The 56069-nt window shown below is 62.6% G+C and carries 62 protein-coding genes and 1 tRNA gene (2 of these 63 cut by a window edge); 57 read left to right on the top strand and 6 right to left on the bottom strand.

Going from position 1 to position 56069, the window contains the following annotated elements:
* The 4 genes from GL300_RS06445 to GL300_RS06430 form a co-directional block, all read left to right on the top strand.
* Positions 1 to 881: the 3' portion of an NADH:flavin oxidoreductase/NADH oxidase gene (locus tag GL300_RS06445; RefSeq protein ID WP_155038791.1), read on the top strand. 244 nt of this gene lie to the left of the window's left edge; only the last 881 of its 1125 coding nucleotides appear in the window; its start codon lies beyond the left edge, outside the window; its stop codon occupies positions 879 to 881.
* Between the two features lie 123 nt (positions 882 to 1004).
* Complete coding sequence (locus tag GL300_RS06440; RefSeq protein ID WP_155038790.1) at positions 1005 to 1730, top strand: exopolysaccharide biosynthesis protein; 726 nt, start codon at positions 1005 to 1007, stop codon at positions 1728 to 1730.
* 36 nt (positions 1731 to 1766) lie between these two features.
* Positions 1767 to 3047 (top strand): hemolysin family protein, encoded by a 1281-nt coding sequence (locus GL300_RS06435; RefSeq protein WP_155038789.1) that lies wholly within the window; start codon positions 1767 to 1769, stop codon positions 3045 to 3047.
* Positions 3048 to 3110: 63 nt separating this feature from the next.
* Positions 3111 to 4034 (top strand): hydrogen peroxide-inducible genes activator, encoded by a 924-nt coding sequence (locus GL300_RS06430; protein WP_155038788.1) that lies wholly within the window; start codon positions 3111 to 3113, stop codon positions 4032 to 4034.
* On the opposite strand, the gene GL300_RS06425 is transcribed toward GL300_RS06430, so the two are convergent.
* From GL300_RS06425 to GL300_RS06405, 5 genes are all read right to left on the bottom strand, one after another.
* Positions 4024 to 4887 (bottom strand): TonB family protein, encoded by an 864-nt coding sequence (locus GL300_RS06425; protein ID WP_155038787.1) that lies wholly within the window; start codon positions 4885 to 4887, stop codon positions 4024 to 4026. The genes GL300_RS06430 and GL300_RS06425 overlap by 11 nt on opposite strands.
* The gene (gene exbD / locus GL300_RS06420) at positions 4884 to 5384 is read right to left on the bottom strand and encodes a TonB system transport protein ExbD (RefSeq protein WP_155038786.1); all 501 of its coding nucleotides are present in this window, start codon (positions 5382 to 5384) and stop codon (positions 4884 to 4886) included. The genes GL300_RS06425 and exbD overlap by 4 nt, the downstream gene beginning before the upstream one ends.
* A gap of 3 nt (positions 5385 to 5387) precedes the next feature.
* Positions 5388 to 6506 (bottom strand): tonB-system energizer ExbB, encoded by a 1119-nt coding sequence (exbB, locus tag GL300_RS27055; RefSeq protein ID WP_155038785.1) that lies wholly within the window; start codon positions 6504 to 6506, stop codon positions 5388 to 5390.
* 144 nt (positions 6507 to 6650) lie between these two features.
* On the bottom strand, positions 6651 to 7706 hold the full coding sequence (locus GL300_RS06410) for a siderophore-interacting protein (protein WP_155038784.1): 1056 nt from the start codon (positions 7704 to 7706) through the stop codon (positions 6651 to 6653).
* Between the two features lie 124 nt (positions 7707 to 7830).
* Entirely contained in the window at positions 7831 to 9003 is a 1173-nt protein-coding gene (locus GL300_RS06405) for a pyridoxal-phosphate-dependent aminotransferase family protein (RefSeq protein ID WP_155038783.1), read from the bottom strand.
* A 126-nt stretch (positions 9004 to 9129) separates the two neighbouring features.
* Here GL300_RS06405 and GL300_RS06400 point away from each other — a divergent pair, with 126 nt between their 5' ends.
* From GL300_RS06400 to dinB, 3 genes are read left to right on the top strand one after another with little or no spacing between them, the layout of a single operon-like run.
* Positions 9130 to 10869 (top strand): ABC transporter ATP-binding protein, encoded by a 1740-nt coding sequence (locus GL300_RS06400; protein ID WP_155038782.1) that lies wholly within the window; start codon positions 9130 to 9132, stop codon positions 10867 to 10869.
* Positions 10869 to 11585, top strand: a complete 717-nt coding sequence (ygfZ, locus tag GL300_RS06395; RefSeq protein ID WP_155038781.1) for a CAF17-like 4Fe-4S cluster assembly/insertion protein YgfZ — start codon at positions 10869 to 10871, stop codon at positions 11583 to 11585. The genes GL300_RS06400 and ygfZ overlap by 1 nt, the downstream gene beginning before the upstream one ends.
* On the top strand, positions 11582 to 12667 hold the full coding sequence (gene dinB / locus GL300_RS06390; RefSeq protein WP_343042914.1) for a DNA polymerase IV: 1086 nt from the start codon (positions 11582 to 11584) through the stop codon (positions 12665 to 12667). Before ygfZ ends, dinB begins: the two co-directional genes overlap by 4 nt.
* Before the next feature lie 6 nt (positions 12668 to 12673).
* Here dinB and GL300_RS06385 read toward each other — a convergent pair whose 3' ends face one another.
* Complete coding sequence (locus GL300_RS06385; RefSeq protein WP_155038780.1) at positions 12674 to 13633, bottom strand: DUF533 domain-containing protein; 960 nt, start codon at positions 13631 to 13633, stop codon at positions 12674 to 12676.
* A 230-nt stretch (positions 13634 to 13863) separates the two neighbouring features.
* Between GL300_RS06385 and tuf (GL300_RS06380) the strand changes: the two genes are divergently transcribed.
* The 50 genes from tuf (GL300_RS06380) to GL300_RS06140 form a co-directional block, all read left to right on the top strand.
* Entirely contained in the window at positions 13864 to 15039 is a 1176-nt protein-coding gene (tuf, locus tag GL300_RS06380) for an elongation factor Tu (RefSeq protein ID WP_155038779.1), read from the top strand.
* 274 nt (positions 15040 to 15313) lie between these two features.
* Positions 15314 to 16009 carry an alpha/beta hydrolase gene (locus GL300_RS06375; RefSeq protein ID WP_155038778.1) on the top strand — a complete coding sequence of 232 codons (696 nt, stop codon included), beginning with the start codon at positions 15314 to 15316 and terminating at the stop codon, positions 16007 to 16009.
* Between the two features lie 133 nt (positions 16010 to 16142).
* Entirely contained in the window at positions 16143 to 17042 is a 900-nt protein-coding gene (gene yghX / locus GL300_RS06370) for a YghX family hydrolase (protein WP_155038777.1), read from the top strand.
* A gap of 73 nt (positions 17043 to 17115) precedes the next feature.
* A complete protein-coding gene (locus tag GL300_RS06365) occupies positions 17116 to 17529 on the top strand; it encodes a GFA family protein (protein ID WP_155038776.1) in 414 nt (137 codons plus the stop codon).
* 79 nt (positions 17530 to 17608) lie between these two features.
* A complete protein-coding gene (locus tag GL300_RS06360) occupies positions 17609 to 19498 on the top strand; it encodes an ABC transporter ATP-binding protein (RefSeq protein WP_155038775.1) in 1890 nt (629 codons plus the stop codon).
* Between the two features lie 177 nt (positions 19499 to 19675).
* Complete coding sequence (locus tag GL300_RS27050; protein ID WP_281353110.1) at positions 19676 to 19804, top strand: hypothetical protein; 129 nt, start codon at positions 19676 to 19678, stop codon at positions 19802 to 19804.
* 583 nt (positions 19805 to 20387) lie between these two features.
* Positions 20388 to 20463 (top strand) — tRNA-Trp (locus GL300_RS06355).
* A 249-nt stretch (positions 20464 to 20712) separates the two neighbouring features.
* Entirely contained in the window at positions 20713 to 21579 is an 867-nt protein-coding gene (locus GL300_RS06350) for a hypothetical protein (RefSeq protein WP_155038774.1), read from the top strand.
* 90 nt (positions 21580 to 21669) lie between these two features.
* Complete coding sequence (gene secE, locus GL300_RS06345) at positions 21670 to 21864, top strand: preprotein translocase subunit SecE (protein WP_155038773.1); 195 nt, start codon at positions 21670 to 21672, stop codon at positions 21862 to 21864.
* Between the two features lie 192 nt (positions 21865 to 22056).
* Positions 22057 to 22596, top strand: coding sequence for a transcription termination/antitermination protein NusG (gene nusG, locus GL300_RS06340; protein ID WP_155038772.1), 540 nt, complete (start codon positions 22057 to 22059; stop codon positions 22594 to 22596).
* A gap of 73 nt (positions 22597 to 22669) precedes the next feature.
* Positions 22670 to 23122, top strand: a complete 453-nt coding sequence (gene rplK / locus GL300_RS06335) for a 50S ribosomal protein L11 (protein ID WP_155038771.1) — start codon at positions 22670 to 22672, stop codon at positions 23120 to 23122.
* A 3-nt stretch (positions 23123 to 23125) separates the two neighbouring features.
* Positions 23126 to 23824 (top strand): 50S ribosomal protein L1, encoded by a 699-nt coding sequence (gene rplA, locus GL300_RS06330; protein ID WP_155038770.1) that lies wholly within the window; start codon positions 23126 to 23128, stop codon positions 23822 to 23824.
* Positions 23825 to 24055: 231 nt separating this feature from the next.
* Complete coding sequence (gene rplJ / locus GL300_RS06325) at positions 24056 to 24571, top strand: 50S ribosomal protein L10 (protein WP_192336076.1); 516 nt, start codon at positions 24056 to 24058, stop codon at positions 24569 to 24571.
* 65 nt (positions 24572 to 24636) lie between these two features.
* Positions 24637 to 25008: a 50S ribosomal protein L7/L12 gene (gene rplL / locus GL300_RS06320; RefSeq protein ID WP_155038769.1), complete on the top strand. Its 372-nt coding sequence runs from the start codon at positions 24637 to 24639 to the stop codon at positions 25006 to 25008.
* Positions 25009 to 25258: 250 nt separating this feature from the next.
* Positions 25259 to 29407 (top strand): DNA-directed RNA polymerase subunit beta, encoded by a 4149-nt coding sequence (rpoB, locus tag GL300_RS06315; RefSeq protein ID WP_155038768.1) that lies wholly within the window; start codon positions 25259 to 25261, stop codon positions 29405 to 29407.
* Between the two features lie 81 nt (positions 29408 to 29488).
* Positions 29489 to 33697: a DNA-directed RNA polymerase subunit beta' gene (rpoC, locus tag GL300_RS06310; protein ID WP_155038767.1), complete on the top strand. Its 4209-nt coding sequence runs from the start codon at positions 29489 to 29491 to the stop codon at positions 33695 to 33697.
* Between the two features lie 201 nt (positions 33698 to 33898).
* The gene (locus GL300_RS06305; RefSeq protein ID WP_155038766.1) at positions 33899 to 34843 is read left to right on the top strand and encodes a DMT family transporter; all 945 of its coding nucleotides are present in this window, start codon (positions 33899 to 33901) and stop codon (positions 34841 to 34843) included.
* Positions 34843 to 35691 (top strand): putative rhamnosyl transferase, encoded by an 849-nt coding sequence (locus tag GL300_RS06300; protein ID WP_155038765.1) that lies wholly within the window; start codon positions 34843 to 34845, stop codon positions 35689 to 35691. Before GL300_RS06305 ends, GL300_RS06300 begins: the two co-directional genes overlap by 1 nt.
* A gap of 244 nt (positions 35692 to 35935) precedes the next feature.
* Complete coding sequence (gene rpsL / locus GL300_RS06295) at positions 35936 to 36307, top strand: 30S ribosomal protein S12 (RefSeq protein WP_022705687.1); 372 nt, start codon at positions 35936 to 35938, stop codon at positions 36305 to 36307.
* Positions 36308 to 36319: 12 nt separating this feature from the next.
* Positions 36320 to 36790, top strand: coding sequence for a 30S ribosomal protein S7 (gene rpsG, locus GL300_RS06290; RefSeq protein WP_155038764.1), 471 nt, complete (start codon positions 36320 to 36322; stop codon positions 36788 to 36790).
* 12 nt (positions 36791 to 36802) lie between these two features.
* Positions 36803 to 38926, top strand: coding sequence for an elongation factor G (gene fusA / locus GL300_RS06285; RefSeq protein WP_155038763.1), 2124 nt, complete (start codon positions 36803 to 36805; stop codon positions 38924 to 38926).
* Positions 38927 to 38991: 65 nt separating this feature from the next.
* Entirely contained in the window at positions 38992 to 40167 is a 1176-nt protein-coding gene (gene tuf, locus GL300_RS06280; protein ID WP_155038762.1) for an elongation factor Tu, read from the top strand.
* 423 nt (positions 40168 to 40590) lie between these two features.
* Positions 40591 to 40899 (top strand): 30S ribosomal protein S10, encoded by a 309-nt coding sequence (gene rpsJ, locus GL300_RS06275; protein WP_010400227.1) that lies wholly within the window; start codon positions 40591 to 40593, stop codon positions 40897 to 40899.
* Positions 40900 to 40909: 10 nt separating this feature from the next.
* On the top strand, positions 40910 to 41644 hold the full coding sequence (gene rplC / locus GL300_RS06270; protein ID WP_155038761.1) for a 50S ribosomal protein L3: 735 nt from the start codon (positions 40910 to 40912) through the stop codon (positions 41642 to 41644).
* Complete coding sequence (rplD, locus tag GL300_RS06265) at positions 41644 to 42264, top strand: 50S ribosomal protein L4 (protein WP_155038760.1); 621 nt, start codon at positions 41644 to 41646, stop codon at positions 42262 to 42264. The genes rplC and rplD overlap by 1 nt, the downstream gene beginning before the upstream one ends.
* Positions 42261 to 42557 carry a 50S ribosomal protein L23 gene (locus GL300_RS06260; RefSeq protein ID WP_155038759.1) on the top strand — a complete coding sequence of 99 codons (297 nt, stop codon included), beginning with the start codon at positions 42261 to 42263 and terminating at the stop codon, positions 42555 to 42557. Before rplD ends, GL300_RS06260 begins: the two co-directional genes overlap by 4 nt.
* 94 nt (positions 42558 to 42651) lie before the next feature.
* Positions 42652 to 43488 carry a 50S ribosomal protein L2 gene (rplB, locus tag GL300_RS06255; protein ID WP_155038758.1) on the top strand — a complete coding sequence of 279 codons (837 nt, stop codon included), beginning with the start codon at positions 42652 to 42654 and terminating at the stop codon, positions 43486 to 43488.
* A gap of 3 nt (positions 43489 to 43491) precedes the next feature.
* On the top strand, positions 43492 to 43770 hold the full coding sequence (gene rpsS, locus GL300_RS06250; RefSeq protein ID WP_017999558.1) for a 30S ribosomal protein S19: 279 nt from the start codon (positions 43492 to 43494) through the stop codon (positions 43768 to 43770).
* Between the two features lie 5 nt (positions 43771 to 43775).
* Positions 43776 to 44156: a 50S ribosomal protein L22 gene (gene rplV, locus GL300_RS06245; RefSeq protein ID WP_155038747.1), complete on the top strand. Its 381-nt coding sequence runs from the start codon at positions 43776 to 43778 to the stop codon at positions 44154 to 44156.
* The gene (gene rpsC, locus GL300_RS06240) at positions 44156 to 44872 is read left to right on the top strand and encodes a 30S ribosomal protein S3 (protein WP_155038745.1); all 717 of its coding nucleotides are present in this window, start codon (positions 44156 to 44158) and stop codon (positions 44870 to 44872) included. Before rplV ends, rpsC begins: the two co-directional genes overlap by 1 nt.
* Before the next feature lie 12 nt (positions 44873 to 44884).
* Positions 44885 to 45298 (top strand): 50S ribosomal protein L16, encoded by a 414-nt coding sequence (gene rplP, locus GL300_RS06235; protein ID WP_134680210.1) that lies wholly within the window; start codon positions 44885 to 44887, stop codon positions 45296 to 45298.
* A 246-nt stretch (positions 45299 to 45544) separates the two neighbouring features.
* Entirely contained in the window at positions 45545 to 45751 is a 207-nt protein-coding gene (rpmC, locus tag GL300_RS06230) for a 50S ribosomal protein L29 (RefSeq protein ID WP_155038743.1), read from the top strand.
* A gap of 12 nt (positions 45752 to 45763) precedes the next feature.
* A complete protein-coding gene (rpsQ, locus tag GL300_RS06225; RefSeq protein WP_155038742.1) occupies positions 45764 to 46012 on the top strand; it encodes a 30S ribosomal protein S17 in 249 nt (82 codons plus the stop codon).
* A 67-nt stretch (positions 46013 to 46079) separates the two neighbouring features.
* Complete coding sequence (gene rplN / locus GL300_RS06220) at positions 46080 to 46448, top strand: 50S ribosomal protein L14 (RefSeq protein WP_010400243.1); 369 nt, start codon at positions 46080 to 46082, stop codon at positions 46446 to 46448.
* On the top strand, positions 46448 to 46753 hold the full coding sequence (rplX, locus tag GL300_RS06215; protein ID WP_155038740.1) for a 50S ribosomal protein L24: 306 nt from the start codon (positions 46448 to 46450) through the stop codon (positions 46751 to 46753). Before rplN ends, rplX begins: the two co-directional genes overlap by 1 nt.
* On the top strand, positions 46753 to 47313 hold the full coding sequence (gene rplE / locus GL300_RS06210; protein WP_155038739.1) for a 50S ribosomal protein L5: 561 nt from the start codon (positions 46753 to 46755) through the stop codon (positions 47311 to 47313). The genes rplX and rplE overlap by 1 nt, the downstream gene beginning before the upstream one ends.
* 19 nt (positions 47314 to 47332) lie before the next feature.
* Complete coding sequence (rpsN, locus tag GL300_RS06205; RefSeq protein WP_155038737.1) at positions 47333 to 47638, top strand: 30S ribosomal protein S14; 306 nt, start codon at positions 47333 to 47335, stop codon at positions 47636 to 47638.
* Between the two features lie 9 nt (positions 47639 to 47647).
* Positions 47648 to 48046 carry a 30S ribosomal protein S8 gene (gene rpsH / locus GL300_RS06200; RefSeq protein WP_155038736.1) on the top strand — a complete coding sequence of 133 codons (399 nt, stop codon included), beginning with the start codon at positions 47648 to 47650 and terminating at the stop codon, positions 48044 to 48046.
* A 12-nt stretch (positions 48047 to 48058) separates the two neighbouring features.
* Positions 48059 to 48592: a 50S ribosomal protein L6 gene (gene rplF, locus GL300_RS06195; RefSeq protein WP_155038735.1), complete on the top strand. Its 534-nt coding sequence runs from the start codon at positions 48059 to 48061 to the stop codon at positions 48590 to 48592.
* 12 nt (positions 48593 to 48604) lie between these two features.
* Positions 48605 to 48964, top strand: coding sequence for a 50S ribosomal protein L18 (gene rplR / locus GL300_RS06190; protein WP_155038734.1), 360 nt, complete (start codon positions 48605 to 48607; stop codon positions 48962 to 48964).
* Between the two features lie 115 nt (positions 48965 to 49079).
* The gene (rpsE, locus tag GL300_RS06185; protein ID WP_134680219.1) at positions 49080 to 49646 is read left to right on the top strand and encodes a 30S ribosomal protein S5; all 567 of its coding nucleotides are present in this window, start codon (positions 49080 to 49082) and stop codon (positions 49644 to 49646) included.
* Positions 49647 to 49657: 11 nt separating this feature from the next.
* On the top strand, positions 49658 to 49846 hold the full coding sequence (gene rpmD / locus GL300_RS06180; protein WP_134680220.1) for a 50S ribosomal protein L30: 189 nt from the start codon (positions 49658 to 49660) through the stop codon (positions 49844 to 49846).
* A gap of 139 nt (positions 49847 to 49985) precedes the next feature.
* Positions 49986 to 50690 carry a hypothetical protein gene (locus tag GL300_RS06175; RefSeq protein ID WP_155038732.1) on the top strand — a complete coding sequence of 235 codons (705 nt, stop codon included), beginning with the start codon at positions 49986 to 49988 and terminating at the stop codon, positions 50688 to 50690.
* Positions 50691 to 50944: 254 nt separating this feature from the next.
* A complete protein-coding gene (locus GL300_RS06170) occupies positions 50945 to 51934 on the top strand; it encodes an acyltransferase family protein (RefSeq protein ID WP_170297615.1) in 990 nt (329 codons plus the stop codon).
* 153 nt (positions 51935 to 52087) lie between these two features.
* On the top strand, positions 52088 to 52573 hold the full coding sequence (gene rplO / locus GL300_RS06165) for a 50S ribosomal protein L15 (protein WP_155038730.1): 486 nt from the start codon (positions 52088 to 52090) through the stop codon (positions 52571 to 52573).
* Positions 52574 to 52676: 103 nt separating this feature from the next.
* Positions 52677 to 54047 carry a preprotein translocase subunit SecY gene (gene secY / locus GL300_RS06160; protein ID WP_155038728.1) on the top strand — a complete coding sequence of 457 codons (1371 nt, stop codon included), beginning with the start codon at positions 52677 to 52679 and terminating at the stop codon, positions 54045 to 54047.
* 36 nt (positions 54048 to 54083) lie between these two features.
* A complete protein-coding gene (locus GL300_RS06155) occupies positions 54084 to 54740 on the top strand; it encodes an adenylate kinase (RefSeq protein WP_155038727.1) in 657 nt (218 codons plus the stop codon).
* Between the two features lie 155 nt (positions 54741 to 54895).
* On the top strand, positions 54896 to 55264 hold the full coding sequence (gene rpsM / locus GL300_RS06150; protein ID WP_192336070.1) for a 30S ribosomal protein S13: 369 nt from the start codon (positions 54896 to 54898) through the stop codon (positions 55262 to 55264).
* A 12-nt stretch (positions 55265 to 55276) separates the two neighbouring features.
* Positions 55277 to 55666 (top strand): 30S ribosomal protein S11, encoded by a 390-nt coding sequence (gene rpsK, locus GL300_RS06145; protein ID WP_155038725.1) that lies wholly within the window; start codon positions 55277 to 55279, stop codon positions 55664 to 55666.
* Positions 55667 to 55784: 118 nt separating this feature from the next.
* Positions 55785 to 56069, top strand: the beginning of a protein-coding gene (locus GL300_RS06140; protein ID WP_155038723.1) for a DNA-directed RNA polymerase subunit alpha. It continues 732 nt past the right edge of the window; 285 of the gene's 1017 nt are visible here — the first part of the coding sequence; it begins with the start codon at positions 55785 to 55787; its stop codon lies off the right edge, out of view.

Below are 56069 nucleotides of genomic sequence, written 5' to 3'. Positions count from 1 at the left end.
CGGCGATCGATCGCGTGCTGAAGTCCGTGCGGGCATGGTCCCACATGCCCATCGCGATCCAGCTGGCCCATGCCGGACGCAAGGCCTCGACCGCGAAGCCCTGGGATGGCGGCGGCCAGATCGCGCCCGATCACGCGAATGGCTGGCAGACCGTCTCGGCCTCGGACCTGCCCTTCGCGGCCAGCGACAACCCTCCGGTCGCGCTGGACAAGGCCGGGATGGCCAAGGTGCGCGAGGCCTTTGCCGAGGCCGCCCGTCGTTCTGTCCGGCTGGGCATCGACGCGATCCAGATCCATGCCGCGCATGGCTATCTGCTGCACCAGTTCCTGTCGCCCCTGTCGAACAAGCGTACGGATGAATATGGCGGCAGCCTTGAAAACCGCATGCGCTTCCCGCTTGAGGTCTTTGATGCGGTGAAGGCCGCCGTCCCCGAGGGCTATCCCGTGACCGTGCGCCTGTCCGGCACCGATTGGGTCGATGGCGACGACTGGCAAGAGGGTGGCTGGGACAGCGACAGCACCGTCGCGATCTCGGTCGAGCTTGAGGCACGGGGCTGTCACGCGATCCATGTGTCCAGCGGTGGGCTTGACCCGCGGCAAAAGATCCCGGTCGGGCCGAACTATCAGGTGCCGCTGGCCCGCGCGGTCAAGCAAGCCGTGGGTATTCCGGTCATTGCCGTCGGGCTGATCACCGAGGCGCATCAGGCCGAGGCCATCGTGTCCACGGGCGATGCCGATATGATCGCGGTGGCGCGCACCGTGCTTTACGACCCGCGCTGGCCCTGGCATGTCGCGGCCGAACTGGGGGCCAGCGTGACTGCCTCGCCGCAATATCTGCGCTGCCAGCCCTCGACGCTGAAAGCGCTGTTCAAGACGGCCTGACCCGTCCCGCCGGGGTGCGCAAATCGTCCCGGCATCACGGATACGTCATCGGCGGTTGTTCTTGGCGGTCATTTCGCTACAGTGGGTCCGTCCCACTTATGGAAAGCGGCCGCCGACTCTTCGATGATCGACGACATTTCCGACACGCCCGAGCCCCCGCGAAGATGCGGGCCGGGCCAAGTCGAAACCCTCGCCCCTGATCCCGGGGGTGACCCTTCGCCGGAGCCCGGCCCTAGCCGACCCGAGGCGCGCCAGAGCCTGTCTCAGCGCCTGACGACGCTTGCGCAGGACAGTCAGCGGCAGCGCATTGCCATGGGCGACCTGCTGGCCCTGATGCCGGGGCAGGCGCTGGCGGCGCTGATTCTGATCTTTGCCGTGCCGAATGTCGTCCCCGCCCCGCCGGGGCTGTCGGCGATTCTGGGTTGGCCGCTGATCTATCTGACATGGCAGCAGATGACCGGGCAAAACCCGTGGTTGCCGCCGTTCATCTCGCGGCGCTCGATGCCGCGCAATATGTTTGCAGGCGTGGTGCGGCGCGTGACGCCGCCGCTTTCCGCGCTGGAGCACCTGCTTCGCCCCCGTATCGCCCCCTTGGTCACACCCCGCAGCGAAAGGCTGATCGGTGGGCTGTGCCTTGCCTTATCCGTCGTGCTGCTGCTGCCGGTGCCCTTGGGCAACATGCTGCCCGCCTTTGCCATCAGCGTCATGATGCTGGGCCTGCTCGAACGTGACGGGCTGTGGGCGGGTCTTGGCGCGGTGCTGGGCATCGTTTCTTTCGCCATCGCGGTCGGGGTCGTCTATGCGATGATCAAGGCCGTGATTTTTCTTTTGTCGCGTGCGCTGGCCTGACCTGCAACCGCATCGTTTCCGGAACCGAGCTGTCCCATGTGGATCGAAATAACCATCGTCGTCCTTCTGACCCTGCTCAACGGCCTGCTGGCCATGTCCGAGCTGGCCATCGTCTCGTCGCGCCCGGTGCGGCTGAAGGTGCTGGCCGACAGGGGCAACCGCGGGGCCGCGACCGCGATCCGTCTGGCCGAGGAGCCGGGGCGGTTCCTGTCCTCGGTGCAGATCGGGATCACGCTGGTCGGCGTGCTGTCGGGGGCGTTTTCCGGGGCGACGCTGGGCGCGCGTCTGGCAAATGCTCTGCCCGGCTGGGGCGTGCCGCCGACGCTGGCACAGCCCCTGGGCATGGGCGGCGTGGTCGTGGCCATCACCTATCTGTCGCTGATCCTGGGTGAGCTTGTGCCCAAGCAGATCGCCCTGCGGTCGCCCGAAACCGTCGCGGTGAAGGTCGCGCCGCTGATGAAGGGCATCTCGCGCGTCGCCGCGCCGCTGGTCTGGCTGCTGGATCGCTCGGGCAGGCTGGTGCTGTCGCTGCTGCGCCAGACCGGCGATGACGACCGCGGCATCTCGGACGAGGAAATCCGTCTGGTCATCGCCGAGGCCGAAAGCGCCGGCGTCATGCACCGCGCCGAGACCGAGATGATCGCCGGCGTCATGCGCATTGCCGACCGCAGCGCGCGCGGGCTGATGACGCAGCGCCGCGACATTGCCGCCGTCGACGTGAATGACAGCTATGCGACCATCGCCCGCAAGTTCAAGGACAGCCACCGCACCCGCCTGCCGGTCAGCGACGGCAACGAAAACGAGATGATTGGCGTCGTTGCCAGTGCCGACCTGATTTCGGTGAATGGCCAGCAATTCGATCTGCGCGCGCTAATGAAGCCCGCCCCGATCATCCCCGAGACCATGGACGCCCCCGAGGTCATCGCCAAGCTGCGCGCCTCTCCGGGTCAGATGCTGCTGGTCTATGACGAATACGGCCATTTCGAGGGCGTGGTGACGCCGATGGACGTGCTTGAGGCGATCACTGGCGAGTTCGTCGGCATGGATGACGACGAACCGAAACTGGTCCAGCGCGAGGATGGCAGCCTGCTCATCGCGGGCTGGATGCCGGTCGATGAATTCGCCGACCGCTTGTCGGTGCCTCTGTCGGACGATCACGATTATTCGACCGTCGCCGGGCTGGTGCTGGATCTGGCGGGCGCAATCCCGCAGGTGGGCGATGTGGTTGAATGGGACGGCTGGCGGATCGAGGTCGTCGACCTTGACGGGCGGCGGATCGACAAGCTGCTGGTGTCGCGCCCCGCGCGCAGCGATTAATGCGCCCCGCACGCGCCGATTAAGGGGGGTTCTTGTTCCGGCGCATCGTGATAATCACCGCTTATGAATTTCACGCTGCGCCAGATCACCTATTTCCTTGCCGTCGCGCGGCTGCGCAATTTCGGACGCGCGGCCGAGGTATCCAACGTCTCGCAACCCGGCCTCTCCAGCCAGATTGCCCAGCTTGAGGCGCGTCTGGGCGGTGCGCTGTTTGAACGCGGCGCGGGCACCGGCCCGGTGCGGCTGACCGCGCTGGGGGACCGGCTGCTGCCCATCGCGCAAGAGCTGATGGATTCGGCGCAGCGCTTGCAGGCTGTGGCGCGGGCGGGACGTGGCGCGCTGACCGGCAAGCTGCGGCTGGCGCTGATCCCGACGGTGGCGCCCTATCTTATCCCGCATCTGATCTCGGCCCTGCGGCAAAGCCATCCGGCGCTGGATCTGGAACTGCATGAGGTGGTGACCGACGACCTGCTGGCCGGGATCGCCAGCCATCGCTATGATGCCGGGCTGATGGCCCTGCCGGTGATGGAAGCGGGCATCATGGCCGAGCCGGTCCTGCGCGACGGCTTTCTGGTCGCCCTGTCCGAGGATGACACCACCTTCCTGTCCGGTCCCGCCAAGCCCGAAAGCATTGCGGCGGAACGCCTGCTGCTGCTGGCCGACGGGCATTGTCTGCGCGATCAGGCGCTGGAGGTCTGCGGCATGCGCAACCCGCGCCGCAAGGTGAACCTTGAGGCGGCATCGATGGCCACGCTGATGCGGATGGTGTCAAGCGGGCTGGGGATGACGCTGATCCCGCGCATCGCCCTTGCCGATGAGAACCACGATGGCCGCTTGCGCATCGTGCCCTTTGCCGCGCCAGAACCTTCACGCGATCTGGCGGTGGTCTGGCGTAGGAATGCCGATGCCGGAACCGATGCGCGGGCGCTGGCCGAGGTGATCCGCGGCCTTGCCCCCGCGCTGGGGGTTCAGGCGCTCACTTCTTGATGGTGACTGGAAGCGTCATGGGCGTCGCCTTGCCTGACGGCGGTGGCGGCATCTTGGGCAGTCTGGCTGCCTGACGCGCCAGCGCGGCATCGGTCTTGGCATCGCCGGTCGAACTCCCCAACCTACCGCCCGAGACACTGCCATTCGCGTTGATGGTGAACAACACGGTCACATGGACCCCGCCTTTGTTCAGCCTTGCCCGCATCATGTGGCGGGCCACCGAAGATTGCACCTTGGATTGCCATGACGCCACCTGTTTGGCCGAGGGCGCGCCGCCCTGAGACGGAGCTGCCGTGCGGGTCGAAGGCTGAGCGCGGACCGTGGTCGTGGCCTTGCGGGCGGTCTGCTCTTCCTTGGCGACTTCCTTCTTCTTCTCGACCTTCTTCGGTTCCGGCTCATTCTGGACGACCTTGGGTTCCGGCTCCGGCTCCGGCTCGGGTTCGGGAGGCTCGGGGCGGGTCTTGGGCCGAACAGATTTCTGCAGCACCACCGCATCGGCGGGCGGCGGGAACAGCGTGTTCATGTCCGGCAGCGGTTCCAGCTGCGGCAGCGGTTCGTCCATGACGAAATCGGGCGCGGGTTCGGGTTCCGGCTCGGGCTCGGGTTCCGGTTCGGGTTCTGGCGTGGGTTCCGGGGCGGCCTCGGCGATTTCCGGGGCCTCTGCCTCATCCGGCGGGGCTGCGGCCTCGGGCATGGGGGCCAGTTCGACATAGATCGGGTCGGGCAGGCCGGGGGGCGCTGCCGCCTCGGCCCGGTGCATGATCCAGATCGCGCCGCCCAGATGCGCGGCCAGCACGACGACCGCTACCGAGCCCCAAAGCGCGCCATCGCGTATCGCCGCCTGCGCGCTCATGGCTGAGGGGCTCCGGCGGGGGCAGGAGCAGGAGCGGCGGCCGGGGCGGCGGCGGCAGGGACCGCGCCGGGTGCTGCGGCGGTCGATTCCAGCCCGACCAGCGCGATTTTCAGGTAGCCGGTCTCGCGCAGCGTGTTCATCACGCCCATCAGGTCGCCATAGGTCACGGCCTTGTCGGCGCGCAGGAAGATTCGCCTTTCGTGGTCATTCTCGGTGGCGGTGGCCAGCGCCGTGGCCAGACCGCCCGCCGGAATATCGTCATTGCCCAAGGCCAGCGTCAGGTCGGGCTTGACCGTGACCCAGACCGGTTGATCCGGGCGCTGCGCCGGGGTCGCATTGGAAACCGGCAGGTCCACGTTCACATCGACCGTCGCCAGCGGGGCGGCGACCATGAAGATGATCAGCAGCACCAGCATGACGTCGATGAAGGGGGTGACGTTGATCTCGTGGTTCTCGACCAGATCGTCGCCTTGCGATTCGCGGACACTGCCAGCCATGGCTCAGACCTCGCTGCGAGGGGTGGTGCCGCGGAAATCCAGATCGCGGCTGACAAGACGCTTCACCCCGGCCGAGGCATTGGCCAGACGCAGCCGGTAGCCGGTGATGGCGCGGGCAAAGACGTTGTAGATGACGACGGCGGGAATTGCCGCGACCAGACCGATGGCGGTGGCCAGCAGCGCCTCGGCGATGCCGGGAGCGACGACGGCAAGGTTGGTGGTCTGCGATTCCGAAATGCCGATGAAGCTGTTCATGATGCCCCAGACGGTCCCGAACAACCCGACGAAAGGCGCGGTCGAGCCGATGGTCGCCAGAACCCCGGTGCCACGGCCCATGCGGCGGCTGGCAACGGCCTCGATGCGGTCAAGATGGGACTCAACGCGCTCTTTCAGCCCGGAATCGCCCGCCACGTCCAGTGCCGGGGCCGAGCGGTCATATTCGGTCGCTGCTGCCTTGATCATGCGCGAGACTGGGTCCTTGCGTCGCCCGGTGGCGGAAAGGGCTGCGGGCAGGCTGGTCGCGGATTCGACGCGGCGGATGCCGGTCTGAACGCGGCGCAGCGCCCCCATCAGCTCAAGGAATTTCGCGAAAAGCACGGTCCAGGTCACGACTGAGGCGAATGCCAGCCCGATCATCACGCCCTTCACGACCCAGTCGGCGGCCCAGAACATCCCCATCGGCGACAGGTCATGGGGCAGGTTCGGATCGCGCTCCTGCGGGGAAAGCGGTTCCAGCGCGTCCTGGATCACTTCGGGCAGGATGCTGCTGGAGGCGGGTGCTGCAGGCTGCGCCTCGGGTACCGGAGCGGGGACGATCGCCGGAGTGGCAGCCACAGGCGCGGCTTCGGTAGACGCTGCCGGAGCGGTTGCCGGTGCCGGAACAGTTGCCGGTGCGGCAGGAACGGTCGCGGGCGGCGTCGACACCGCGGGCACCTCGGTCGTCGTGACCGGGGCTGCGGGTGCTGCCGGTTCAGTGGCTGCGGGTACGGTCTGCGCCGGCTCGACCGCCGGGGCCACGGCGCCATTGGCCGCCTCCTGCGCGCAAAGGGGCGAAGCCGTCGCCAGACATGCTAGAACAAGTGCGGTCCCCACGCGGGTGCGCGGCAGCGACGATTGGCTCATGGTGATCCTTCGTATCTTCGGCATTAGATCCGTCCGCACTGGCTGATGGCGCATCCTTTCCACGAAAGGAATTCCGCCCCATGGCCGCGGCTTTTGCGGAGGGTATTAATCTTCAGGGTAAAATTGTCAACTATTGGCCGGGTTTCAAGCCCCGGTATCTGGCGTCCCTGCCGTCCAATATGCCGCCAGATGGGCGTGCCGTTTGTCGTGGCCCAGCTTGTCCAGCAGCAGATGCCGCAACATGGCGATCCGGGACTTTTCTCCTGCCATCCAAAGATGTTCGGTGGATTCCGGGGGGCTTTCCTGCAGGATCGTGGCCAGAGCCTCGGCCCCGTCCGGCAGGGGGGTCACGGAAATGTTCCCGGTCTTGGGCATAGGATAGTCGGATTCCGCCCCCAGAAGCCATGTTGTCCCCATGGCATCGGGGCGCGACTCAAGGATGCGGGCGATGGCGGGCCACGCGGTCTGGTCCCCGGCCAGCAGCAAGCGCTCGGTCGTCGGAATCCCGCCGCCCGACGGCCCCATCAAGCCGACCAGATCGCCCTCGGGTCCGGCCAAAGCCCAATCCGAGATACGCCCGCCATGATGCAGGAAGATGTCGGTCTCAAGCCAGCCGGCATCGGCATCGATGGCCCGCACCGTATAGACCGGCCGATGCAGCGCCTTGGCCCCGGACGGCCATTGCACCTGCCCGTTCCCGCCCAGCCGTGGCCATTCGGGGGCCGTGTCGCCCGCCACCGGCAGGACCAGCCGGAAATGGATCGAATCCAAGGTCGCCAGCCGCCCCAGATCAGGGCCATGCAATCGCATGCGCAGAAAATCCGCCGAGAGCCGCCGGACCTTGCCCACCCGCGCCAGACTGAAATTCGCCGGCGGCTTGCCGATATCGGCCAGTGACGACCAGCGCAGGCCCTGCGCCGTTTCGGGCATGGTTTCGGCCAGATGCTCGACGATGGCTTCCTGAATGGCCGACAGCCATTCGGGCCGATGGGCACGGGCAAAGACCAGCACGTCGCCGCCGCGCTTCTTGACGCCGAATTCGCCTAGCTCGGTCTCGCACCAGGTCGAGCGGCCATGCCCGTCATGGACCTCCAGCCCATGCTCCAGCGCCTCCTGCCGCAACAGCAGGTCCAGCGGGGCGAAATCGATGCCCCGCAGCATGGCTTCGGACTGGAACTCGGGTGGCGTGGTCAGTCGCATCGCATTTCTTTCTCTGGCGCAGGGAACCCTTATGCCCGCACCCAGCCCCGGCGCATGATACCACGCGCCAAGGCCCGATTTCACCGTTTTACAAATACCCATGCGACCGCGCAGGTCGCACAGGTCAGGCCGATTGGGCGATCAGCCGTGCCGCCGCTTCGATCCCGCCCGGTCCATGGACAATGCCAAGCGCATCCATCCCGGCCTCGATCACCGCCAGGGTGCCCAGCAGCTGATGGGCGCTGACATGGCCCATATGGGCGATGCGCAGCCCGGCTTCGGGATCGGCAGCGCCAAGACCCACGCCCAGCGTCAGCCCGGCCTTTTCCTGCGTCCAGGCCCGCAGCGCAGTGGCATTCGGGATCGTCGCCGCCGTGACCGAGCGCGCGCGCCCGGCCGGGTCCGCGACCACCGTGGAAATTCCGGTCCCGCCCGCACCCCATGCCTCCAGCGCAGCCCAGGTCGCGCGGGCCAGCGCCTCGTGTCGGGCCCAGGCGACGGGCAGCGTTTCCTCGTCCAGCAGCAGGGTCAGCGCCTCGTTCATGCCATAGACATGCTGAACCGGCGGCGTGCCGCCCCAGAACTGCCACAGTTCCTGCGCTTCGGAGCGGGGCGTCCAGTCCCAGTAAGGCGTCGCCAGATCGGTACGGCCCAGCCGCTTCACCCGGTCCGAGAACCAGACCAGCGCCAGTCCCGGCGGCACCATCAGCCCCTTCTGACTGGCCGAAACCAGCAGGTCGATGCCCCACTCATCCATCAGCAGCGGCTCGCAACCCAGCGAGGCGATGGCATCGACGGCCAGCAGCGCCGGGTGATCGCCCATCGCCGCGCGGATCGCCGGAATATCGGCCCGCGCCGAACTGGCGGTATCGACCTGACAGACCAGCACGGCCTTGATCCGGCCCTCGCGGTCCTCGGCCAGACGTTCGGCCAGCCTTTGCGGATCGGGCGGGCTCAGTCCGAAATCCAGCGTCTCGACCTCGATCCCCAGACCCCGCGCGGTCTGCGCCCAACCCCGCCCGAAATGGCCCGAGGTCAGCACCAGTGCCAGCTCGCCCCGGTTGAACAGGTTCACGTTCGCAGCTTCCCAGCCGGCATGGCCATTGCCGATATAGGGCACGCAATGCGCCGACGTTCCGGCCAGACGCTTCAGCCGTGCGATCATGGCCAGGTTTTCCTGCGCCAGTTCGGGGCCGTAAATGTCGGGGGAGGGGCGGTGCATCGCGCGCAACACGCGGTCGGGAACGGGCGAGGGGCCGGGGATCGCGATGACCGGACGCCCAAGGGCAAAGCTCATGACGTGACGCCTTTTTTGCAGAACGTGCAATCGGTAGGCCCGCGCCGTTGCGGCGTCAACCGGGGGCGGCCCTTGCCCTGAGGGGCTGCGCGGCTTATCCCTTGGCGAGTTTCTTGCGGGGCATCGATGGCCGAAAAAATCCAGAAAACAGCCAATCTGTTCTCACGCATGTGGCGGGACTACCTGCATCCCTACTGGGCGCGGATCTCGCTGGCACTGTTCTTCCTGGTCCTTGAGGGCTCGACGCTGGGCCTGCTCAGCTGGATGCTGAAGCCGCTTTTCGACCGCGTCTTCGTCGGTGGCGACAGCGACGCGATCTGGTGGGTCGGCGGCGTGATCTTTGGCCTGTTCCTGCTGCGGGCCGCGACTTTCGTCATCAACCGTAGCCTGATGACCTCGGTGTCGCTGGCGGTGTCGACGACGATGCAGACCGACATGCTGCGCCATGTGATGACGCTGGACGGGGCATTCTTCCAGAAGAACCCTCCCGGCGCGATGATCGAGCGGGTGCAGGGCGATTCCATCGCGGTGCAGGGGGTCTGGTCCACCTTCATCTCGGGGATGGGGCGCGACATCGTCTCGTTGGTGTCGCTGTTCGGCGTGGCGATCGCGGTCGATCCGGAATGGACCTTGGCCGCGCTGATCGGTGCGCCGCTGCTGATCCTGCCGATGGTCATGGTCCAGCGCTACATCCGCCGCAAGATGCGCCAGAACCGCCAGAATGCCAGCCAGCGCGCCACCCGTCTGGATGAGGTCCTGCACGGTATCAACGCGGTCAAGCTGAACCGGATGGAGGATTATCAGGCCGGGCGCTTTGCCCAGATCGTCGACCGCATCCGCATCGGCCAGATCAAGATGTCGGCCATCGGCGCGACGGTTCCGGCGCTGGTCGATGTGGTGACCGGCCTTGGTTTCATGGGCGTCCTTTGGCTGGGCGGGGCCGAGGTCATGTCGGGCGAGCGTACCGTCGGCGACTTCATGTCCTTCTTTACCGCCATGGCACTGGCCTTCCAGCCGCTGCGTCGCTTGGGCACCCTTGCGGGCACTTGGCAGACCGCTGCCGCCAGCCTTGAGCGTATCTACGAAATCCTCGACATGCGGCCCACGATTACCTCGGGTCCGCGCCGCGAGGCTCCGCCGGACACCACGATCCGGCTGGAGGATGTGCATCTGTCCTATGACAACCATCCGGTGCTGAACGGCCTGACCTTCACAGCCGAGGCGGGGCAGACCACGGCGCTGGTCGGGCCGTCCGGGGCGGGCAAGTCGACGGTCTTCAACCTGCTGACCCGCATGGTCGATCCGGCCTCGGGCAGCATCACCCTGGGCGGGGTGCCGCTGGCCGAGTTCGATCTGGCGACCCTGCGCGACCAGTTTTCCACCGTCAGTCAGGACGCGGCCCTGTTCGATGAGACCCTGCGCGAGAACATCCTGCTGGGCCATGCCGAGGACGAACCCCGCCTTCGCGCCGCCATCGAGGCCGCCCATGTCGCCGATTTCGTCGATCCGCTGCCCTATGGCCTGGACACGCCCGCCGGGCCGCGCGGCTCGGCCCTGTCGGGCGGGCAGCGCCAGCGCGTGGCCATCGCGCGTGCCATTTTGCGCGATGCTCCGGTTCTGCTGCTGGACGAGGCAACCAGCGCGCTTGACGCGCAAAGTGAGCGGCTGGTCCAGCAGGCGCTGGACGGGCTGTCCGTTGGCCGCACCACTTTGGTCATCGCGCACCGCCTGTCCACCATCCGGCAGGCCGACAAGATCATCGTGCTGGAAGCCGGCAGGGTTGTCGAAGAGGGCAGCCATGACCAGTTGATGGAAAAGGGCGGCGCTTATGCGGCGCTGGTCAGATTGCAATTCGGAGAAGAATGATGCGGCGGATTCTGGCGGTCTCGGGGCCGGATCGGGTGCAGTTCCTGCAAGGGCTGGTGACGAACAAGGTCGGCGACGTGCCGGTCTGGGCGGCGCTGCTGACCCCGCAGGGCAAGTATCTGGCCGATTTCCTGATCGTGCCCATGGGCGAGCGGCTGCTGATCGATGTGGACGAACGGCTGGCCGACGACCTGATGCGCAGGCTGACCATGTACAAGCTGCGCTCGGCGGTGACGATTGAGGCGACCGATCTGACCGTTTCACGTGGCACGGGCGACATGCCCGACGCGGCCATTGCCGATCCGCGCCATCCAGCACTTGGCTGGCGGCTGTATGGCGGCACGGGCGATGACGGCAGCGATTTCGACGCGATCCGGGTCGAGCATTGCATCCCCGAGTCGTTGGTCGAGCTGATCCCGAACGACACCTTCATTCTTGAGGCCGGGTTCGAGCGTCTGCATGGCGTCGATTTCCGCAAGGGCTGCTATGTCGGGCAGGAGGTCACCGCGCGAATGAAGCACAAGACCGACTTGCGCAAAGGTCTGGTCACTGTCGGCATCGCGGGCGAGGCCCCGGTCGGGACGCCGATCCTGATGGCCGACGGGCGCGAGGCGGGCACGCTTTTTACCCAATCGGGCGGGCACGCCATCGCCTATATGCGCTTTGATCGCATGGGCGAGGGGCTGGTTGCGGGGGATGCCCGCATCCTCGCGTGAGCGAGCCGGAGCGTATCCGCCGCATCGTCCATGTCGACATGGACGCGTTTTTCGCGTCCGTCGAGCAACGCGACAATCCCGACCTGCGCGGCCAGCCGGTCGCCGTGGGTGGCATCCAGCGCGGCGTCGTCGCCGCCGCCAGCTATGAGGCGCGGCGGTTCGGCGTGCGCTCGGCCATGCCCTCGATGCGGGCAAAGCGGCTGTGCCCGGACCTGATCTTCGTCAAGCCGCGCTTCGAGGTCTATAAATCCGTCAGCCAGCAGATCCGCGCGATCTTTGCCGATTACACGCCGCTGATCGAACCCTTGTCGCTGGACGAGGCCTATCTGGACCTGACCGATTATCTTGATGGCCGCACGGCCACCCGCATCGCGCAGGAAATCCGTGCCCGTATCCGCGAGGTGACGGGGCTGACCGCCTCGGCCGGGGTCAGCTACAACAAGTTTCTGGCGAAACTGGCTTCGGATCAGCGAAAGCCCGACGGGCTGTTCGTGATCCCGCCCGAGGCCGGGGCCGAGTTCGTGCAATCCCTGCCCATCGGCCGCTTTCACGGCGTCGGCCCCGCGACCGCTGCCCGGATGGAATCGCATGGCATCCTGACCGGCGCGGATCTGGCGCGGCAAAGCCTTGAGTTCCTGACCGCGCGCTTCGGGAAATCGGGGACCTATTACTGGAATATCGCGCGGGGCATCGACACGCGAGAGGTCAAGCCCGACCGTATCCGCAAATCCATCGGGGCCGAGAACACCTTCTTCGGCGATTTGCGTGACATTAGCGCGGCGCATGCGGAACTGACGCCGCTGGCCGACAAGGTGTGGCGGCATGCGGTCGCCTCGGGCAAGGCCGGGCGCACGGTGACGCTCAAGGTGAAATATGGGGATTTCCGTCAGATCACGCGGGCGAAGTCGCTGCCGCGACCGGTGGCGGGCCGGGACGAGATGCTGGAGATCGCGCGCGAGTTGCTGGAGCCGGTCTTTGCCGATCCGCATGGGGTCAGGCTGCTGGGGATCACGCTTTCCGCGCTGGAGGCGGCGGGGGCAGAGACTGCCCCGCGCCAGCTTGGCCTGTTTGATCAGGCATAGGGTCGGTCAGGCGTAAAGATTGGTCGCGCCGACCTTTTCGTGAATGCCGTTCACCGTGGCCTTGTCCAGCCCCAGCGCGGTCGCCAGCGAATGCAGGTATTCGGCCTCATTGCGGTTGTCGAAGTCGATGGCCATCAGCGACATCGTGTAGATCTGCGGACCCAGACCCTGCGGCACCTCCTTGGCAAGGGCGGCGGCGTCGACCGGGGCGGCCATCTGCTCGCGGATGAAGGCGCGTTCCTCATCGTCAAGCTCGCCCAGTTCGGCGGTCAGGCGGGCCTGTTCGGCCTCGTCGATCTTGCCGTCGGATTTCGCGGCCTGGATCATCGCGCGCAAGATCAGCCCGGCCACCGCATTCTGTTCCGGGGTGGGGGTGATCGAGGGCTCGCCACCATTGACCAGCGCGTCGTTCAGCACCTCGCCGAAGCTGGCGTCATTCGCGGGCTGAGAGTCCTTCTGCGCCAAGCCGCCAGCGGGCGTTCCAGCCTTGGCCTGTCCGCCGCCCAGAAGCTCGCCAAGGATGCCGCCAAGGCCACCAGCCGCAGCGCCGCCCGCAAGGATCTGGCCCAGACCGCCACCGGTGCCTGCACCTGCGCTGGTCGTGCCGCCGCCGCGCCCGGCGGTCAGTTGGTCAAGGATGCCGCCAAGGCCGCCGCTGGCACGCCCCGAGGGCGAATGCGCCCCACCATAGGGCGAGCCGCCGCCTGCGCCGGGCGCGCGACCGCCCAGAATCTGGCCAAGGATGTCGCCAAGACCGCCCGCACCGGTGCCAGCCCCGGCCTGACGGCCAGCAGCACCGCCGCTTTTGCCGACGATCTCATCAAGGATGCTGCCTGAAGGCGCGTTCCGGGCCTGGGTCGAGCCACCCGCCGCTCCGCCGCCCTGGGCATTCTTCATCATCGTACCGATACCCTTCGCCAGCATGATACCGGCCGCAACGCGGGCAAGTGATTTCATTAGGCTCATGTCGTCCTCCGACGTGAAAGGGCGCCCACCGCATAACGGGGCGCCATCCCCTGCTAAAGCCTGCTGGACCGGGCTTGGTTCCAAGCCGATTTCCTGACCCTGCGTTCATCGGTTTCGTTATCACGGCGCTGCTAGGCCACCCTTGATTTTTCCGCGCCACGATTATAAGTCGCGGCGGATGTTTCACGATGGGGCTGTCGCGCGGGTGGCCCCTCCGATAGGAGGCCATGATGGCAAAGGCAAAGTTTGAACGGAATAAGCCGCACGTCAACATCGGGACCATTGGTCACGTTGACCACGGCAAGACGACTCTGACGGCTGCGATCACCAAGTATTTTGGTGAATTCAAGGCCTATGACCAGATTGACGGTGCGCCGGAAGAGCGCGCTCGTGGCATCACGATCTCGACCGCGCACGTCGAGTACGAGTCGGAAGCGCGTCACTACGCGCACGTCGACTGCCCCGGCCACGCCGACTACGTCAAGAACATGATCACCGGTGCTGCCCAGATGGACGGCGCGATCCTGGTCGTGAACGCTGCTGACGGCCCGATGCCGCAGACGCGCGAGCACATCCTGCTGGGCCGTCAGGTCGGCATCCCCTACATGGTCGTCTATCTGAACAAGGTCGACCAGGTGGATGACGAAGAGCTGCTGGAACTGGTCGAGATGGAAGTGCGCGAGCTTCTGTCCTCCTATGACTACCCCGGCGATGACATTCCGATCATCAAGGGCTCGGCTCTGGCCGCAATGGAAGGCCGCGACCAAGCCATCGGCGAGGACTCGATCCGCGCTCTGATCGCTGCTGTCGACGAATACATCCCGACGCCCGAGCGCGCCATCGACCAGCCGTTCCTGCTGCCGATCGAAGACGTGTTCTCGATCTCGGGCCGCGGCACCGTTGTCACCGGCCGTATCGAGCGTGGCGCTGTCAACGTCGGCGACGAACTGGAAATCGTGGGCATCCGCGACACCAAGAAAACCACCTGCACCGGCGTGGAAATGTTCCGCAAGCTGCTGGATCGCGGGGAGGCTGGCGACAACGTCGGCGTTCTGCTGCGCGGCATCGACCGTGACGGCGTTGAGCGTGGCCAGGTTCTGGTGAAGCCGAAATCGGTGACCCCGCACACCCAGTTCGAAGCTGAAGCCTATATCCTGACCAAGGAAGAGGGTGGCCGTCACACGCCGTTCTTCGCCAACTACCGTCCGCAGTTCTACTTCCGCACCACGGACGTCACCGGCACCGTCAAGCTGCCGGAAGGCACCGAGATGGTGATGCCGGGCGACAACCTGAAGTTCGAAGTCGAACTGATCGCCCCGATCGCGATGGAAGAGAAGCTGCGCTTCGCCATCCGTGAAGGCGGCCGCACCGTCGGCGCCGGCGTTGTGTCGAAAATCCTGAAGTAATTCGGGACCGGGCTTTGCGTGGGGTGCGCTTAAGCACACCCTACGGGGGCCGGGGTAGGGTTCGCTTCAGCGCACCTTCACCAGATATCATCGGGTGATCCCCTCGGGGATATCGCGATGAGAGGGCCGTCCCGAAAGGGACGGCCTTTTCCTTTTTCGGCACCCTGGTGAAGCCGGATGGACAGGCGCGGGCAATGCCGACATCCTTGAAGGGACAGCAAAACCGCGCCGTCATCGGAATGGCCGGTTGCATGTCCGACAGGGAGGAAGACGCATGCCACAACGTCCCGCCGTCATTCTGGTCCATGGTTTCTGGGGAGGAGCCGCGCATTGGGCCAAGGTCATCATCGAGCTGCACAGGCGCGGCCATACCGACATCCACGCCGTCGAAAACCCGCTGACCTCGCTGGCCGATGATGTCGCGCGCACGCAGAAGATGGTCCGTCAGATCGACGGCCCCGTGCTGTTGGTCGGACATTCCTATGGCGGCGCCGTGATCACCGAGGCGGGCGATCTGCCCAATGTCGCGGGGCTGGTCTATGTAGCGGCCTTCGCCCCCGATGCTGGGGAAAGCCCAGGCGGCATCAGCCAGGCCAAACCGCCTGAGGCCTTCGCGAATATCGCGCCCGACAGCGACGGCTATCTGTGGGTGAAGCCCGAGAAATACCGCGAGAGCTTCTGTCAGGACCTGTCCGAGGACGAGGCGCTGGTCATGGCCGTGACGCAAAAGGCTCCGCTGGGCAGCACCTTTGGTGACGCGATCTCGGCCCCGGCATGGAAGGTTAAGCCAAGCTGGTATCAGATCTCGACCCTCGATCGGATGATCCATCCCGAGAACCAGCAGATGATGGCGGCGCGGATGAACCCCAAAGACACGATCAGCCTTGAGGCCAGCCATGCCTCATTGGCGTCGCAGCCGGGACGCATCGCCGATCTGATCGACATGGCGGTCGAGGGCACTGCTGGCTGAACCCGCGGTTCCATCGCTCCCGGCGGGGACATGCGCCCTGCCGGGCAAACTCCGCCGAATGTGGCGGCTACGCTGAACCGCGTCGCGGTTTCAGAGTTGTTCCCGCAGTTTGGGCTACCCGCAGGAGGACGGCATGGACGGCAATGGCAGAAGGAAGGCATCCGACTTTCACCCCCGCATTCTGGAAATCTTTGACGGCTACGTGCATGGCCGCATCAGCAAGCGCGACTTCATGGCGCAGGCCGCGCAATTCGCGACCGTGGGCATGACCGCCGCAGCGATCTTCGAGGCGCTCAAGCCCGATTATGCGCTGGCACAGCAGGTGCCGCCGGACGATCCGGCCATCCGCACCGAGACCGTCAGCTATGACAGCCCCGAGGGGAACGGCAAGATATCGGGCCTGATGGCGCGCCCGGCGCCCGCGCAGGGCAAACTGCCCGCGGTGCTGGTCGTCCACGAAAATCGCGGGCTGAACCCCTATATCGAGGATGTCGTGCGTCGTCTGGGCAAGGCGGGCTATCTGGCATTCGGGCCTGACGGGCTCAGTTCCGTCGGCGGCTATCCCGGAAATGACGAAAAGGGCCGCGAGATGCAGTCCAGCCTCGATCCGGCCAAGCTGATGGAGGACTTCTTCGCCGCCTATGAATTCCTGCGCGATCACCCCGATTCGACCGGCAAGGTAGGCTGCGTCGGCTTCTGCTATGGCGGGGGCGTGTGCAATGCGCTGGCCGTGGCCTATCCCGACCTGTCGGCTTCGGTCCCCTTCTATGGCCGCCAGCCGCGGCCCGAGGAGGTCGCGCGGATCAAGGCGCCCTTGCTGATCCATTACGCCGAGAATGACGAACGGGTGAACGCGGGCTGGCCGGACTATGAGGCAGCACTGAAAGCGGGTGGCAAGGAATACCAAGCCTTCATCTATCCTGGCACCCAGCACGGTTTCCACAATGACACCACGCCCCGCTACGATGAGGCGGCGGCGAAGCAGGCCTGGGACCGGACCTTGGCCTTCTTTGCCGAAAAGCTTGCCAACTGACACGTTCTGTCAGCAGTGCCCTGCCAGACTGGACCCTGCCGAAGTTTCGGCGGGGTTTCTGCGGAGGTGAGCGATGAAGACCTATCACGGTTCCTGCTTTTGCGGCGAGGTGCGCTTCGAGGCGGATGGCGATCTGGCCGAGGGCACGATGCGGTGCAATTGCAGCTTTTGCCGCAAGATGCGCTACTGGGAAATGCGTCTGTCCGACCCTGCCGGATTTCGCGTGACGGCGGGGCAGGAGCATCTGGCCGAGACGCCGCGACGAAATGGTGACGACATCGACATGCACCACCGCTTTTGCCTGCAATGCGGCACGCGGCTGTGGACCGAAGGCAATATCGCCGATCTGGGCGGGCGTTTCGTCATGGTCTGTGTCAGCGCGCTGGACGACGCGACCGAAGCGGAACTTATCGCCGCCCCGATCTATTATGCCGATGGCGCTCATGATGCCTGGTGGGACCCCGCGCCCGAAACGCGGCATCTGTAGCCCCCTTGCAAATTCGCTCGCGGCCATGAGACTGTGCCGCCGGGCGACGAGGGCGTCCGAAAATTCCACGAGGTTTGACATGTTCAGCTGGTTCGAAAGCCGGCTCGATCCCTATCCTGCCGATCCGCCGCGTATGCCGCCCAAGGGGCTGTGGCGATTCATCCTGCATTTTTCGCGGGGGGCATGGGGCTATATGCTGGCCATGTCGGCCTGCTCGGCGCTGATCGCGGTCTTCGAGGTGATTCTGTTCGGCTATATGGGCGATCTGGTCGATCGGCTGGCCGGGACCGGGCGGGATCAATTCTGGCAGATTGAGGGCGATCGGCTGCTGGCGATGGCGGCGATTCTTGTACTGGGCATTCCGCTGCTGCAGATCGTCTTCTCGCTGCTGATGCACCAGACGCTGATGGGCAACCTGCCGCAGCGCATCCGCTGGCAGGCGCATCGCTACCTGCTGCGCCAGTCGATGAGCTATTTTCAGGACGAATTCGCCGGGCGTATCGCCACCAAGCTGATGCAGACCGCCTTGGCCGTGCGCGAAGTGGCGATGAAGTTTCTGGACGTGCTGGTCTATGTCGGCGTGTATTTCCTGGGGGCGCTGGTGCTGGCGGCCTCGACCGATGGCTGGCTGGCCGTGCCCTTTGTCATGTGGGGCGTTCTTTACGGGCTGATGCTGTGGTGGCTGGTGCCGCTGATCGGTCGCGTCAGCGAGGCGCAGGCCGATGCCCGTGCCGTCATGACCGGCCGGGTCGTCGACAGCTATACCAATATCTCGACGGTGAAGCTGTTCTCGCACAGTTCGCGCGAGGAGGCTTATGTCCGCGACAGCATGGACGGGTTCCTGCAGACGGTGCATCGCCAGATGCGGCTGGCCTCGGTGCAGAACATCCTGCTGTCCTCGCTGAATTCGGGCCTGACCTTCTCGGTCACGGCGCTGGGGATCTGGCTGTGGACCCAAGGCCGGATCGAGGTGGGCGCAGTGGCGATTGCCATCCCGCTGGCGCTGCGACTGGGCAACATGTCGCATTGGATCATGTGGGAATTCGCCGGGCTCTTCGAAAATATCGGCACGGTGCGGGACGGTATCGGCTCACTGGCGCTGCCGCGCATGGTGACGGATGCGCCCGAGGCAAAGCCATTGGTGGTGACGCGCGGCGCGGTCGAGCTCCGCGATGTCACCTTCCGCTATGGCGATGCCGACGGCGGCAAGGGCACCACGGTTCTGGATCACCTAAGCCTGAACATCGCGCCGGGCGAACGGATCGGTCTGGTCGGGCGGTCAGGCGCGGGCAAGTCGACGCTGGTGAATCTGCTGCTGCGTTTCCACGACATCAGCGCGGGCCAGATCCTGATCGACGGTCAGGATGTCAGCCGCGTGACGCAGGAATCGCTGCGCGCGGCCATCGGGGTGGTGACACAGGACACCTCGCTGCTGCACCGCTCGATCCGGGACAATATCAGCTATGGCCGCCCGGACGCGAGCGAGACCGAAATCCTGCGCGCCGCCGATCTGGCCGAGGCCAGCGATTTCGTCGGAGCCTTGGGCGATTCGCAGGGCAGGCGGGGTCTGGATGCGCATGTTGGTGAGCGGGGGGTCAAGCTCTCGGGTGGCCAGCGTCAGCGCATTGCCATTGCCCGCGTGCTGCTGAAGGACGCCCCGATCCTTGTGCTGGACGAAGCGACCAGTGCCTTGGACAGCGAGGTCGAGGCCGCGATCCAGAGCCAGCTTGAATTGCTGATGCAGGGCAAGACCGTCATCGCCATCGCGCACAGGTTGTCGACCATTGCGCGGATGGACCGGCTGGTGGTCATGGACCGCGGCCGTATCGTCGAGCAGGGCAGTCATGACGAATTGCTGGTCCGCGGCGGCATTTATGCCGGGCTATGGGCGCGGCAGTCGGGTGGTTTTCTGGAAAGCGACGACAGTGACGTATCCGAGCCTGTCCGGGCAGAAATGCGCAAGGCCTAGGGTGTAGCAGACGGCGGTGGAAATGGCGCGGATCTGGCTTCATATCGGGATGATGAAGACGGGCACCTCCGCGCTGCAGGAATGGTTCGCGACGCATAAGGAGGTGCTGCTGGCGCAGCGGCTGCTTTATGTCTGGGTCAAGCCGAAGCTTCCTGCCAGCATGGTGCCGACGACGCCATGCTGGCCGCGATCCGGGCGCGGATCGAGCAGGTCCAGCCCGAAGATGTGCTGATCTCGGCCGAATCCTTCTCGTTGCACGGCCCGCAAGTGGCGGGGCCGCTGTTCGCGGCGCTGGCCGGGCGCTGATGAAGTGGCAGGAAGCCTACCCGCAGGCCGAAATCATCCCCCGCATCTATGAAGAAGCCGCGCCAGGACATGTGCCGGACAGCATTGCGGATATGCTGGCGGTGATGGGCCGGGCAGGGCTGGTGCCACAGGGAAGCGCCGGGCATCGCCGCAATGTCTTGCCCTGCGCCGAACTGGTCACGCATTACACCGGGATTTCGCGCGACGATGCCCGCGCCCTGCGACGCGCGAACCGGAAGCTAATGAGCTTGGCGAGGCGGCAGCCGGGCGCGGAGATCTGCTGTCGCAAGCACAGTCGGACCACATCCTTGCCCGTTTCGCGCCAAGGAATGAACGGCTGCGCAGCCGCTGGTTCCCCGAGCGGGCCACATTGTTCGCCGAGGACGCGACCGCCGATACCCAAGGCGCCGACAGCGTCGAACTGCCACAACGCTTCGACCAACTTTTCCGGGGCGAGGGTGGCAAGGATTAGCCCTTCGGCCCGGCACCCGGAAAAGATTGTGGAAATCTGCTGCGATCCGCATCGGACCCCGGAAACCGCCTTGACGACCCGAAGCGCAGGCCATATTGGGTTCCTCGATCTAGGGGTTTAGCTCAGTTGGTAGAGCATCGGTCTCCAAAACCGAGGGTCGTGGGTTCGAGTCCCCCAACCCCTGCCAGGTCTTCCGATCATCGTCATGTGTCACCACCCAGCCTCCGGCTGGACCGTGCCATGCCATGATCGCTACCACATCCACCCGAGAAAACGTGAACCGCCTGACCTTGTCAGCACGGACGCGACGCGACAGAATCGTCCTGTTTGCAAGTGCAGTATTTGAACTGCCTTCGATCCCATGGGCGGAGCGGATGCGGGCATGTCGGAATATCCGTCCCGGTCATTCGCGGGACGCAGCGAAAGGACGGCCGGATTGCTGAGCCTCCATCTGGGCGCGCACAAGACCGCCTCGACCCATCTTCAACAATCTCTGCGTCAGGTCCGGGAAGAGCTGGGGCAGGGCGGGCTGTGCTATGCCGGGCCCAAGACCCTGCGCGCGATGACCCTGGCCGAGGCGCTGGAAAGGGGCGGGGCCAGTCGTCCTGCACGGGAATGCCGGCAGGCCATGTCCGAACTGGCCGCGAATCATGCGCAGTTGTTGTTGTCCGAGGAAAACATCCTGGGCGGCACCCGCCGCTACAACATGATCGCGGAGAATGGCGTGCTCTATCCCCATGCCGGTCGGCGGGTGCGGCAGGTGATCCAGATGGCCGGGCGCGGTAATGCCACGCTGTTCCTGTCTCTGCGCGATCCGGCGGCCTATAACCAGTCGGCCTTTGCGCTGCAGGTCTCACTGGGAAATGAAATCGAGCTTGATCCGTGGCTGCATGGCCGCGACCCGACAAGGGTGCGCTGGTCGGGTCTGGTGAAACGGCTGGCCGCGATCGATTCTGTCGACCGGATCGTGATCTGGCGCTATGAGGACTACCGCGAATTGCGGCCCCGCGTGCTGGAACTGATGCTGGGCGAGGAACTGGCCGCGCTGATCCCCGAATTGCCGCCATCGAATGTCAGTCTGACGCAGGCGGGCTATGACTGGTTTCGCAAGCGCGCGATGGCCGATAGCGAGGAAGATCTGCGTGTGCTGGTCCGACGGGCGCAGCGCCGCTTCAGCCGGGATGCCGGCCATGCACCGCTGCAATTGTTCGACGATGAGGTTCGCGCCCGCTCGGCGCTGATGTACGCGCGTGAGGTCTCGTTGGTGCGGGCAACCGAAAAGGTGCAGTTCCTTGATCCGTGACAGCGGCAATCGCAAAGCCCGGACCGGTTCCGGCTTGAAAATCCGCCGCGCCCGGTCTATCTGACGCGCTGCATGACCAAAGGGATCAACATGGCCAACCCCGTCCAGTTCATCAGCCAGGTGCGCGCCGAAGTCGGCAAGATCAGCTGGCCCACCCGCCGTGAGGTGGTCACCACGACGATCATGGTTCTGATCATGGCGACGCTGGCCTCGATCTTCTTTTTTCTTGTCGATCTGGCGATCAAGTCGGGTCTGGCAGGCATCCTGAGCGTCGTCGGTAGCTGAGGTCTTGCATTACAGGGCAGGGGGCGCTATGTGCTTGCGACCTGCCCGTGACGCGGCGTGCATCGATTCGGTCGTGCGCGCCGATTTCAATTTGAGCTGGTGTCGTTTGAAATGGCGTCTGGTTCTTGGGCGGAATTTGAATTGAAGGGTCTGGCGCAAGCCGGCCTGGAGTAAACAGGGGTCGATCGAGACATGGCAAAGCGTTGGTATTCGGTCAGCGTCCTGTCGAACTTTGAGAAGAAGGTCGCTGAGGCGATTCGCCAGGCTGCTGCTGAAAAGGGTCTCGAGGACGAGATCGACGAGGTTCTGGTCCCCACCGAAGAGGTGATCGAGATCCGTCGCGGCAAGAAGGTGACCTCTGAGCGCCGCTTCATGCCGGGCTATGTGCTGGTTCACATGGATCTGTCGGACCGGACCTACCACCTGGTCAACTCGATCAACCGAGTGACGGGTTTCCTTGGTGCGCATGGCAAGCCGATGCCGATGCGCGACGAAGAGGTGAACACGATTCTGCATCGCACCGGCGAGGGTGGGGTCGAGGTTGCACCGCGCAACCTGATCCGCTTCGATGTGGGCGAGAAGGTGAACGTGACCGACGGGCCCTTCGAGGGCTTCTCGGGGATGGTCGAAGAGGTGGATGAGGTCTCGAGCCGCATCAAGGTCACCGTTTCGATCTTTGGCCGGCCGACGCCGGTCGAGCTGGAATTCACGCAGGTCTCCAAGACCGCGTGATGTCATGCGGGAGGCGCAAGCCGTCGAACCGCTAAGTCTGCCCGCAAGGGCGTGATGATAAGGAGAAGGCCAGATGGCCAAGAAAGTTGTCGGCAGCCTCAAGCTGCAAATCAAGGCGGGTCAAGCCAACCCGTCCCCGCCGGTCGGCCCCGCACTGGGTCAGCGCGGCATCAACATCATGGAATTCTGCAAGGCGTTCAACGCCAAGACGCAGGAAATGGAACCCGGTTCGCCGGTTCCGGTCGTGATCACCTATTACGCCGATAAATCCTTCACCTTCGAAACGAAGACCGCTCCGGCCTCGTTCCTGCTGAAGAAAGCCGCTGGCCTGAAGCCGGTCGGCAAGCGCAACCGCGCCAAGGGTTCGGACAAACCCGGCCGCACGGTCGCAGGCACCGTGACCGCGAAACAAGTTCGCGAGATCGCCGAAGCCAAGATGAAGGACCTTTCCGCGAACGATATCGAAGCCGCGATGCAGATCATCGTTGGTTCGGCCCGTTCGATCGGTATCGAGGTGAAAGGCTAAGTCATGGCAAAAGTCTCGAAAAACAAAGCCGCCGCTCGCGCCGCTTTCGAAGGCAAATCGGCTCTTTCGGTTGAAGAAGCTGTCGCGCTGGTGAAGGCCAACGTCAAAGCGAAATTCGACGAAACCGTTGAAATCGCGCTGAACCTGGGCGTCGACCCGCGTCACGCCGACCAGATGGTTCGTGGCGTTGTCACCCTGCCGAACGGCACGGGCAAGCACGTTCGCGTCGCTGTCTTCGCTCGTGGCCCGAAAGCTGACGAAGCGAAAGCCGCTGGCGCCGAGATCGTCGGTGCAGAAGACCTGCTGGAGACCATCCAGTCGGGCAAGATCGAATTCGATCGCTGCATCGCCACCCCGGACATGATGCCGCTGGTCGGCCGTCTGGGCAAAATCCTTGGCCCGCGCAACCTGATGCCGAACCCCAAAGTCGGCACGGTGACGATGGACGTTAAATCGGCCGTCGAAGCTGCCAAGGGTGGCGAAGTCCAGTTCAAGGCTGAAAAAGCCGGTGTCGTTCACGCTGGTGTTGGTAAGGCTTCGTTCGATGCCGCCAAACTGGCCGAGAACATCCGCGCTTTCGTCGACGCCGTGAACCGTGCGAAGCCGTCGGGCGCCAAAGGCACCTACCTGAAGAAGGTCTCGATCAGCTCGACCATGGGTCCGGGCGTGTCGCTGGACCTGGCTTCGGCCGCCGCTCAGTAAGCGGCATGAGTTTCGCCGGAGCAATCCGGCGGATGGCGGGGCAGCGATGCCCCGTCCTGTCCGAGACGGAGGGTGCAGGGCGACCTGCTTAATTTCCTTCCTGAGATGGGATCAAGACCATTTTCCGAAGGTTTCTTCGGGGGATCTTGGACCGTCACGGACCGGTTCAGTCGCTGTTCGAGCGGCTGGATAGTTGAGCCGGGGGGAAACCCCCACACTTGGAGTGAAACCGTGGATAGAGCGCAAAAAGAGCAGCTGGTCGATGAACTCGGCCAAATCTTTGAAGCCTCTGGCGTCGTGGTGGTTGCCCACTACGAAGGAATGACGGTTGCCCAAATGCAGGACCTGCGCGCGCAAATGCGTGAAGCTGGCGGGTCCGTTCGCGTTGCCAAGAACAGGCTCGCCAAGATCGCCCTGGATGGAAAGCCTTGCGCAAGCATCGCCGACTATCTGACGGGTATGACCGTGCTCGCCTATTCCGAAGATCCCGTGGCTGCTGCCCGGATCGCGGATAAATACGCCAAGGCTAACGACAAGTTCGTGATCCTGGGCGGTGCGATGGGTGACACGGCCCTTGACCCGGCTGGTGTGAAAGCCGTGGCCCAGATGCCGTCGCGTGAAGAGCTTATCGCTTCGATCGTGTCCTGCATCGGTGCCCCTGCTTCGAACATCGCGGGCGCGATCGGCGCACCTGCCAGCAACATCGCGAGCATCCTCACGACTCTGGAAGAGCGTGAGGCCGCTTAAGGCAAACCCATTCCCTCGTAGGGTCGAACACCCATCGTTGGAACATTTAGTGAAAGAACGGAAAAATGGCTGATCTGAAAAAACTCGCCGAAGAAATCGTGGGCCTGACCCTGCTGCAAGCCCAGGAACTGAAAACCATCCTGAAAGACGAATACGGCATCGAGCCGGCTGCTGGTGGCGCCGTCATGGTTGCCGGTCCGGCTGCAGCTGCTGAAGCAGTTGAAGAGAAAACCGAATTCGACGTCGTCCTGGTTGACGCCGGCGCGAACAAGATCAACGTGATCAAAGAAGTTCGCGGCATCACCGGTCTGGGCCTGAAAGAAGCCAAAGACCTGGTCGAAGCCGGTGGCAAAGTCAAAGAAGGCGCTTCGAAAGCCGACGCCGAAGAAATGAAGAAAAAGCTCGAAGCGGCTGGCGCCAAGGTCGAGCTGAAGTAATTGGCCTTAACAGGCCGATTCATTTCGGATGAAATGGGCAGGGTCCGGGCTTTCCCGGTCCCTGCCGAACCTGTCTTGAAGGACGGTTTCGGAAGAAATCGCAGGAGACCTTCCTTCAGGGCATGTTCGGGGTTCGGGAGCCGCGCGGTGGGACGCGAGGCACGAATGGAACCCCGCCCCTCATTCGCCGCCTTGCGCCGGTCGGGCCCCGACGACCGCTGCAAGCGAAAGACGAAAGGTTAGACCCTCTATGGCGCAAGCTTATGTCGGCCAGAAACGCATCCGGCGTTATTATGGCAATATCCGCGAAGTCCTGGAAATGCCGAACCTCATCGAGGTTCAGAAATCCTCTTACGACCTGTTCCTGCGGTCGGGCGAGGCCGAGGGCCATCAGGACGGCGAGGGCATCAACGGTGTTTTCCAATCGGTATTCCCGATCAAGGACTTCAACGAGACCGCGACGCTCGAATTCGTGAAATACGAACTCGAACGCCCCAAATACGACGTTGACGAGTGCCAGGCCCGCGACATGACCTATGCCGCGCCGCTCAAGGTCACCCTGCGTCTGATCGTGTTCGATGTCGACGAGAACTCGGGCGCGAAGTCCGTCAAGGACATCAAGGAACAAGACGTCTACATGGGCGACATGCCCCTGATGACCCAGAACGGGACGTTCATCGTGAACGGCACCGAGCGCGTCGTCGTGTCGCAGATGCACCGCTCGCCCGGCGTGTTCTTCGACCATGACCGCGGCAAGACCCACTCCTCGGGCAAGCTGCTGTTCGCCTGCCGCATCATTCCCTATCGCGGCTCGTGGCTGGACTTCGAATTCGACGCCAAGGACCTGGTGTTCGCGCGCATCGACCGCCGCCGCAAACTGCCGGTGACGACTCTGCTCTATGCGCTTGGCATGGATCAGGAAGGTATCATGGATGCCTTCTATGACACCGTCGACTACAAGCTGCAGCGCGCTGGCAAAGGTCAGGACGCGGGCTGGGTCACCAAGTTCTTCCCCGAGCGCGTGCGCGGCACCCGTCCGACCTATGATCTGGTGAATGCCGATACCGGCGAAGTCATCACCAAGGCCGGCGAAAAGGTCACCCCGCGTCTGGTCAAGCAGCTGGCCGAGAAGGGCCCGCTCAATCTGCTGCTGCCGTTCGAAAAGATCGTCGGCCGCTTTGTCGCCAAGGATATCGTCAATGACGATACTGGCTTCATCTATGCCGAGGCCGGTGACGAGATCACCCTTGAATACGGTCGCGACGGCGAGATCTCGGGCGGTCTGCTGAAGGTCCTGATGGACAACGGCATCACCGAGATCCCGGTTCTGGACATCGACCACGTCAATGTCGGTCCCTATATCCGCAACACCATGGCGGCGGATAAGAACATGAGCCGCGATGGCGCGCTGATGGACATCTACCGCGTGATGCGTCCGGGTGAGCCGCCGACCGTCGAGGCTGCATCGACCCTGTTCGACAGCTTGTTCTTTGACAGCGAGCGCTACGACCTTTCGGCCGTGGGTCGCGTCAAGATGAACATGCGCCTTGATCTGGATGCGCCGGACACCCAGCGCACCCTGCGCAAGGACGACATCAAGGCCTGTATCCGTGGCCTGGTCGAACTGCGCGACGGCAAGGGCGAGATCGACGACATCGACCACCTCGGCAACCGCCGGGTGCGCTCGGTCGGCGAGCTGATGGAGAACCAGTACCGCATCGGTCTGCTCCGCATGGAGCGTGCCATCCGCGAACGCATGTCTGGCGTCGAGATCGACACCGTCATGCCGCAGGACCTGATCAACGCCAAACCGGCGGCTGCTGCCGTCCGCGAATTCTTCGGCTCGTCGCAGCTGTCGCAGTTCATGGACCAGACCAACCCGCTGTCGGAAGTGACGCACAAGCGTCGTCTGTCGGCGCTTGGGCCGGGCGGTCTGACGCGTGAGCGTGCAGGCTTCGAGGTTCGCGACGTTCACCCGACCCACTATGGCCGGATGTGCCCGATTGAGACGCCGGAAGGTCAGAACATCGGTCTGATCAACTCGCTGGCCACTTTCGCCCGCGTGAACAAATACGGCTTCATCGAGACCCCGTATCGCAAGGTCATCGAAGGTCACGTCACCGATGACGTGGTCTACATGTCCGCGACCGAGGAAATGCGTCACACCGTGGCTCAGGCCAACGCGACGCTGGACGAGAACGGCAAGTTCGTTGACGAGCTGATTTCGACCCGCCAAGCCGGTGACTTCATGCTGAACCCGGTCGATGCCGTCGATCTGATCGACGTGTCGCCCAAACAGCTGGTCTCGGTCGCTGCGGCGCTGATCCCGTTCCTTGAGAACGACGACGCCAACCGCGCGCTGATGGGCTCGAACATGCAACGTCAGGCGGTTCCGCTGCTGCGTGCCGAGGCGCCGTTCGTCGGCACCGGCATGGAAGCGACGGTTGCGCGCGATTCCGGGGCGGCCATCATGGCCCGTCGCGGCGGCATCATCGACCAGGTCGATGCGCAGCGTATCGTTGTGCGTGCGACCGAGGATCTGGGTGCGGGCGATGCCGGCGTCGACATCTATCGTCTGCGCAAGTTCAAGCGTTCGAACCAGTCCTCGACCATCAACCAGCGTCCCATCGTCAAGGTGGGTGACTCGGTGGTCAAGAACCAGGTCATCGCCGACGGTCCCTCGACCGATCAGGGTGAACTGGCCATCGGCCGGAACGTGGTCGTCGCGTTCATGCCGTGGAACGGCTACAACTACGAAGACTCGATCCTGATCTCGGAGCGTATCCACCGCGACGACGTGTTCACCTCGATCCATATCGACGAATACGAAGTGGCGGCCCGCGACACGAAACTGGGGCCGGAAGAGATCACCCGCGACATCCCGAACGTCGGTGAAGAAGCGCTGCGCAACCTCGACGAGGCTGGCATCGTTTACATCGGCGCCGAGGTTGGCCCGGGTGACATCCTGGTCGGCAAGATCACCCCGAAAGGTGAATCGCCGATGACGCCGGAAGAAAAGCTTCTGCGCGCCATCTTCGGTGAGAAGGCTTCGGACGTCCGCGACACCTCGCTGCGTCTGCCGCCGGGTGCTTACGGCACGATCGTCGAGGTCCGCGTCTTCAACCGTCACGGCGTCGACAAAGACGAGCGTGCGCTGCAGATCGAGCGCGAGGAAGTCGAACGTCTGGCCCGTGACCGGGACGACGAGCTGGCGATCCTTGAGCGCAACATCTATGCGCGTCTGAAAACGCTGATCATGGGCCGCGAAGTGGTCAAGGGTCCGAAGGGCATCAAGTCCGGTTCGGCCGTCAATGACGACCTGCTGGGCCAGTTGAGCCGCGGTCAGTGGTGGCAGCTTGCCGTCGCTGACGAAGAGACCGCCAAGGAAGTCGAAGCGCTGAACCAGCAATTCGACATGCTGAAGCGTGCTCTGGACAACCGCTTCGACGACAAGGTCGAGAAGGTCCGTCAGGGCGACGATCTGCCCCCGGGCGTCATGAAGATGGTCAAGGTCTTTGTCGCCGTGAAGCGCAAGCTGCAGGCGGGCGACAAGATGGCCGGTCGTCACGGCAACAAGGGTGTGGTGTCCAAGGTCGTTCCGATCGAGGACATGCCGTTCCTGGCCGATGGTACCCCGGTCGACCTGGTGCTGAACCCGCTGGGCGTGCCGTCGCGCATGAACGTCGGTCAGATCCTTGAAACCCACATGGGCTGGGCTTCGCGCGGTCTGGGCATCAAGATCGACGAGGCTCTGGAAGATTATCGCCGCAATGGCGACATGACTCCGGTCCGTGAGGCGATGAAGAACGGTTATGGCGACGAGTTGTACGCCCAGCAGTTCGAGACTCTGGACGACGAGACCCTGCGTGAGCATGCAAATGCCGTTCGCGGCGGTGTTCCGATCGCCACGCCCGTCTTCGACGGTGCAAAAGAGGCGGACGTGAACGACGCGCTGCGTCGTGCCGGTTTCGACACCTCGGGTCAGTCGGTCGTGTTCGATGGCCGCTCGGGTGAGCAATTCGCCCGTAAGGTCACCGTCGGGGCGAAATACGTCCTGAAGCTGCATCACCTTGTCGACGACAAGATGCACGCCCGTTCGACCGGTCCGTACTCGCTAGTCACGCAGCAGCCGCTGGGTGGTAAGGCGCAGTTCGGTGGTCAGCGTCTGGGTGAGATGGAGGTCTGGGCCCTTGAGGCATATGGCGCCGCCTACACCCTGCAAGAGATGCTGACGGTGAAGTCGGATGACGTGGCTGGCCGGACCAAAGTCTATGAGAGCATCGTGAAGGGCGAGGACAACTTCGAAGCCGGCGTGCCGGAATCGTTCAACGTTCTGGTCAAGGAGGTCCGGGGTCTGGGCCTCAACATGGAACTCCTGGATGCGGAGGACGAGGAGTGACGTCACCCTCGTAGGGTGCGCTTAAGCGCACCCTACGGGAGCACGTCACCCATCCCCCGCGCCCCTCATTAGGATTTGAAAATGAACCAGGAACTTGCCACCAATCCCCTGAACCCGCTGGCCCAGCCGCGGCAGTTCGACGAAATCAAGATCTCGCTGGCTTCGCCCGAGGAAATCCTTGCCTGGTCCTTCGGCGAGGTGAAGAAGCCCGAGACGATCAACTACCGTACGTTCAAGCCCGAGCGTGACGGCCTGTTCTGCGCGCGTATCTTTGGCCCGATCAAAGACTACGAATGCCTCTGCGGCAAATACAAGCGCATGAAGTATCGCGGCCTTGTCTGCGAGAAATGCGGCGTTGAAGTCACGCTGCAGAAGGTCCGCCGCGAGCGCATGGGCCATATCGAGCTGGCCGCTCCGGTCGCCCATATCTGGTTCCTCAAGTCGCTGCCCTCGCGCATCGGCCTGATGCTGGACATGACCCTGCGCGATCTTGAGCGTATCCTGTATTTCGAAAACTACGTCGTGATCGAACCCGGTCTGACGGACCTGTCCTATGGTCAACTGCTGACCGAGGAAGAGTTCCTCGACGCTCAGGACAACTTCGGTGCCGACGCCTTCACCGCCGATATCGGCGCCGAGGCGATCCGCGCGATGCTGGCCAATATCGACCTGGCCGCCACCGCCGAGCAGCTTCGCGAGGAGCTGAAAGAGGCGACCGGCGAGCTGAAGCCGAAAAAGATCATCAAGCGCCTGAAGATCGTCGAGTCCTTCCTGGAATCGGGCAACCGTCCGGAATGGATGGTCTTGACCGTGATTCCGGTCATTCCGCCGGAACTGCGTCCGCTGGTTCCGCTGGATGGCGGCCGCTTCGCGACCTCGGATCTGAACGACCTGTATCGCCGCGTCATCAACCGGAACAACCGTCTGAAGCGCCTGATCGAGCTTCGCGCGCCCGACATCATCGTCCGCAACGAAAAGCGGATGCTGCAAGAGTCAGTCGATGCTCTGTTCGACAACGGCCGCCGCGGCCGCGTCATCACCGGGAACAACAAACGCCCGCTGAAGTCGCTGTCCGACATGCTGAAGGGCAAACAGGGTCGCTTCCGTCAGAACCTTTTGGGTAAGCGCGTCGACTTCTCGGGCCGTTCGGTCATCGTGACCGGCCCGGAACTCAAGCTGCACCAGTGCGGTCTGCCGAAGAAGATGGCGCTCGAGCTGTTCAAGCCGTTCATCTATTCGCGTCTTGAGGCGAAGGGGCTTTCCTCGACCGTCAAGCAGGCGAAGAAGCTGGTCGAGAAAGAGCGTCCCGAGGTCTGGGATATCCTTGACGAGGTCATCCGCGAGCACCCGGTTCTGCTGAACCGTGCGCCGACGCTGCACCGTCTGGGCATCCAGGCGTTCGAGCCGATCCTGATCGAAGGTAAAGCGATCCAGCTGCACCCGCTGGTCTGCTCGGCCTTCAACGCCGACTTTGACGGCGACCAGATGGCCGTTCACGTTCCGCTGTCGCTGGAAGCGCAGCTGGAAGCGCGTGTCCTGATGATGTCGACGAACAACGTTCTGTCGCCCGCCAACGGCGCGCCGATCATCGTTCCGTCGCAGGACATGGTCCTTGGTCTGTACTACACGACCATGGAACGCGAAGGTATGAAGGGCGAAGGCATGGCCTTCACCAGCCTCGAAGAGGTCGAGCATGCTCTGGCCTCGGGCTCGGTGCACCTGCACGCCAAGATCAAGGCCCGCCTGCCGCAGATCGACGAGAACGGCAACGAAGTGATCATCCGCTTCGACACCACGCCGGGCCGTCTGCGTCTGGGCTCGCTGCTGCCGAAGAACGCGAAAGCGCCCTTCGAGTTGGTCAACCGTCTGCTGCGGAAGAAAGACATTCAGAACGTCATCGACACCGTCTACCGCTACTGCGGTCAGAAGGAATCGGTGATCTTCTGTGACCAGATCATGGGTCTGGGCTTCCGCGAGGCATTCCGTGCGGGCATCTCGTTCGGCAAGGACGACATGGTCATCCCGCCGGCGAAATGGGAACTGGTCGAGGAAACCCAAGACCAGGTGAAGCAGTTCGAGCAGCAATATCTGGACGGCCTGATCACCCAGGGCGAGAAGTACAACAAAGTTGTCGATGCTTGGTCGAAATGTAACGACAAAGTCACCGACGCGATGATGAAGACCATCTCGGCCACCAAAAAGGACGAGAAGGGCGCTGAGCTGGAACCGAACTCGGTCTACATGATGGCCCACTCGGGCGCTCGGGGCTCGGTCAGCCAGATGAAGCAGCTGGGCGGCATGCGCGGCCTGATGGCCAAGCCGAACGGCGAGATCATCGAGACGCCGATCATCTCGAACTTCAAGGAAGGTCTGACCGTTCTTGAATACTTCAACTCGACCCACGGCGCCCGTAAGGGTCTGTCCGATACGGCACTGAAGACCGCGAACTCGGGTTACCTGACCCGTCGTCTGGTCGATGTGGCGCAGGACTGCATCATCCGTGACCATGATTGCGGCACCGAACGTGCGATCACCGCTTCGGCGGCGGTCAATGACGGTGAAGTCGTCAGCCCGCTCAGCGAGCGTGTTCTGGGCCGTACCGCGGCCGATGACGTGCTGGTTCCGGGCGAGGATGTCGTGATCGTTCGCAAGAACGAGCTGATCGACGAGCGCAAGGCAGACGAGATCGAGCAGGCCGGTGTTCAGACCGTCCGCATCCGCTCGGCTCTGACCTGCGAGTCGGACGACGGCATCTGCGCACTTTGCTACGGTCGCGACCTTGCTCGTGGCACGCTGGTCAACATCGGCGAGGCTGTCGGCATCATCGCCGCGCAGTCGATCGGTGAACCGGGCACCCAGCTGACGATGCGGACCTTCCACATCGGCGGTATTGCGCAGGGTGGCCAGCAGTCGTTCATCGCAGCGGCGCAGGAAGGCACGATCGCCTACCAGAACGAGAACACGCTTGAGAACGCGAATGGCGAGCTGATCGTCATGAGCCGGAACATGCAGATCGAAGTCAAAAATGCGCAGGGCGAGGTTCTGGCGAACCACAAACTGTTCTACGGCTCGAAACTGTTCGTGCGCGAAGGCGATCACGTCAATCGCGGCCAGAAGATGTTCGAATGGGACCCCTATACCCTGCCGATCATCGCCGAAAAGGCCGGTCTCGCGAAATATGTCGACCTGCTGTCGGGGATCTCGGTCCGCGACGAGACCGACGATGCGACGGGCATGACGCAGAAGATCGTCACCGACTGGCGCTCGGCCCCCAAAGGCAACGAGCTGAAGCCGGAGATCATCATCGTCGATGCCGATGGCGAGCCGGTCCGCAACGAGCAGGGCAACCCGGTCACCTATCCGATGTCGGTGGACGCGGTTCTCTCGGTCGAAGAAGGCCAAGAGATCAAAGCCGGTGACGTGGTGGCGCGTATCCCGCGCGAAGGCGCCAAGACCAAGGACATCACCGGGGGTCTTCCCCGCGTGGCGGAACTGTTCGAGGCCCGTCGTCCCAAGGATCACGCGATCATCGCCGAAATCGATGGCTATGTGCGCTTTGGCAAGGACTACAAGAACAAGCGCCGCATCAGCATCGAGCCCTCTCAGGACGGTATGGACCCGGTCGAGTACATGGTGCCGAAAGGCAAGCACATCCCGGTTCACGAAGGCGACTTCGTGCAGAAGGGTGACTACATCATGGACGGCAACCCGGCACCGCATGACATCCTGCGCATCATGGGGATCGAGGCCTTGGCCGACTACCTCATCGACGAAGTGCAGGACGTCTATCGACTGCAGGGCGTGAAGATCAACGACAAGCACATCGAGGTGATCGTTCGCCAGATGCTGCAGAAGATCGAGATCCTCGACAGTGGCGATACCACGCTGCTGAAGGGCGAGCATGTCGACCGCGACGAGTTCGAGGAAGAGAATGCCAAGATCGAAGCCAAGGGTGGCCGTCCGGCCAATGGCGAGCCGGTGCTGCTGGGCATCACCAAGGCTTCGCTGCAGACCCGCAGCTTCATCTCGGCCGCTTCGTTCCAGGAAACGACCCGCGTGCTGACCGAGGCTGCCGTTCAGGGCAAGCGCGACAAACTGGTCGGGCTGAAGGAAAACGTCATCGTCGGCCGTCTGATCCCGGCCGGTACCGGTGGCGCGACCGCCCGCGTGCGCCGCATCGCGACCGATCGCGACAACGACGTGATCGAGGCTCGCCGCGCCGAGGCGGAAGCCGCTGCGGCCCTGATCGCGCCGGAAGCCGCGCCGGTCGAGGCTGCTGGCGACAACTGATCGCTGCAACATGACACAGGAAAGGCCCGGCATTGCGCCGGGCCTTTTCCATTGGGCGGTGACCGCTGCTGCAGGGGTATTTAGGAAACGGTGAAAACGCCGGGCGACGCGTCGCGGCAGAAGTTCCGGATGTATGGAAGGCCGTGCTGGCTTTTGCGAGCGGGCATGCTTAACCCTTGTCCTGGGGTTTCCGGGGACAGAATGCGCTCGCCACTCATCTCGTCATTTCGTCGGGTCGCGCCCGTGTCGCTGCATCCGCAGGGGCATTCGGACATGGCTGCCAATCTGCGCGGGACATTGTTCATGGTCCTGTGCATGGCGGCATTCACCTGCAACGATTCCCTGATGAAGACAGTGACGCGGGAGTTGCCGCTATATGAATCGGTGGCAATCCGGGGCGGGTTGGTGCTGATCTTCATGCTGTTGCTGTCCGCTTTGAAGCGCAAGCCGCTGGTGGTGACGGTGCCGCGCCATGACATCGGGCCGCTGGTGCTGCGCGGCGCGGCGGATATCATCTCGACCCTGCTTTATCTGCTGGCGCTGCGGCAGATGGCGTTGGCCGATCTGTCGGCGATCATGCAGGCGCTGCCCCTGGCGGTGACGCTGGCGGCAGCGCTGGTGTTTCGCGAACGGCTGGGCTGGCGTCGGATGGGGGCGATCGGGGTGGGCTTCGCCGGTGTGCTGGTGATCCTGCGACCCGGAAGCAGCGCGTTCGATCTGTGGTCGATTGTCGCACTGGCGGCGATGGGGCTGATCGTGGTGCGCGATATTGCGACGCGGCTGTTCTCGGTGCAGGTGGACAGTTCGACCATCGCCTTTCACGCCGCGTTGCTGGTGACGCTGTCGGGGCTGGTCATGGGGATCGGAGAGGAATGGCGCATGCCAAATGTCGGTGAGATTGGCCTGCTGGCCGGGGCGGCGACCCTGCTGACCGTGGGCTATTTCACCGCCGTCGCAGCGATGCGGGTGGGTGAGGTCTCATTCGTTGCGCCGTTCCGCTACACCTCGCTGCTATGGGCGATCGGGTTGGGGTTGGCATTCTTTGGCGAATGGCCGGATCTGTGGACCTGGGTCGGATCGGCGCTGGTCGTGGGCGCGGGACTTTATTCCATCCTGCGCGAGCGGCAGTTGCGGAAGGCAGGGTGATGCGGGTTCAGATGCTTGGCCTGTGCCGGTTTTCCTATCTGGGCGGGCGGGGTTTTCAGGTTACCCATACCAGCATCGAGGAGCGGCGTGCGTTCCTCTATGATCCCGAGCGACTGGCGCGGCGTTGGTTCTGGTTCGAGAACATCACCTTGCCCGGTCTGCTGGCCCAGACCGATCCCGATTTCACACTGGTGCTGATGACCGGGCCGGACCTGCCCGATCCCTATCTTTCGCGTCTGCGAGAATTGACCGAGATCGCGCCACAGTTCCGGCTGGCGTTGATCCCGCCTATGGAGATGCATCTGGCGGCCTGCCTTGCCGCGATCCGTCCTCATGTCGAGACGGATGCCGATGTCGTGGGCCATTTCCGTCAGGATGATGATGATGCGGTCGCCATCGACTATATCTCCCATGCGCGCGGGGATTTTGCCGCCATGCGGCCGCTATGGCAGCAAGGACGCAAGCTGTCTTGCGACTATTCGCGCGGGTTGGTGCTGAAGGCGACACAGCGCGGGATCGAGGTTCAGCAGCGGGTCATCCACAATGCCAGCGTCGGGCTGACGGCCTATTTGCCGCCTGATGCGCCGCAAACCGCCATACATTTCCCGCATTTTAAGATCGGGCTGTCGATGCCCGGCGTCACGATGTGCGATAAGGCGATGTTTGTGCGTTTTCTTAATCACGACAATGATTCCGGGGCGATTGGTGCCGGATATCCATTGCCGGATCAGGATGCTCAGTGGCATAAGGTCCTGGCTGAGCGCTTCCGCATCGACCTGACCAGCCTTGATGACGCGGCCCGTGCCTTTGGCTTGCCGGGCGCGGCGCGACCGCGCTGGGGGCAATAGGGGGCGGCTGTTGACTCACCCCGCGATTCCCCCTATACGCCGCACACCCGGCAGAATCCTGCCTGGTGCCCAGAACCTATATTTGGTCAAGATCCGGGCGTAAGCCCCGATCCTCTGGAACTGAACCCATCCTCCCGCATGGGATGTGATGGGTCGTGGCGTTTCGCGATGGGCGCGTTACGCCGTCGAGAAGTGGCGCAGCAATTTTGCTGCGAGTATTGACGAAAGCAAGACGGGGAACCGAATGCCGACGATCCAACAGCTGATCCGCAAACCGCGGCAGCCGAAAGTGCAGCGCTCGAAGTCGCAGCACCTGCAAGGGTGCCCGCAGAAGCGCGGCGTATGCACGCGTGTGTACACCACCACGCCGAAGAAACCGAACTCCGCTATGCGTAAAGTCGCCAAAGTGCGTCTGACGAATGGCTTCGAGGTCATCTCCTACATCCCGGGCGAAAAGCACAACCTCCAGGAACACAGCGTCGTGCTGATCCGTGGCGGCCGTGTAAAAGACCTTCCGGGTGTCCGTTACCACATCCTGCGCGGTGTGCTGGATACCCAGGGCGTCAAAGATCGTCGTCAACGCCGTTCGAAATACGGCGCGAAGCGTCCGAAGTAAGGAGAGGCATCAATGTCCCGTCGTCACGCCGCTGAGAAGCGCGAAGTTCTGCCTGACGCCAAGTATGGCGATCGTGTGCTGACCAAGTTCATGAACAACCTGATGGTTGACGGTAAGAAATCGGTCGCCGAGCGCATCGTTTACAGCGCCCTTGAACGCGTTCAAGGCAAGCTGAAGCGCGAGCCGGTCGAAGTCTTCCACGAAGCCCTCGACAATGTTAAGCCCTCCGTCGAAGTGCGTTCGCGCCGCGTCGGTGGTGCGACCTACCAGGTTCCGGTCGAGGTTCGCCCGACCCGCCGTGAAGCGCTGGCGATCCGCTGGCTGATCACTGCGGCCAAGAACCGCAACGAACACACCATGGAAGAGCGCCTCGCGGGCGAGCTGGCCGATGCCGTCAACGGCCGCGGCACCGCTGTCAAGAAACGCGAAGACACCCACAAGATGGCCGACGCCAACAAAGCGTTCAGCCACTACCGCTGGTAAGGGAATAGCATCATGGCACGGGAATATCCGCTCCAGCGTTACCGCAACTTCGGGATCATGGCCCACATCGACGCGGGTAAGACCACGACGACGGAACGCATCCTCTACTACACCGGCAAGTCCCATAAGATCGGCGAAGTCCACGACGGCGCCGCGACCATGGACTGGATGGAGCAGGAGCAGGAGCGGGGCATCACCATTACCTCGGCTGCGACGACCACTTTCTGGCAGCGCCAGGAAGATCCGACCACCGAAGGCACCTCGGACACGAAGTACCGCTTCAACATCATCGACACCCCCGGCCACGTCGACTTCACCATCGAAGTAGAGCGTTCGCTGGCCGTGCTTGACGGTGCGATCTGCCTTCTCGACGCCAACGCTGGCGTTGAACCGCAGACCGAGACCGTGTGGCGCCAGGCTGACCGTTACAAGGTTCCGCGGATCGTGTTCGTCAACAAGATGGACAAGATCGGCGCTGACTTCTTCAACTGCGTGAAGATGATCAAGGACCGTACCGGTGGCATCCCGTGCCCGATCGCTTTCCCGATCGGCGCCGAGGACAAGCTGGAAGGCATCGTCGACCTGATCAAGATGGAAGAGTGGGTCTATAAAGGCGAAGACCTCGGCGCGAGCTGGGTTCGTCAACCGATCCGCGAAGAACTGCAAGATCTGGCCGACGAATGGCGTGGCAACATGATCGAGCTTGCCGTCGAGCAAGACGATGTTGCCATGGAAGCCTATCTGGAAGGCAACGAGCCCGACGAAGCCACCCTGCGCGGTCTGATCCGCAAGGGCACGCTGTCGCTGTCGTTCTTCCCGGTCACCGCTGGCTCGGCGTTCAAGAACAAAGGCGTTCAGCCTCTGCTCAACTCGGTCATCGACTTCCTGCCCTCGCCGCTGGACGTGCCCGCCTACATGGGCTTCCTTCCGGGCGATGAGACGGAAACGCGTAACATCGAGCGTCGCGCTGATGACGCGCAGCCCTTCTCGGGCCTCGCGTTCAAGATCATGAACGACCCCTTCGTCGGCTCGCTGACCTTCACCCGCCTGTATTCGGGCGTGCTGAAGAAAGGCGACCAGATGATGAACTCGACCAAAGGCAAGCGCGAACGCGTTGGCCGGATGATGATGATGCACTCGATCAACCGCGAGGAGATCGAAGAAGCCTTTGCAGGCGACATCATCGCGCTGGCCGGTCTGAAAGACACCACCACGGGCGACACGCTTTGCGATCCGTCGAACCCGGTGGTTCTGGAAACCATGACCTTCCCCGAGCCGGTCATCGAGATCGCCGTCGAGCCGAAGTCGAAAGCTGACCAGGAAAAGATGGGCCTCGCCCTTCAGCGCCTGTCGGCCGAAGACCCGTCCTTCCGCGTCGAAACCGACATCGAGTCGGGCCAGACCATCATGAAGGGCATGGGCGAACTTCACCTCGACATTCTGGTCGACCGGATGAAGCGCGAGTTCAAGGTCGAAGCCAACATCGGTGCGCCGCAGGTGGCTTACCGTGAGACGATCTCGACCTCGGCTGATATCGACTACACGCACAAGAAACAGACCGGTGGTACCGGCCAGTTCGCGCGCGTGAAGCTGACGATCACCCCGACCGAGCCGGGCGAAGGCTATTCGTTCGAGTCGAAGATTGTTGGTGGTGCGGTTCCGAAGGAATACATCCCCGGCGTCGAAAAAGGCATCAAGTCCGTCATGGACTCGGGCCCGCTGGCAGGCTTCCCGGTTATCGACTTCAAGGTCGCTCTGACGGACGGTGCCTTCCACGACGTCGACTCGTCGGTTCTGGCCTTCGAAATCGCCTCGCGCGCAGCAATGCGTGAAGGCCTGAAGAAAGCCGGCGCGAAACTGCTCGAGCCGATCATGAAAGTCGAAGTTGTGACGCCGGAAGAATATACCGGTTCGATCATCGGCGACCTGACCAGCCGTCGTGGCATGGTCCGTGGTCAGGACTCGCGCGGCAACGCCAACGTCATCGACGCGTTCGTGCCGCTGGCCAACATGTTCGGCTACATCAACAACCTGCGCTCGATGTCCTCGGGCCGTGCAGTGTTCTCGATGCAGTTCGACCATTACGAAGCCGTGCCGCAGAACATCTCGGACGAGATCCAGAAGAAATACGCCTGATCGGGATGGCGGGGCTGACGCCCCGCCTTTCCTCGTAGAACACCTGAATCCAAGGAGCCCTGCTTATGGCAAAGGCAAAGTTTGAACGTACGAAACCGCACGTCAACATCGGGACCATTGGTCACGTTGACCACGGCAAGACGACTCTGACGGCTGCGATCACCAAGTATTTTGGTGAATTCAAGGCCTATGACCAGATTGACGGTGCGCCGGAAGAGCGCGCTCGTGGCATCACGATCTCGACCGCGCACGTTGAGTACGAGTCGGAAGCGCGTCACTACGCGCACGTCGACTGCCCCGGCCACGCCGACTACGTGAAGAACATGATCACCGGTGCGGCGCAGATGGACGGCGCGATCCTGGTCGTGAACGCTGCTGACGGCCCGATGCCGCAGACCCGCGAGCACATCCTGCTGGGCCGTCAGGTTGGCATCCCCTACATGGTCGTCTACCTGAACAAGGTCGACCAGGTTGACGATCCGGAACTGCTGGAACTGGTCGAGATGGAAGTGCGCGAGCTGCTGTCCTCGTACGACTACCCCGGCGATGACATTCCGATCATCAAGGGCTCGGCTCTGGCCGCTCTGGAAGGCCGTGATGCGGAAATCGGCGAGAACTCGATCCGCGAGCTGATCGCGGCTGTCGACAGCTACATCCCGACCCCCGAGCGTGCGGTTGACCAGCCGTTCCTGCTGCCGATCGAAGACGTGTTCTCGATCTCGGGCCGCGGCACGGTTGTGACCGGCCGTATCGAGCGTGGCGCTGTCAACGTCGGCGACGAACTGGAAATCGTGGGTATCCGCGACACCAAGAAAACCACCTGCACCGGCGTGGAAATGTTCCGCAAGCTGCTGGATCGTGGGGAGGCTGGCGACAACGTCGGCGTTCTGCTGCGCGGCATCGACCGTGACGGCGTCGAGCGTGGTCAGGTTCTGGTGAAGCCGAAGTCGGTGACCCCGCACACCACCTTCGAAGCCGAAGCCTACATCCTGACCAAGGAAGAGGGTGGCCGTCACACGCCGTTCTTCGCCAACTACCGTCCGCAGTTCTACTTCCGCACCACGGACGTCACCGGGACCGTCAAGCTGCCGGAAGGCACCGAGATGGTGATGCCGGGCGACAACCTGAAGTTCGAAGTCGAACTGATCGCCCCGATCGCGATGGAAGAGAAGCTGCGCTTCGCCATCCGTGAAGGCGGCCGCACCGTCGGCGCCGGCGTTGTGTCGAAAATCCTGAAGTAATTCGGGACCGGGCTTTGCGTGGGGTGCGCTCAAGCACACCCTACGGGGGCCGGGGTAGGGTGCGCTTGAGCGCACCTTCACCAGATATCATCGGGTGATCCCCTCGGGGATATCGCGATGAGAGGGCCGTCCCGAAAGGGACGGCCTTTTGGTGTTTGCCGGATCGCAGAGGGCGTTGCGCCGAAGGTGTGCGCGACAACTTTGCCGAGCAAACCGGAACCCCGCGGCAATGCTTGACCGATGCCGGTCAACCCGTTAAACGGGCGCATTGCCACTGATTCCCTTCCTTGCCGAAAGAATCGGTTGCCTTATGACGGGTCGCCATGTAATGGGGCGGCCTGCTCTTATTTTTACGGTTCGACGCTGGCGGGACGTGGTGTTTCGTCAGCCTCTCAACTCGAGTTCCCCGCAAGAGGGATGATAATGCAAAGCCAGAATATCCGCATCCGGCTCAAGGCGTTCGATTACCGTGTCCTGGATGCCAGCACGCAGGAAATCGTGAACACCGCCAAGCGCACCGGCGCTCAGGTCCGCGGTCCGATTCCGCTGCCCAACAAGATCGAGAAATTCACCGTTCTGCGCGGTCCGCACATCGACAAAAAATCCCGCGACCAGTGGGAAATCCGCACGCACAAGCGTCTGCTGGACATCGTCGACCCGACCCCTCAGACCGTTGACGCCCTGATGAAGCTCGACCTCGCCGCTGGCGTTGACGTCGAAATCAAGGTGTAAGGAGGCCATTATGCTGCGGACTGGTGTAATCGCCAAGAAGCTGGGCATGACCCGGCTGTTCCTGGAAGACGGGCGTCAAGTTCCTGTCACCGTTCTTCACGTCGACAACCTGCAAGTCGTTGCTCAGCGTACCGCTGAGAAAGACGGCTATGTGGCCCTGCAGCTGGGCGCGGGCGAGGCGAAAGCCAAGCGCACGACCGCTGCTCTGCGTGGTCACTTCGCGAAAGCGAATGTTGCTCCGAAGCGCAAGATCGCGGAATTCCGCGTTGCCGCCGAAAACCTGATCGAAGTGGGCGAAGAAATCATCGCCGACCACTACTTCGCGGGTCAGTTCGTCGACATCGCCGGTACCTCGATCGGTAAAGGCTTTGCCGGTGCGATGAAGCGTCACAACTTCGGTGGTCTGCGCGCCTCGCACGGCGTGTCGATCTCGCACCGCTCGCATGGTTCGACCGGCCAGTGCCAAGACCCGGGTAAGGTCTTCAAAGGCAAGAAGATGGCGGGTCATCTGGGTGCCGTTCGCGTCACCACGCAGAACCTGCAAGTCGTTCGGACCGACGCCGACCGTGGCCTGATCATGGTCAAGGGTTCGGTTCCGGGCTCGAAAGGTGGCTGGGTCACCATCAAGGACGCCGTGAAAAAGCCGCTGGCCGAAAACACGGTCTTCCCGGCTGCGACCCGTTCGAAGGCTGCCGCTGAGGCTCAGGTCTCTGCCGAGGCCGTTGCGCCCGAAGGAGACAACTGATGAAACTCGATGTGATCACGCTCGAAGCCGGCAAAGCCGGTGACATCGACCTGAGCGATGACATCTTCGGGCTCGAGCCGCGTGCCGACCTGCTGCACCGCGTCGTGCGCTGGCAGCGTGCGAAAGCCCAGCAAGGTACCCACTCGGTCCTGGGCAAGTCGGATGTCAGCTACTCGACCAAGAAGATCTACCGCCAAAAAGGCACCGGTGGCGCTCGTCACGGTTCCCGCAAGGCGCCGACCTTCCGTCACGGTGGTGTGTACAAGGGTCCGACCCCGCGTTCGCACGCTTTCGATCTGCCGAAGAAAGTTCGCGCACTTGGCCTGAAGCACGCTTTGTCGGCGAAATTCGCCGCAGGTGAGCTGGTCATCGTGGACAGCCTGAACATTGCCGATGCCAAAACTGCGGCCGTTGCTAAAGCGGTCAAAGAAAACGGCTGGAAGCGCGTTCTGGTGATCGACGGTGCCGAAGTGAACGAGAACTTCGCCCGTGCCGCCCGCAACCTCGAAGGCGTGGACGTCCTGCCGTCGATGGGTGCCAACGTCTATGACATCCTGCGTCGCGACACGCTTGTCCTGACGCGCGCCGGAGTCGAAGCTCTGGAGGCTCGTCTGAAATGACCACGAAGCCCGAACATTACGATGTGATCGTCAAGCCGCTGATCACCGAGAAAGCGACGCTCGTTGGTGAAGCCAACGCCTTCGTTTTCCAGGTCGCCAAAGACGCGAACAAGCCCTCGATCAAGCAAGCGGTCGAAGCCCTGTTCAACGTCAAGGTGAAAGCGGTCAACACCACGATCACCAAAGGCAAGACCAAGCGTTTCAAAGGCCGCCCCGGCGTCCGTTCGGACGTGAAGAAAGCCTATGTCACGCTGGAAGCTGGCAACACCATCGACGTGTCGACCGGCCTCTGATATAGAGCCACCGAATCGACGGCCCCCCTGTGGGGCCGTCGTGTTTTGACTGAAACGGACCACCACAGGTCCAAAGCAACGGAAGACAGAAAGCATGGCACTCAAGTCGTATAAACCGACTACGCCTGGCCAGCGTGGGCTGGTTCTGATCGACCGTTCGGAGCTTTGGAAAGGGCGCCCGGTCAAATCCCTCACCGAGGGTTTGACCAAGAACGGCGGCCGGAACAACACCGGACGGATCACGATGCGCCGCAAAGGCGGCGGGGCGAAGCGTCTCTACCGCATCGTCGATTTCAAGCGCACCAAGTTCGATGTCCCGGCGACGGTCGAGCGGATCGAATACGATCCCAACCGCACCGCCTTCATCGCGCTAATCAAATACGAAGATGGCGAACTGGCCTACATCATTGCTCCGCAGCGTCTTGCTGTTGGTGACAAGGTGATCGCTGGCGCCAAGGTCGACGTGAAACCCGGTAACGCGATGCCCTTCTCGGGCATGCCGATCGGTACGATCGTCCACAACGTCGAGCTGAAAGCCGGCAAGGGCGGCCAGCTGGCCCGCTCGGCAGGCACCTACGCCCAGTTCGTTGGTCGCGACGGCGGCTATGCACAGATCCGCCTGTCCTCGGGCGAACTGCGTCTGGTTCGTCAAGAGTGCATGGCCACCATCGGTGCCGTGTCGAACTCGGACCACTCGAACCAGAATCTGGGCAAAGCAGGCCGCAACCGTCACAAGGGCATCCGCCCGAGCGTTCGCGGTGTTGCAATGAACCCGATCGACCACCCGCATGGTGGTGGTGAAGGCCGGACTTCGGGCGGTCGTCATCCTGTTACTCCGTGGGGCAAAGGCACCAAGGGTAACAAGACCCGCACGAATAAAGCGACCGACAAATACATCCTGCGGTCGCGTAACGCGAAGAAGGGGCGCTAATCCATGGCACGTTCTATCTGGAAGGGCCCCTTTGTTGACGCATACGTGCTTCGCAAGGCGGAAAAAGCCCGCGAGGCTGGCAAGTCCGACGTCATCAAGATCTGGTCGCGTCGTTCGACCATTCTGCCGCAGTTTGTCGGCCTGACTTTCGGCGTCTACAACGGCCACAAGCATATCCCGGTCGCCGTGACCGAGGAGATGATCGGCCAGAAGTTTGGTGAATACTCGCCGACGCGGACCTATTACGGTCACGCCGCCGACAAGAAAGCGAAGAGGAAGTAATCGTCATGGGTAAGGAAAACAATCCGCGCCGCGTGGCGGAGAACGAGGCGTTCGCAAAAACGAAAATGCTTCGCACCTCGCCGCAGAAGCTGAACCTGGTTGCGGCGCTGATCCGTGGCAAGAAAGTCGACAAGGCTCTGGCCGACCTGACCTTCTCGCACAAGCGTGTCGCCGGCGACGTGAAAAAATGCCTTCAGTCGGCCATCGCCAACGCCGAGAACAACCATAACCTGGACGTCGACAACCTGATCGTCGCCGAGGCATGGGTCGGCAAGAACATGGTCATGAAACGCGGTCGTCCGCGCGCCCGTGGTCGTTACGGCAAGATCATGAAGCCGTTTTCGGAAATCACCATCAAGGTGCGTCAGGTCGAGGAGCGCGCGTAATGGGTCAGAAAGTAAACCCAATCGGGATGCGTCTTCAGGTCAACCGTACCTGGGACAGCCGTTGGTACGCAGATGACAAGGACTACGGCAACCTGTTGCTGGAAGACCTGAAGATCCGCGACTTCATCCATACTGAAGCCAAACAAGCTGGTGTCAGCCGCGTCATCATCGAGCGTCCGCACAAAAAGTGCCGCGTCACGATCTATGCCGCGCGTCCGGGTGTCATCATCGGCAAAAAAGGCGCCGATATCGAGACCCTGCGCAAGAAGCTGACGAACTTCACCGCCTCGGAACTGCACCTCAACATCGTTGAAGTCCGCAAGCCCGAGCTGGACGCCCAGCTGGTTGCCGAATCGATCGCTCAGCAGCTCGAGCGTCGCGTTTCGTTCCGTCGCGCCATGAAGCGCGCCGTGCAGAACGCCATGCGCATGGGTGCCCTGGGCATCCGGGTGAACGTCGCTGGCCGTCTTGGCGGCGCCGAGATCGCTCGCACCGAGTGGTATCGCGAAGGCCGTGTGCCGCTGCACACCCTGCGCGCCGACATCGACTATGCGCTGTCGGAAGCCACCACCCCCTACGGGATCATCGGTGTGAAGACCTGGATCTTCAAAGGCGAGATCATGGAGCATGACCCGCAGGCACGTGACCGTCGCGCGACTGAAGCGCAAGACGGTCCGGCTCCGCGCGGTCCGCGTCGTGACCGCGACGCGCGCTAAGGAGAAGTAGAGATGCTGCAACCGAAACGGACCAAGTTCCGCAAACAGCACAAGGGCCGGATCCACGGCGAAGCTAAGGGCGGTTTCGCCCTGAACTTCGGCTCGTTCGCCCTGAAGGCTACCGAGCCCGAGCGCGTCACCGCCCGTCAGATCGAAGCGGCCCGCCGCGCGATCACCCGTCACATGAAACGTCAGGGCCGGGTCTGGATCCGGATTTTCCCGGATGTTCCGGTTTCGTCGAAACCGACCGAGGTGCGGATGGGTAAAGGTAAAGGCTCGGTCGATTACTGGGCTGCCCGCGTCCATCCCGGCCGCATCATGTTCGAAATCGACGGCGTGTCCGACGAGATCGCGCGTGAAGCACTGCGCCTGGGTGCGAACAAGCTGCCGGTGCTGACCCGCATCGTGGCCCGCGAAGACTGGTGATCCGAAGGGTAGGGTGCGTTTCAACGCACCTTGCCAACCCCGGATCGGTGCGCTGAAGCGCACCCTACACAAACCGCGCCCCGCCGGGATACTGGCGGGGCGCGCGTCATTTGCGGGTTTTCCACAAAGAGCCTTGCAAAAAATCGGTCATGCCTGTATGGGCAAGCCTTCATCATGAAACTCCACCGGAATCAGGGTGGCCTTGCTGTGCAGGGGCTCTCCGGTGATGTTGAAAGGAAATGGCGTATGAAAGCGCTGGAACTGAAAGACAAGACGCCGGATCAGCTGAAAGAACAGCTGCTGGCTCTGAAAAAGGAAGCGTTCAACCTGCGCTTCCAGCAGGCCACTGGCCAGCTCGAGTCGACCGCCCGCATGCGCGCCGTCCGTCGCGACGTCGCTCGTGTGAAAACCATTCTGAACCAGAAAGCGGCGGAAGCCGCGGCGTCGAACTAAGGAGCCAGGTCCATGCCCAAACGCATCCTGCAAGGCAAGGTCGTCAGCGACAAGAACGAACAGACCGTCACCGTTCTGGTCGAGCGTCGCTTCAAGCACCCGCTGCTGCACAAGACCGTACGGTCGTCGAAGAAATACCGCGCGCATGACGCGCTGAACCAGTTCAAGGTCGGTGACACCGTTCGCATCATCGAATGTGCCCCGATCTCGAAGACCAAGCGCTGGACTGTGCTTGTCGACGCTGTTGAAGCTTCGGCGTGAGCTTCTCCAGTCTTAATCGAAACCCTGGGGCCGGTGATGCTGGTCCCCAAAGGTCGGGAGTAACCCAATGATCCAGATGCAGACCAATCTGGATGTCGCTGACAACTCCGGCGCTCGCCGAGTTCAGTGCATCAAGGTCCTGGGTGGTTCGCACCGTCGCTATGCGTCGGTGGGCGACATCATTGTCGTCTCCGTCAAGGAAGCCATTCCGCGCGGTCGCGTGAAGAAAGGTGACGTCCGCAAGGCCGTCGTCGTGCGCACCGCCAAAGAAGTGAAACGTGAAGACGGCACCTCGATCCGTTTTGACCGCAATGCCGCCGTCATCCTGAACAACCAGGGTGAGCCGGTCGGTACCCGTATCTTCGGGCCGGTCGTTCGTGAGCTGCGCGCCAAGAACTTCATGAAGATCATCTCGCTCGCTCCGGAGGTGCTGTAATGGCTGCCAAGCTGAAAAAGGGCGACAAGGTCGTCGTGCTGGCCGGCAAGGACAAAGGCAAGCAGGGCGAGATCTCGGCCGTTCTTCCCAAAGAGAACAAGGCTGTTGTTGACGGCGTCAACATCGCGATCCGCCACACTCGTCAGACCCAGACCTCGCAAGGCGGTCGCGTGTCGAAAGCCATGCCGATCGACCTGTCGAACCTGTCGCTGATGGACAAGAACGGCAAAGCGACCCGCGTTGGCTTCCGCCTGGAAGACGGCAAGAAAGTCCGCTTCGCCAAGACCACGGGAGACGTGATCTGATGCTGGACCAAGCCACCTATTCGCCGCGTCTCAAAGCGCAGTACCGCGAAGTCATTCGCGCTGCGATGAAAGAAGAGTTCGGCTACAAGAACGACATGCAGATCCCGCGTCTGGACAAGATCGTCCTGAACATGGGCATCGGCGAAGCCGTGAAAGACACGAAAAAGGTCAAGCAAGGTGCTGAAGAGCTCTCGCTGATCGCGGGTCAGAAGGCTGTCATCACTCATGCCAAGAAGTCCATCGCAGGCTTCCGCGTCCGTGAAGAAATGCCGCTGGGCACGAAAGTGACCCTGCGCGGTGACCGGATGTACGAATTCCTGGATCGCCTGATCAACATCGCGCTGCCGCGCGTCCGCGACTTCCGCGGCGTGAAGGGCAGCTCTTTCGACGGTCGTGGCAACTACGCCATGGGCCTGAAAGAGCACATCGTGTTCCCGGAAATCAACTTCGACAAGGTCGACGAAGTTCTGGGGATGGACATCATCATCTGCACCACCGCGCCGACCGACGCGGAAGCGAAGTCGCTGTTGAAGCATTTCAACATGCCGTTCAACAGCTGATCGCAGGGGTAAAAGAGATATGGCTAAAAAATCCATGATCGAGCGCGAGAAGAAGCGCGAGCGTCTGGTTCAGAAATTCGCCGCCAAGCGCGCTGCTCTGAACGAGGTCGTCCACGATCAGTCCCGCCCGATGGAAGAGCGCTTCAATGCCAGCCTGAAACTGGCTGAACTGCCGCGCAACTCCTCGGCCACGCGTCTGCACAACCGGTGCCAACTGACCGGTCGTCCGCACGCGTATTATCGCAAACTGAAACTGTCGCGGATCATGCTGCGCGAGCTCGGCTCGTTCGGTCAGATCCCCGGCATGGTCAAATCGAGCTGGTAAGGGGGCAATATGTCGATGAACGATCCTCTCGGCGATATGCTGACCCGCATCCGCAACGCACAGATGCGCGGCAAATCGACCGTTCGCACTCCGGCCTCCAAGCTTCGCGCCTGGGTTCTGGACGTGCTGAAGGCGGAAGGCTACATCCGCGGTTACGAACCCGTAACCACGGAAGCCGGCCACAATGAGCTGGAAATCAGCTTGAAATACTACGAAGGCACCCCGGTCATCCGCGAACTCGCGCGTGTGTCCAAACCCGGTCGTCGGGTTTATGCCTCGGTCAAGGAAATCCCGTCGGTCCGCAACGGCCTGGGCGTTTCCATCGTCTCGACGCCGAAAGGCGTGATGTCGGACGCAGCGGCTCGCAACGCCAATGTTGGCGGCGAAGTCCTCTGCACCGTGTTCTAAAGGAGGGCAGAGATGTCTCGGATTGGTAAAAAACCGGTCGCCCTCCCGCAAGGCGTGACCGCAGAAGTCAAAGGTCAGACGATCGAAGTGAAGGGCCCGAAAGGGACCCGCAGCTTCACCGCGACCGATGACGTGACCCTGTCGCTGGAAGACGGCGCCGTGAAAGTGACCCCCCGTGGTCTCTCGAAGCGCGCCCGTCAACAGTGGGGCATGACTCGCTCGATGGTCGAGAACCTGACCGTCGGCGTGAGCCAGGGCTTCAAGAAAGAGCTGGAAATTCAGGGTGTGGGTTACCGCGCCTCGATGCAGGGCAATGTCCTGAAACTGGCTCTGGGCTATTCGCACGACGTGAACTTCGAGGCGCCTGCCGGCGTCACCATCACCTCGCCGAAGCAGACCGAAATCGTGGTGGAAGGCATTGACCAGCAACTGGTCGGCCAAGTCGCCGCGAACATCCGCGAGTGGCGTCAGCCCGAGCCCTACAAGGGCAAAGGCATCCGCTACAAGGGTGAGGTCGTCTTCCGCAAGGAAGGCAAGAAGAAGTAAGGGGCGCGAGAAATGGCACTGAACAAACGAGAGCTGTTCCTGAAGCGCCGCCTGCGCGTGCGGAACAAACTGCGGGCTATCACGGACGGTCGTCCGCGTCTGTCCGTTCACCGTTCTTCCAAGAACATCAGCGTTCAAGTCATCGACGACGTGAAAGGGGTCACCTTGGCCTCGGCATCGTCGCTCGAGAAAGACTTCGGCGCTGTTGGCAAGAACAACGTGGAAGTCGCGGCCAAGATCGGCGCAGCGATTGCAGAACGTGCGAAGAAAGCCGGCGTCGAAGAAGTCATCTTCGACCGCGGTGGTTTCCTGTTCCACGGCAAGATCAAAGCCCTTGCGGACGCAGCTCGCGAAGGCGGTCTGAAGTTCTAAGGACTGCGGGTGGCGTCATCGCCACCCCGATGATCCGGGGGCCTTTGCCTTGGCATTGGCCCACCAGGATCGGATTTAACGGCGCGATCGCGCGCCAGTTTTAAAGGAATGCCATATGGCAGAACGTGAAAACCGTCGGGGTCGCCGCGAAGAGCGCGAAGAGACCCCGGAATTCGCCGATCGTCTGGTCGCGATCAACCGCGTGTCGAAAACCGTCAAGGGTGGTAAGCGCTTCGGCTTCGCCGCTCTGGTGGTTGTCGGCGATCAGCGTGGTCGTGTCGGCTTCGGCAAGGGCAAGGCCAAAGAGGTCCCCGAGGCGATCCGCAAGGCCACCGAACAGGCGAAACGCTCGCTGGTTCGCGTCCCGCTGCGCGACGGCCGCACCCTGCACCACGATATCGAGGGCCGTCACGGCGCCGGTAAAGTGATCATGCGGACTGCCGTTCCGGGTACCGGTATCATCGCCGGTGGTCCGATGCGCGCTGTCTTCGAGATGCTGGGCGTTCAGGACGTTGTTGCGAAGTCGCAAGGCTCGCAGAACCCCTACAACATGATCCGCGCCACCATCGACGGTCTGAAAAAAGAATCCTCGCCGCGCAACGTCGCTCAGCGCCGTGGCAAGAAAGTGGCCGAGATCCTGCCGTCGAACGACAAGCCGGCTGACGCCGCTGTCGAAGCGTAAGGAGAGACACCATGGCTAAAACCATCGTCGTCAAGCAGATCGGTTCGCCGATCCGCCGTCCGGCCGTCCAGCGCGAGACGCTGAAAGGCCTGGGCCTGAACAAGATGAACCGCACCCGCGAGCTGGAAGATACCCCGGCTGTGCGCGGCATGGTCAACAAGATCCCGCATCTGGTTGTCATCATCGAAGAGCGCGGCTGATTTCAGCACGCTTTGAGTTAGGAAACGCCCCGGAGCTTCTCCGGGGCGTTTTCCTTTGTCCGACCGGCTGGCTTAACCATTTGCTAACCAATCTGAGGCTACCTTCGCCGGGTCCGATCCCGCGCCAAGGAGCAAGCCCATGCGGCGTGTCAGTCTGCTGATTGTGCTGTTATTGCTGGGCAGCCCGGTCGCTGCCGGTCCTTGGGCACGGGCCGAAAAGGGCATGTTCCTGTCGCTTTCGGACGAACGGGACCGCGACGGCAACAGCTATACCGGGCTATACGGCGAATATGGCCTGACCGCCCGTGAGACTCTGGGCTTTGAGTTGGGTTACACCAATGTCGGTGAAACCAGCGCGATCTTCTGGCTGCAGCATGGCCTTGAGCCCATCGGCGAGAACCGCTTCGCGCTATCGCTGGGACTGGGCATGGTCTCACGCGAGGGCATGGTTCTGCCGATGGCTCAGGCCGGTGCGGATTGGGGGCGCGGGTTTCAGGGCATCCTTGAGGGCGGCTGGCTGGCGCTGGAAACCCGGTTGAAGGTCGCCGGCTCGATGACGAACCCCGAGGATTTCGCGGGGCTTTCGCCCAGCGAATTCAGCTATCTGACGCCCGAGGTGACGACCAAGGCCGATCTGACCGTGGGCCTGCATGCCACCGACGCGATGATGTTCATCAATCAGTTGCGGCTGGAGCAGCGCGAGGATACCGGCTTCTCCAGCAAGCTGGCGACGACCATTGTCCATGACCTGATTGGCCCCGCCAAGATCGAACTTGGCGCGATCACGCCCTTGTCTGGTCCAGGTCAGCAGGCGTTCAAGATAGGGACGTGGCTGGAGTTCTGACGCGGGCGACATCTGGCTGGGATGATCTCTTTGCAGCCGTCAGATACGCCATAATAGCTGGAACAGGTCGATGAGACTCGCGCTGGGTCAGATCGGCGAGGTATCTTTTAATTTTTTCGCCTATTCATAAGGACAGTATAAAGGCAGATCTCAAAACGTTCTGTTCTCCTTGCCTCATTTTCGCCTTCGAGTAAGCTAAGTTGGCAGAAGCCTTAGTATTGAGTACCTGTTTTCAGTGTCCAAAGGTCTGTAGCGTGCTTGGTAATATCCAGATTCTGCGCTTTGCCGCTGCTACGCTTGTTGTTTTGTTTCACGTCGCCTGGACCGCCCAGAATGAGGGGCGCTCGACATCGTTTCTCGCGCATTTCATTAAATGGGGCGAATCGGGCGTCGATATTTTCTTCGTCATTTCCGGATTTGTCATGGTGCTGTCGCAGGCGCGAACCCGGCGCAGCCTCGGTCAGTTCCTGCTGGAGCGGGCGATTCGCATTGTTCCGATGTACTGGATTCTGACCCTGCTGCTGACTGCTCTGCTGCTGGCCCTGCCGCAGCTTTTCAGCAACAGCAGCTTTTCCGCGTCCAAGACCCTGGCCTCGTTGTTCTTTGTGAACTGGCTGTCGGGAGAGGGGTTTCCGGTCGTATATGTGGGATGGACGCTGGAATATGAGTGGCTGTTCTATATCTTTTTTGCGTTCAGCTTTTCGCTGCTGCCATTGGAATTAACCTGGATTCCGGTGTTGGCGTCATTTTCCCTGCTGAGCGCCTCGGGATGGATCGAATGGGTTTCGGTCGAATTCGTTTACGGAATGGGAATAGGTCTATTCTACCTACGCGGGTGGAAACTGCCGTTCCCATCGCTTTTCGTTATCATTGGGATGGCCATGTTGATTGGGACGGCTCTGTTCCAGGTAGCAGAGTTACCTCGTCCTGTCGCATATGGCGTGCCAGCATTTCTGATTGTCGCTGGTCTGGTGTATCTGCCGCAGCTGCGGGGCAGGGCGGTGCTGTTCCTGGGGGCCGCATCCTATTCGATCTACCTGGTACAGGTCTTTACGATTCCTGTGGCTTTTCGGGTTATCCAGAAATTCGTCTCGTTGCCGAGCGATGTGGTGGCGCTTCTTGCTGCCGCGATCACCTTGCTGGCAGGGGGCTTGGCCTGCAGTCTGGTCGAAAAGCCGTTGGGGCGGCGCTTGCACAGACTGCATCGGCCCGAACCTCAGATGGAGATCGGCGTGCGGTCGTAACCGGCTCGGTCATGGTCGAACGCGAAACTTGACCGGGTGGCTGCCTTCATATAGGAACCGCCGGTGCCCTCGCGGGCATCGACTCAACAAGCAAGAAATGCCGTGTCCGCCTCCTTCGCTTCATGGGGCGCTTCCGGCTGTAGGAGAAGCGATATGAAACTTCACGAACTTCGCGATAACGAAGGTTCCTCGCGCAAGAAAAAACGCGTTGCCCGTGGTCCCGGCTCGGGCAAGGGTAAGACCGCTGGCCGTGGTATCAAAGGTCAGACCTCGCGTTCGGGCGTTGCGCTGAACGGTTACGAAGGCGGCCAAATGCCGCTGTACCGCCGCCTGCCGAAGCGTGGCTTCAGCAAGCCGAATCGTCTGGAATTCGCTGTGGTCAACCTGGGCCAGCTGCAGACCTTCGTCGATGCCGGCCGTCTGGATGCCAAGGCTGACATCACTGCTGAAGTCCTGGTTGCTGCCGGCGTCATCCGCCGCAAGCTGGACGGCGTGCGCGTTCTGGCCCAAGGCGAGCTGAAAGCCGCCCTGAACCTGACCGTTGCCGGTGCGTCGAAAGCCGCTGTCGAGGCGATCGAGAAGATCGGTGGCAAGATCACCGTCACGCGTCCGGTCAAAGAAGAAGCCGCGGCCGAATAAGCTGTTGAAGGGCGCGCTCGCGCCCAATACATAGCTGTCAAGTTTTCCAGGCGCCGCGGGATCGGGAAACGATCCGGCGGCGCTGCCATGAAGGGGCATACGTATGGCGTCAGCCGCAGAACAGATGGCCGCGAACCTGTCATGGGGTGCGCTCGGCAAAGCTACCGAGCTGCGCCAGAGGATCTGGTTCACGCTCGGACTTCTCATCATCTACCGCCTTGGCACCTATATCCCGGTGCCTGGGATCGACGGCGCGGCGCTGCGCAACTTCATGGACCAGGCACAAGCCGGCCTTGGTGGCATCCTGTCGATGTTCACCGGCGGTGCGCTGGGGCGGATGGGCGTCTTTGCGCTTGGCATCATGCCCTATATCTCGGCCTCGATCATCGTCCAGCTGCTGGCCTCGATGGTCCCCGCTCTTGAGCAACTCAAGAAAGAGGGCGAGAACGGCCGCAAGAAAATCAACCAATATACCCGCTATGCCACCGTGGCGCTGGCGCTGTTCCAAGCCTGGGGTCTGGCGGTCAGCCTTGAGCATGGCAACCTCGCGCATGAGCCGGGCATGTTCTTCCGCGCCTCGGTGGTCATCACCTTGGTTGGCGGCACCATGTTCCTGATGTGGGTGGGTGAGCAGATCACCGCCCGTGGCATCGGCAACGGCATCTCTCTGATCATCTTCGTCGGCATCGTCGCCGAGATCCCCGGCCACCTGGCGCAGTTCCTGGCGCAGGGCCGTTCGGGCGCCGTCTCGACCCCGGTGATTCTGGGGGTGATCGTGATGGTGATCGCGGTCATTGCCTTTGTCGTGTTCATGGAACGCGCCTTGCGCAAGATCCACATCCAGTATCCGCGCCGTCAGGTCGGGATGAAGATCTATGACGGCCAGTCCTCGCACCTGCCGATCAAGGTCAACCCCGCAGGCGTGATCCCGGCGATCTTTGCCAGCTCGCTGCTGCTGCTGCCGGTGACGATCTCGACCTTCTCGGGCAACCAGACCGGTCCGATCATGTCGACGATCCTGGCCTATTTTGGCCCGGGGCAGCCGCTTTACCTGCTGTTCTTCGTCGCGATGATCGTGTTCTTCGCGTATTTCTATACGTTCAACGTCAGCTTCAAGACGGATGACGTGGCCGAAAACCTGAAGAATCAGGGCGGCTTCATCCCCGGCATCCGTCCGGGCAAGCGCACCGAGGACTACCTGTCCTATGTCGTCAGCCGCGTGCTGGTCGTCGGCTCGGCCTATCTGGCGGCGGTCTGCATGCTGCCCGAGGTGATCCGTCACCAGCTTGCGATCCCCTTCTACTTTGGTGGGACTTCCGTGCTGATCGTCGTCAGTGTTGTCATGGACACGATCAATCAGGTCCAAAGCCACTTGCTTGCTCACCAATACGAAGGTTTGATCGAGAAATCGCAGCTGCGCGGGAAACGCAAGCCGGGGGCGCCGCGTCCTCGCAAGGCACCCGCCCGTCGTTGATAGGGAGAGGCCCTGAACGGGCGGAAGAGGGACAATATGGCGACCAATATCATTCTGCTCGGCCCCCCGGGGGCCGGCAAAGGCACTCAGGCGCGGCGGCTGATCGAAGAGCGCGGTCTGGTGCAACTTTCGACCGGCGACATGCTGCGCGAGGCCCGCAGCTCGGGCACCGAGATGGGGCAGCGCGTGGCGCAGGTCATGGACCGGGGCGAGCTTGTCACCGATGAGATCGTCATCGGCCTGATCAAGGAAAAGCTGGATCAGGGCGGCAAGGGCTTCATCTTTGACGGCTTCCCGCGCACGCTGGCTCAGGCCGACGCGCTGGAAGGTCTGATGAAGGAAGAAGGTCAGGATATCGACGCCGTGATCGAGATGCGCGTCGATGACGCGGCTCTGGTCTCGCGTATTTCCGGGCGCTTCACCTGCGGCAATTGCGGCGAAGTCTATCACGACGTGACCAAGCCGACCAAGGTCGAGGGCACCTGCGATGTCTGCGGCTCGACCGATCTGCGTCGCCGCGCCGACGACAATGCCGACAGCCTCAAGACCCGGCTGATGGAATACTACAAGAAGACCTCGCCGCTGATCGGCTACTACTATGCCAAGGGGAACCTTCACCCCGTGGATGGCCTGGCCGAGATCGAGGTGGTGGCGGCCGAGGTCGCACAGGTGCTGAACGGGTCCAAGGCTTGACGAAAGCCTGCGAATCCCTTAATCCGCAGCATCTCGCATGAGAATCACCTGACTTCCAGGTGTCGGCTTCAAGACCCGAAGGCTGGGCTTTCGGGTCTTTGGTTGTGAAAAAAGGTTCCGGTGCTACGGAACCGCAACGTGAAAAGGAAAAACGCGTGGCTCGTATTGCTGGCGTCAACATTCCGACCGGGAAACGCGTCCCGATCGCCCTGACCTATATCCACGGGATCGGCCCGAAATTTGCGGACGAGATCATCTCGGCCGTAGGTATCGACGCGACCCGTCGCGTGAACGAACTCTCGGATGCCGAAGTTCTGCAGATCCGCGAATATATCGATGCCAACCTGACCGTCGAAGGCGACCTGCGCCGTGAGACGCAGATGAACATCAAGCGCCTGATGGACCTGGGTTCCTACCGTGGTCTGCGTCACCGTCGTGGCCTTCCGGTCCGCGGTCAGCGCACCCATACCAATGCTCGCACCCGCAAGGGCCCGGCGAAGCCGATCGCTGGCAAGAAGAAATAAGGGGGCTGATCAATGGCACGCGATAAAACCCGCATTAAGCGCAAGGAACGTAAAAACATCGCCACTGGTGTGGCGCATGTGAACTCGTCCTTCAACAACACCAAGATCCTGATCTCGGACGTGCAAGGCAACGCGATCTCGTGGTCGTCGGCTGGCACCATGGGCTTCAAGGGCTCGCGCAAGTCGACCCCATACGCTGCCCAGATGGCTGCTGAAGACGCTGGCAAGAAAGCCCAGGAACACGGCGTCCGTACGCTGGAAGTCGAAGTTCAGGGCCCCGGCTCGGGCCGCGAATCGGCTCTGCGCGCGCTGGCTGCCGTCGGCTTCAACATCACGGCCATCCGTGACGTTTCGCCGATCGCGCACAACGGCTGCCGCCCGCCGAAGCGTCGCCGCGTCTAATTCGGACTTGTGATGACGCGTTCCGCGCCAGGTTTTGGCGCGGAACGCGATTTTCGCATTCAACCTCGGGCGTTTCCGATCACGGTCATGGATCGGAAACAGGTATGGAGGCACACGCATGATCCACAAGAATTGGGCTGAACTGATCAAGCCGACCCAGCTTGAAATCAAGCCGGGCGCTGATTCGACCCGCGTCGCCACCGTCATCGCCGAACCGCTCGAGCGCGGCTTTGGTCTGACGCTGGGCAACGCGCTGCGTCGCGTCCTGCTGTCCTCGCTTCAGGGTGCGGCCATTACTTCGGTCCAGATCGACAACGTCCTGCACGAATTCTCGTCGGTTCCCGGCGTGCGTGAAGACGTGACCGATATCGTCCTGAACCTGAAGGGCGTGACCCTGAAGATG

Source organism: Paracoccus litorisediminis, from assembly GCF_009711205.1.
GTDB classification, from domain to species: Bacteria; Pseudomonadota; Alphaproteobacteria; order Rhodobacterales; family Rhodobacteraceae; genus Paracoccus; species Paracoccus litorisediminis.
The sequence above is the reverse complement of the archived record's forward strand: the minus strand, read 5'-3'. Positions and strand labels throughout refer to the sequence as shown.

Coding starts and splice junctions, on each gene's coding strand:
- GL300_RS06440 (WP_155038790.1), top strand. CDS start 1,005: ATGATCGACGACATTTCCGACACGCCCGAGCCCCCGCGAAGATGCGGG.
- GL300_RS06435 (WP_155038789.1), top strand. CDS start 1,767: ATGTGGATCGAAATAACCATCGTCGTCCTTCTGACCCTGCTCAACGGC.
- GL300_RS06430 (WP_155038788.1), top strand. CDS start 3,111: ATGAATTTCACGCTGCGCCAGATCACCTATTTCCTTGCCGTCGCGCGG.
- GL300_RS06425 (WP_155038787.1), bottom strand. CDS start 4,887: ATGAGCGCGCAGGCGGCGATACGCGATGGCGCGCTTTGGGGCTCGGTA.
- exbD (WP_155038786.1), bottom strand. CDS start 5,384: ATGGCTGGCAGTGTCCGCGAATCGCAAGGCGACGATCTGGTCGAGAAC.
- exbB (WP_155038785.1), bottom strand. CDS start 6,506: ATGAGCCAATCGTCGCTGCCGCGCACCCGCGTGGGGACCGCACTTGTT.
- GL300_RS06410 (WP_155038784.1), bottom strand. CDS start 7,706: ATGCGACTGACCACGCCACCCGAGTTCCAGTCCGAAGCCATGCTGCGG.
- GL300_RS06405 (WP_155038783.1), bottom strand. CDS start 9,003: ATGAGCTTTGCCCTTGGGCGTCCGGTCATCGCGATCCCCGGCCCCTCG.
- GL300_RS06400 (WP_155038782.1), top strand. CDS start 9,130: ATGGCCGAAAAAATCCAGAAAACAGCCAATCTGTTCTCACGCATGTGG.
- ygfZ (WP_155038781.1), top strand. CDS start 10,869: ATGCGGCGGATTCTGGCGGTCTCGGGGCCGGATCGGGTGCAGTTCCTG.
- GL300_RS06385 (WP_155038780.1), bottom strand. CDS start 13,633: ATGAGCCTAATGAAATCACTTGCCCGCGTTGCGGCCGGTATCATGCTG.
- tuf (WP_155038779.1), top strand. CDS start 13,864: ATGGCAAAGGCAAAGTTTGAACGGAATAAGCCGCACGTCAACATCGGG.
- GL300_RS06375 (WP_155038778.1), top strand. CDS start 15,314: ATGCCACAACGTCCCGCCGTCATTCTGGTCCATGGTTTCTGGGGAGGA.
- yghX (WP_155038777.1), top strand. CDS start 16,143: ATGGACGGCAATGGCAGAAGGAAGGCATCCGACTTTCACCCCCGCATT.
- GL300_RS06365 (WP_155038776.1), top strand. CDS start 17,116: ATGAAGACCTATCACGGTTCCTGCTTTTGCGGCGAGGTGCGCTTCGAG.
- GL300_RS06360 (WP_155038775.1), top strand. CDS start 17,609: ATGTTCAGCTGGTTCGAAAGCCGGCTCGATCCCTATCCTGCCGATCCG.
- GL300_RS27050 (WP_281353110.1), top strand. CDS start 19,676: ATGCTGGCCGCGATCCGGGCGCGGATCGAGCAGGTCCAGCCCGAAGAT.
- secE (WP_155038773.1), top strand. CDS start 21,670: ATGGCCAACCCCGTCCAGTTCATCAGCCAGGTGCGCGCCGAAGTCGGC.
- nusG (WP_155038772.1), top strand. CDS start 22,057: ATGGCAAAGCGTTGGTATTCGGTCAGCGTCCTGTCGAACTTTGAGAAG.
- rplK (WP_155038771.1), top strand. CDS start 22,670: ATGGCCAAGAAAGTTGTCGGCAGCCTCAAGCTGCAAATCAAGGCGGGT.
- rplA (WP_155038770.1), top strand. CDS start 23,126: ATGGCAAAAGTCTCGAAAAACAAAGCCGCCGCTCGCGCCGCTTTCGAA.
- rplL (WP_155038769.1), top strand. CDS start 24,637: ATGGCTGATCTGAAAAAACTCGCCGAAGAAATCGTGGGCCTGACCCTG.
- rpoB (WP_155038768.1), top strand. CDS start 25,259: ATGGCGCAAGCTTATGTCGGCCAGAAACGCATCCGGCGTTATTATGGC.
- rpoC (WP_155038767.1), top strand. CDS start 29,489: ATGAACCAGGAACTTGCCACCAATCCCCTGAACCCGCTGGCCCAGCCG.
- GL300_RS06305 (WP_155038766.1), top strand. CDS start 33,899: ATGCGCTCGCCACTCATCTCGTCATTTCGTCGGGTCGCGCCCGTGTCG.
- GL300_RS06300 (WP_155038765.1), top strand. CDS start 34,843: ATGCGGGTTCAGATGCTTGGCCTGTGCCGGTTTTCCTATCTGGGCGGG.
- rpsL (WP_022705687.1), top strand. CDS start 35,936: ATGCCGACGATCCAACAGCTGATCCGCAAACCGCGGCAGCCGAAAGTG.
- rpsG (WP_155038764.1), top strand. CDS start 36,320: ATGTCCCGTCGTCACGCCGCTGAGAAGCGCGAAGTTCTGCCTGACGCC.
- fusA (WP_155038763.1), top strand. CDS start 36,803: ATGGCACGGGAATATCCGCTCCAGCGTTACCGCAACTTCGGGATCATG.
- tuf (WP_155038762.1), top strand. CDS start 38,992: ATGGCAAAGGCAAAGTTTGAACGTACGAAACCGCACGTCAACATCGGG.
- rpsJ (WP_010400227.1), top strand. CDS start 40,591: ATGCAAAGCCAGAATATCCGCATCCGGCTCAAGGCGTTCGATTACCGT.
- rplC (WP_155038761.1), top strand. CDS start 40,910: ATGCTGCGGACTGGTGTAATCGCCAAGAAGCTGGGCATGACCCGGCTG.
- rplD (WP_155038760.1), top strand. CDS start 41,644: ATGAAACTCGATGTGATCACGCTCGAAGCCGGCAAAGCCGGTGACATC.
- GL300_RS06260 (WP_155038759.1), top strand. CDS start 42,261: ATGACCACGAAGCCCGAACATTACGATGTGATCGTCAAGCCGCTGATC.
- rplB (WP_155038758.1), top strand. CDS start 42,652: ATGGCACTCAAGTCGTATAAACCGACTACGCCTGGCCAGCGTGGGCTG.
- rpsS (WP_017999558.1), top strand. CDS start 43,492: ATGGCACGTTCTATCTGGAAGGGCCCCTTTGTTGACGCATACGTGCTT.
- rplV (WP_155038747.1), top strand. CDS start 43,776: ATGGGTAAGGAAAACAATCCGCGCCGCGTGGCGGAGAACGAGGCGTTC.
- rpsC (WP_155038745.1), top strand. CDS start 44,156: ATGGGTCAGAAAGTAAACCCAATCGGGATGCGTCTTCAGGTCAACCGT.
- rplP (WP_134680210.1), top strand. CDS start 44,885: ATGCTGCAACCGAAACGGACCAAGTTCCGCAAACAGCACAAGGGCCGG.
- rpmC (WP_155038743.1), top strand. CDS start 45,545: ATGAAAGCGCTGGAACTGAAAGACAAGACGCCGGATCAGCTGAAAGAA.
- rpsQ (WP_155038742.1), top strand. CDS start 45,764: ATGCCCAAACGCATCCTGCAAGGCAAGGTCGTCAGCGACAAGAACGAA.
- rplN (WP_010400243.1), top strand. CDS start 46,080: ATGATCCAGATGCAGACCAATCTGGATGTCGCTGACAACTCCGGCGCT.
- rplX (WP_155038740.1), top strand. CDS start 46,448: ATGGCTGCCAAGCTGAAAAAGGGCGACAAGGTCGTCGTGCTGGCCGGC.
- rplE (WP_155038739.1), top strand. CDS start 46,753: ATGCTGGACCAAGCCACCTATTCGCCGCGTCTCAAAGCGCAGTACCGC.
- rpsN (WP_155038737.1), top strand. CDS start 47,333: ATGGCTAAAAAATCCATGATCGAGCGCGAGAAGAAGCGCGAGCGTCTG.
- rpsH (WP_155038736.1), top strand. CDS start 47,648: ATGTCGATGAACGATCCTCTCGGCGATATGCTGACCCGCATCCGCAAC.
- rplF (WP_155038735.1), top strand. CDS start 48,059: ATGTCTCGGATTGGTAAAAAACCGGTCGCCCTCCCGCAAGGCGTGACC.
- rplR (WP_155038734.1), top strand. CDS start 48,605: ATGGCACTGAACAAACGAGAGCTGTTCCTGAAGCGCCGCCTGCGCGTG.
- rpsE (WP_134680219.1), top strand. CDS start 49,080: ATGGCAGAACGTGAAAACCGTCGGGGTCGCCGCGAAGAGCGCGAAGAG.
- rpmD (WP_134680220.1), top strand. CDS start 49,658: ATGGCTAAAACCATCGTCGTCAAGCAGATCGGTTCGCCGATCCGCCGT.
- GL300_RS06175 (WP_155038732.1), top strand. CDS start 49,986: ATGCGGCGTGTCAGTCTGCTGATTGTGCTGTTATTGCTGGGCAGCCCG.
- rplO (WP_155038730.1), top strand. CDS start 52,088: ATGAAACTTCACGAACTTCGCGATAACGAAGGTTCCTCGCGCAAGAAA.
- secY (WP_155038728.1), top strand. CDS start 52,677: ATGGCGTCAGCCGCAGAACAGATGGCCGCGAACCTGTCATGGGGTGCG.
- GL300_RS06155 (WP_155038727.1), top strand. CDS start 54,084: ATGGCGACCAATATCATTCTGCTCGGCCCCCCGGGGGCCGGCAAAGGC.
- rpsK (WP_155038725.1), top strand. CDS start 55,277: ATGGCACGCGATAAAACCCGCATTAAGCGCAAGGAACGTAAAAACATC.